General features: G+C 71.7%; 52 protein-coding genes (2 of these 52 running past the window's edge). 22 read left to right on the top strand and 30 right to left on the bottom strand.

Annotation, left to right across the window (positions count from 1 at the left end; all coding sequences use genetic code 11):
• Positions 1-480: the 5' portion of an aldo/keto reductase gene (locus AB0B45_RS34815; RefSeq protein WP_358139325.1), read on the bottom strand. The gene continues 378 nt to the left of window position 1, outside the view; 480 of the gene's 858 nt are visible here — the first part of the coding sequence; its start codon is at positions 478-480; the stop codon falls past the left edge of the window.
• 54 nt (positions 481-534) lie between these two features.
• Between AB0B45_RS34815 and AB0B45_RS34810 the strand changes: the two genes are divergently transcribed.
• A complete protein-coding gene (locus AB0B45_RS34810) occupies positions 535-1,743 on the top strand; it encodes a cysteine desulfurase-like protein (RefSeq protein WP_358139322.1) in 1,209 nt (402 codons plus the stop codon).
• A gap of 190 nt (positions 1,744-1,933) precedes the next feature.
• Positions 1,934-2,119: a hypothetical protein gene (locus tag AB0B45_RS34805; RefSeq protein WP_358139319.1), complete on the top strand. Its 186-nt coding sequence runs from the start codon at positions 1,934-1,936 to the stop codon at positions 2,117-2,119.
• 1,527 nt (positions 2,120-3,646) lie between these two features.
• On the opposite strand, the gene AB0B45_RS34800 is transcribed toward AB0B45_RS34805, so the two are convergent.
• The 3 genes from AB0B45_RS34800 to AB0B45_RS34790 all read right to left on the bottom strand — a co-directional run bounded on the left by AB0B45_RS34800 (position 3,647) and on the right by AB0B45_RS34790 (position 7,330).
• Positions 3,647-4,135, bottom strand: a complete 489-nt coding sequence (locus AB0B45_RS34800; protein ID WP_358139316.1) for a hypothetical protein — start codon at positions 4,133-4,135, stop codon at positions 3,647-3,649.
• A 116-nt stretch (positions 4,136-4,251) separates the two neighbouring features.
• Positions 4,252-5,433, bottom strand: a complete 1,182-nt coding sequence (locus AB0B45_RS34795; RefSeq protein WP_358139314.1) for a hypothetical protein — start codon at positions 5,431-5,433, stop codon at positions 4,252-4,254.
• Between the two features lie 67 nt (positions 5,434-5,500).
• Positions 5,501-7,330 (bottom strand): AMP-dependent synthetase/ligase, encoded by a 1,830-nt coding sequence (locus AB0B45_RS34790; RefSeq protein WP_358139311.1) that lies wholly within the window; start codon positions 7,328-7,330, stop codon positions 5,501-5,503.
• A 221-nt stretch (positions 7,331-7,551) separates the two neighbouring features.
• Here AB0B45_RS34790 and AB0B45_RS34785 point away from each other — a divergent pair, with 221 nt between their 5' ends.
• Both AB0B45_RS34785 and AB0B45_RS34780 read left to right on the top strand, forming a co-directional pair.
• Positions 7,552-9,048 carry an oligopeptide:H+ symporter gene (locus AB0B45_RS34785; protein WP_358139308.1) on the top strand — a complete coding sequence of 499 codons (1,497 nt, stop codon included), beginning with the start codon at positions 7,552-7,554 and terminating at the stop codon, positions 9,046-9,048.
• A gap of 5 nt (positions 9,049-9,053) precedes the next feature.
• Complete coding sequence (locus tag AB0B45_RS34780; protein WP_358139305.1) at positions 9,054-9,668, top strand: trimeric intracellular cation channel family protein; 615 nt, start codon at positions 9,054-9,056, stop codon at positions 9,666-9,668.
• Here AB0B45_RS34780 and AB0B45_RS34775 read toward each other — a convergent pair.
• A complete protein-coding gene (locus AB0B45_RS34775) occupies positions 9,652-11,085 on the bottom strand; it encodes a PLP-dependent aminotransferase family protein (RefSeq protein ID WP_358139302.1) in 1,434 nt (477 codons plus the stop codon). The genes AB0B45_RS34780 and AB0B45_RS34775 overlap by 17 nt on opposite strands.
• Positions 11,086-11,148: 63 nt before the next feature.
• Here AB0B45_RS34775 and AB0B45_RS34770 point away from each other — a divergent pair, with 63 nt between their 5' ends.
• The 4 genes from AB0B45_RS34770 (at position 11,149) to AB0B45_RS34755 (ending at position 14,817) form a co-directional block, all read left to right on the top strand.
• On the top strand, positions 11,149-11,754 hold the full coding sequence (locus tag AB0B45_RS34770; protein ID WP_358139299.1) for a hypothetical protein: 606 nt from the start codon (positions 11,149-11,151) through the stop codon (positions 11,752-11,754).
• 77 nt (positions 11,755-11,831) lie between these two features.
• Complete coding sequence (locus AB0B45_RS34765) at positions 11,832-13,586, top strand: glycoside hydrolase family 15 protein (protein WP_358139296.1); 1,755 nt, start codon at positions 11,832-11,834, stop codon at positions 13,584-13,586.
• A gap of 17 nt (positions 13,587-13,603) precedes the next feature.
• The gene (locus tag AB0B45_RS34760; RefSeq protein WP_358139293.1) at positions 13,604-14,611 is read left to right on the top strand and encodes a radical SAM protein; all 1,008 of its coding nucleotides are present in this window, start codon (positions 13,604-13,606) and stop codon (positions 14,609-14,611) included.
• On the top strand, positions 14,611-14,817 hold the full coding sequence (locus AB0B45_RS34755) for a radical SAM-modified peptide, FtsH ternary system-associated (protein ID WP_358139290.1): 207 nt from the start codon (positions 14,611-14,613) through the stop codon (positions 14,815-14,817). Before AB0B45_RS34760 ends, AB0B45_RS34755 begins: the two co-directional genes overlap by 1 nt.
• Here AB0B45_RS34755 and AB0B45_RS34750 read toward each other — a convergent pair.
• From AB0B45_RS34750 to AB0B45_RS34690, 13 genes are read right to left on the bottom strand one after another with little or no spacing between them, the layout of a single operon-like run.
• Positions 14,799-17,885 carry a WD40 repeat domain-containing protein gene (locus AB0B45_RS34750; protein ID WP_358139287.1) on the bottom strand — a complete coding sequence of 1,029 codons (3,087 nt, stop codon included), beginning with the start codon at positions 17,883-17,885 and terminating at the stop codon, positions 14,799-14,801. The two genes, AB0B45_RS34755 and AB0B45_RS34750, sit on opposite strands and share 19 nt — an antisense overlap.
• Complete coding sequence (locus tag AB0B45_RS34745; RefSeq protein WP_358139284.1) at positions 17,882-19,435, bottom strand: hypothetical protein; 1,554 nt, start codon at positions 19,433-19,435, stop codon at positions 17,882-17,884. Before AB0B45_RS34745 ends, AB0B45_RS34750 begins: the two co-directional genes overlap by 4 nt.
• A gap of 49 nt (positions 19,436-19,484) precedes the next feature.
• Entirely contained in the window at positions 19,485-20,165 is a 681-nt protein-coding gene (locus tag AB0B45_RS34740) for a hypothetical protein (protein WP_358139281.1), read from the bottom strand.
• Entirely contained in the window at positions 20,162-20,422 is a 261-nt protein-coding gene (locus AB0B45_RS34735; RefSeq protein ID WP_358139278.1) for a hypothetical protein, read from the bottom strand. Before AB0B45_RS34735 ends, AB0B45_RS34740 begins: the two co-directional genes overlap by 4 nt.
• Positions 20,423-20,424: 2 nt before the next feature.
• Positions 20,425-21,219 (bottom strand): hypothetical protein, encoded by a 795-nt coding sequence (locus tag AB0B45_RS34730; RefSeq protein ID WP_358139275.1) that lies wholly within the window; start codon positions 21,217-21,219, stop codon positions 20,425-20,427.
• Complete coding sequence (locus AB0B45_RS34725; RefSeq protein ID WP_358139272.1) at positions 21,212-22,390, bottom strand: AAA family ATPase; 1,179 nt, start codon at positions 22,388-22,390, stop codon at positions 21,212-21,214. Before AB0B45_RS34725 ends, AB0B45_RS34730 begins: the two co-directional genes overlap by 8 nt.
• The gene (locus AB0B45_RS34720) at positions 22,390-24,231 is read right to left on the bottom strand and encodes an ATP-binding protein (RefSeq protein WP_358139269.1); all 1,842 of its coding nucleotides are present in this window, start codon (positions 24,229-24,231) and stop codon (positions 22,390-22,392) included. The genes AB0B45_RS34725 and AB0B45_RS34720 overlap by 1 nt, the downstream gene beginning before the upstream one ends.
• Positions 24,228-25,028 (bottom strand): hypothetical protein, encoded by an 801-nt coding sequence (locus AB0B45_RS34715; protein ID WP_358139265.1) that lies wholly within the window; start codon positions 25,026-25,028, stop codon positions 24,228-24,230. Before AB0B45_RS34715 ends, AB0B45_RS34720 begins: the two co-directional genes overlap by 4 nt.
• Positions 25,000-26,037, bottom strand: coding sequence for a JAB N-terminal domain-containing protein (locus AB0B45_RS34710; protein ID WP_358139262.1), 1,038 nt, complete (start codon positions 26,035-26,037; stop codon positions 25,000-25,002). The genes AB0B45_RS34715 and AB0B45_RS34710 overlap by 29 nt, the downstream gene beginning before the upstream one ends.
• Complete coding sequence (locus tag AB0B45_RS34705) at positions 26,027-27,514, bottom strand: effector-associated domain EAD1-containing protein (protein WP_358139259.1); 1,488 nt, start codon at positions 27,512-27,514, stop codon at positions 26,027-26,029. Before AB0B45_RS34705 ends, AB0B45_RS34710 begins: the two co-directional genes overlap by 11 nt.
• Entirely contained in the window at positions 27,511-28,521 is a 1,011-nt protein-coding gene (locus AB0B45_RS34700) for a ThiF family adenylyltransferase (protein WP_358139256.1), read from the bottom strand. Before AB0B45_RS34700 ends, AB0B45_RS34705 begins: the two co-directional genes overlap by 4 nt.
• Positions 28,518-29,081, bottom strand: coding sequence for a hypothetical protein (locus AB0B45_RS34695; protein WP_358139253.1), 564 nt, complete (start codon positions 29,079-29,081; stop codon positions 28,518-28,520). Before AB0B45_RS34695 ends, AB0B45_RS34700 begins: the two co-directional genes overlap by 4 nt.
• Positions 29,078-29,926: an effector-associated domain EAD1-containing protein gene (locus AB0B45_RS34690; RefSeq protein WP_358139250.1), complete on the bottom strand. Its 849-nt coding sequence runs from the start codon at positions 29,924-29,926 to the stop codon at positions 29,078-29,080. The genes AB0B45_RS34695 and AB0B45_RS34690 overlap by 4 nt, the downstream gene beginning before the upstream one ends.
• 312 nt (positions 29,927-30,238) lie before the next feature.
• Between AB0B45_RS34690 and AB0B45_RS34685 the strand changes: the two genes are divergently transcribed.
• The 5 genes from AB0B45_RS34685 to AB0B45_RS34665 are packed head-to-tail and all read left to right on the top strand — an operon-like array spanning position 30,239 to position 35,504.
• Positions 30,239-31,153, top strand: coding sequence for a hypothetical protein (locus tag AB0B45_RS34685; protein WP_358139247.1), 915 nt, complete (start codon positions 30,239-30,241; stop codon positions 31,151-31,153).
• A complete protein-coding gene (locus tag AB0B45_RS34680; protein WP_358139245.1) occupies positions 31,150-32,223 on the top strand; it encodes a hypothetical protein in 1,074 nt (357 codons plus the stop codon). Before AB0B45_RS34685 ends, AB0B45_RS34680 begins: the two co-directional genes overlap by 4 nt.
• The gene (locus AB0B45_RS34675; RefSeq protein ID WP_358139243.1) at positions 32,213-34,012 is read left to right on the top strand and encodes a hypothetical protein; all 1,800 of its coding nucleotides are present in this window, start codon (positions 32,213-32,215) and stop codon (positions 34,010-34,012) included. The genes AB0B45_RS34680 and AB0B45_RS34675 overlap by 11 nt, the downstream gene beginning before the upstream one ends.
• A complete protein-coding gene (locus AB0B45_RS34670) occupies positions 34,009-35,013 on the top strand; it encodes a hypothetical protein (RefSeq protein ID WP_358139241.1) in 1,005 nt (334 codons plus the stop codon). Before AB0B45_RS34675 ends, AB0B45_RS34670 begins: the two co-directional genes overlap by 4 nt.
• Positions 35,010-35,504: a hypothetical protein gene (locus AB0B45_RS34665; protein WP_358139238.1), complete on the top strand. Its 495-nt coding sequence runs from the start codon at positions 35,010-35,012 to the stop codon at positions 35,502-35,504. The genes AB0B45_RS34670 and AB0B45_RS34665 overlap by 4 nt, the downstream gene beginning before the upstream one ends.
• A gap of 6 nt (positions 35,505-35,510) precedes the next feature.
• Here the strand turns inward: AB0B45_RS34665 and AB0B45_RS34660 are convergent, their stop codons facing one another.
• Both AB0B45_RS34660 and AB0B45_RS34655 read right to left on the bottom strand, forming a co-directional pair.
• A complete protein-coding gene (locus AB0B45_RS34660; protein WP_358139236.1) occupies positions 35,511-36,380 on the bottom strand; it encodes a hypothetical protein in 870 nt (289 codons plus the stop codon).
• A gap of 43 nt (positions 36,381-36,423) precedes the next feature.
• Complete coding sequence (locus AB0B45_RS34655) at positions 36,424-37,389, bottom strand: LD-carboxypeptidase (RefSeq protein ID WP_358139233.1); 966 nt, start codon at positions 37,387-37,389, stop codon at positions 36,424-36,426.
• A 30-nt stretch (positions 37,390-37,419) separates the two neighbouring features.
• On the opposite strand from AB0B45_RS34655, the gene AB0B45_RS34650 reads away from it, so the two are divergent.
• Positions 37,420-38,298: a sulfotransferase gene (locus AB0B45_RS34650; RefSeq protein WP_358139231.1), complete on the top strand. Its 879-nt coding sequence runs from the start codon at positions 37,420-37,422 to the stop codon at positions 38,296-38,298.
• A 46-nt stretch (positions 38,299-38,344) separates the two neighbouring features.
• Here AB0B45_RS34650 and AB0B45_RS34645 read toward each other — a convergent pair whose 3' ends face one another.
• The 5 genes from AB0B45_RS34645 to AB0B45_RS34625 form a co-directional block, all read right to left on the bottom strand.
• Positions 38,345-40,231, bottom strand: coding sequence for an ABC transporter ATP-binding protein (locus AB0B45_RS34645; RefSeq protein ID WP_358139345.1), 1,887 nt, complete (start codon positions 40,229-40,231; stop codon positions 38,345-38,347).
• A gap of 41 nt (positions 40,232-40,272) precedes the next feature.
• Positions 40,273-41,082 (bottom strand): enoyl-CoA hydratase/isomerase family protein, encoded by an 810-nt coding sequence (locus AB0B45_RS34640; protein WP_358139228.1) that lies wholly within the window; start codon positions 41,080-41,082, stop codon positions 40,273-40,275.
• A gap of 180 nt (positions 41,083-41,262) precedes the next feature.
• Positions 41,263-41,478 (bottom strand): helix-turn-helix domain-containing protein, encoded by a 216-nt coding sequence (locus AB0B45_RS34635; protein WP_020547488.1) that lies wholly within the window; start codon positions 41,476-41,478, stop codon positions 41,263-41,265.
• A gap of 113 nt (positions 41,479-41,591) precedes the next feature.
• Positions 41,592-43,190 carry an ABC-F family ATP-binding cassette domain-containing protein gene (locus AB0B45_RS34630; RefSeq protein WP_358139225.1) on the bottom strand — a complete coding sequence of 533 codons (1,599 nt, stop codon included), beginning with the start codon at positions 43,188-43,190 and terminating at the stop codon, positions 41,592-41,594.
• Between the two features lie 301 nt (positions 43,191-43,491).
• Positions 43,492-45,000, bottom strand: a complete 1,509-nt coding sequence (locus AB0B45_RS34625; RefSeq protein WP_358139222.1) for an N-acetylmuramoyl-L-alanine amidase — start codon at positions 44,998-45,000, stop codon at positions 43,492-43,494.
• 51 nt (positions 45,001-45,051) lie between these two features.
• Between AB0B45_RS34625 and AB0B45_RS34620 the strand changes: the two genes are divergently transcribed.
• Together AB0B45_RS34620 and AB0B45_RS34615 are read left to right on the top strand one after the other, a co-directional pair.
• Positions 45,052-45,297: a hypothetical protein gene (locus AB0B45_RS34620; RefSeq protein ID WP_358139219.1), complete on the top strand. Its 246-nt coding sequence runs from the start codon at positions 45,052-45,054 to the stop codon at positions 45,295-45,297.
• On the top strand, positions 45,285-47,189 hold the full coding sequence (locus tag AB0B45_RS34615) for a family 10 glycosylhydrolase (RefSeq protein WP_358139342.1): 1,905 nt from the start codon (positions 45,285-45,287) through the stop codon (positions 47,187-47,189). The genes AB0B45_RS34620 and AB0B45_RS34615 overlap by 13 nt, the downstream gene beginning before the upstream one ends.
• 29 nt (positions 47,190-47,218) lie before the next feature.
• On the opposite strand, the gene AB0B45_RS34610 is transcribed toward AB0B45_RS34615, so the two are convergent.
• A complete protein-coding gene (locus AB0B45_RS34610) occupies positions 47,219-47,884 on the bottom strand; it encodes an acVLRF1 family peptidyl-tRNA hydrolase (protein ID WP_358139216.1) in 666 nt (221 codons plus the stop codon).
• Between the two features lie 91 nt (positions 47,885-47,975).
• Here AB0B45_RS34610 and AB0B45_RS34605 point away from each other — a divergent pair, with 91 nt between their 5' ends.
• The 5 genes from AB0B45_RS34605 to AB0B45_RS34585 all read left to right on the top strand — a co-directional run bounded on the left by AB0B45_RS34605 (position 47,976) and on the right by AB0B45_RS34585 (position 53,428).
• A complete protein-coding gene (locus tag AB0B45_RS34605; RefSeq protein WP_358139213.1) occupies positions 47,976-48,776 on the top strand; it encodes a PIG-L family deacetylase in 801 nt (266 codons plus the stop codon).
• 164 nt (positions 48,777-48,940) lie between these two features.
• Positions 48,941-50,476: a nitrilase-related carbon-nitrogen hydrolase gene (locus tag AB0B45_RS34600; RefSeq protein WP_358139210.1), complete on the top strand. Its 1,536-nt coding sequence runs from the start codon at positions 48,941-48,943 to the stop codon at positions 50,474-50,476.
• Positions 50,454-51,581, top strand: a complete 1,128-nt coding sequence (locus AB0B45_RS34595) for a sensor histidine kinase (RefSeq protein ID WP_358139207.1) — start codon at positions 50,454-50,456, stop codon at positions 51,579-51,581. The genes AB0B45_RS34600 and AB0B45_RS34595 overlap by 23 nt, the downstream gene beginning before the upstream one ends.
• Before the next feature lie 7 nt (positions 51,582-51,588).
• Complete coding sequence (locus tag AB0B45_RS34590) at positions 51,589-52,266, top strand: response regulator transcription factor (protein ID WP_358139204.1); 678 nt, start codon at positions 51,589-51,591, stop codon at positions 52,264-52,266.
• A 100-nt stretch (positions 52,267-52,366) separates the two neighbouring features.
• Positions 52,367-53,428, top strand: coding sequence for an EAL domain-containing protein (locus AB0B45_RS34585; protein WP_358139202.1), 1,062 nt, complete (start codon positions 52,367-52,369; stop codon positions 53,426-53,428).
• Here AB0B45_RS34585 and AB0B45_RS34580 read toward each other — a convergent pair.
• Positions 53,397-53,780, bottom strand: coding sequence for a nuclear transport factor 2 family protein (locus AB0B45_RS34580; protein ID WP_358139199.1), 384 nt, complete (start codon positions 53,778-53,780; stop codon positions 53,397-53,399). The genes AB0B45_RS34585 and AB0B45_RS34580 overlap by 32 nt on opposite strands.
• Positions 53,770-54,351: a TetR/AcrR family transcriptional regulator gene (locus AB0B45_RS34575; RefSeq protein WP_358139195.1), complete on the bottom strand. Its 582-nt coding sequence runs from the start codon at positions 54,349-54,351 to the stop codon at positions 53,770-53,772. Before AB0B45_RS34575 ends, AB0B45_RS34580 begins: the two co-directional genes overlap by 11 nt.
• Before the next feature lie 31 nt (positions 54,352-54,382).
• On the opposite strand from AB0B45_RS34575, the gene AB0B45_RS34570 reads away from it, so the two are divergent.
• Positions 54,383-55,660 carry an aminotransferase class V-fold PLP-dependent enzyme gene (locus tag AB0B45_RS34570; RefSeq protein WP_358139192.1) on the top strand — a complete coding sequence of 426 codons (1,278 nt, stop codon included), beginning with the start codon at positions 54,383-54,385 and terminating at the stop codon, positions 55,658-55,660.
• 7 nt (positions 55,661-55,667) lie between these two features.
• On the opposite strand, the gene AB0B45_RS34565 is transcribed toward AB0B45_RS34570, so the two are convergent.
• Entirely contained in the window at positions 55,668-56,270 is a 603-nt protein-coding gene (locus AB0B45_RS34565; protein ID WP_358139189.1) for a response regulator transcription factor, read from the bottom strand.
• A protein-coding gene (locus AB0B45_RS34560; RefSeq protein ID WP_358139185.1) for a sensor histidine kinase crosses the window boundary here: on the bottom strand, positions 56,267-56,497 show its 3' portion. 885 nt of this gene lie beyond the right edge of the window; the window shows 231 of its 1,116 coding nt (coding positions 886-1,116); the start codon falls outside the window, past its right edge; the stop codon is at positions 56,267-56,269. The genes AB0B45_RS34565 and AB0B45_RS34560 overlap by 4 nt, the downstream gene beginning before the upstream one ends.

Raw genomic sequence — 56,497 nt, 5'->3', positions numbered from 1 at the left:
GTTGGAGATGCCCGCCAGAAGGATCTTGCCCTCGTCGAGCAGGTCGCGCAGCGCCCCGATGCTCTCCTCGTACGGCACGGCGGGGTCGGGCCTGTGGTGCTGGTAGAGCCCGATGGCCTCCACGCCCAGCGCCTTCAACGACCGCTCGCACGCCTCACGCAGGTAGGCGGGGCTGCCGTTCAGGCCCCAGCCGTCACCAGGCGTCCTGGTGTGACCGCCCTTGGTGGCCACGAGGACGGCGTCGCGGTCGCCGCCCCACAGCGCGAGGGCCTTGGCCACCAGGCGCTCGTTGTGGCCGACCCCCGCGGCGGTGGGCGTGTAGGCGTCGGCGGTGTCGATCAGCGTGATCCCCGCGTCGAGGGCGGCGTGGATCGTCCTGATGGACTGCGCCTCGTCGGGCATGTGTTCGGCCACGGACATCGGCATGGCGCCCAGGCCGATGGCGCTGACGGAGATGTCCGCGATGGATCGGTTCCTCATGGGCACATCCTCCCGGCTGGAGTTCGGTCCAGGTCAAATGCAAGATGGTGATTCATGGGCTTCGACGTCACTCGCGTACGCGCGCTGTACCCCGCTCTCTCCGATGGACACGCCTGGCTGGACGCCGCGGCCGGCACCCAGGTTCCGCAGACCGTGATCGACGCCATCGCGGGCGCCTACCGCGACGGCATCGGCAACGCGCACGGCGCGTTCGCCGCCAGCGCCCGCTCCGACGCGATCGTGGCCGAGGCGCGGGCCGCGGTGGCCGACCTGGTGGGCGGTGAGGCGGGGGGCGTGGTGTTCGGTCCCAACATGACCACGCTGACCTACCGCTTCTCCGCCACGCTGGCCAGGACCTGGGCGGAGGGCGACGAGGTGGTCGTCTCCAGGCTCGATCACGACGCCAACGTGCGTCCGTGGGTGCAGGCCGCCGAACGCGCCGGCGCTGTCGTGAAATATGCGGACATCGTGGTGCCGTCGGGCGAGCTGCCCGCCGAGCAGTACCGGCGGCTGGTGACCGAGCGGACCAGGCTGGTGGCGGTGACGGCGGCCAGCAACGTGCTCGGCACGATCCCCGACGTCGCCGAGATCGCCGCAACCGCCCACGGCGCGGGCGCGCTCGTCTACGTGGACGGCGTGCACGCCACCCCGCACGGCCCCGTCGACATGTCGGCGCTCGGTGCCGACTTCTACGCCACCAGCGCCTACAAGTGGTGCGGCCCGCACCTCGGCGCGGTGGTCGCCGCGCCGGACCTGCTCGCCTCGCTGCGGCCCGACAAGCTGGCCTCCTCGCCCGACGAGGTGCCCGACAGGTTCGAGACGGGCACGCTGCCCTTCGCCGACCTGGCGGGCGTGACGGCGGCGGTGGAGCACCTGGCCGCCCTCGACCCGGAGGCGAGCGGCTCGCGCAGGACGCGGATCCTGGCCTCGATGTCCGCCGTCGCCGCATACGAGCAGGCGGAGCTGGTCCACCTGCTCAAGGGGCTGGCGGCGCTTCCTCTGGTACGGCTAGTCGGCTCGCCCCGCCGGCGCACGGCCACCGCCTACTTCACCGTGGAGGGCCACTCGCCCCGCCGGGTCGCCGAGCACCTGGCCGGGCGGAGGATCAACGTGTGGGACGGGCACTGCTACGCCTGGGAGCCCACCATGGCGCTGGGCATCAGGGACGCGGGGTCGGCGGTGCGGGCGGGCCTGGTCCACTACAACGACCGCGCGGAGATCGAGCGTCTGCTGGAGGCCCTGGACGAGCTGACCACCGGGTGACCCAGGGCGATGCCATCCATATCGCTGCCCGCGTCGAACGCCTCACCCGCATCGGAGGAGGAACAGACGCCAGCCGCGGCGTAATCGCCCCCGGCGCCGACCACCCAGTCGCCTGCCACGGCGGCGATGGTCGCGTCGGTGACGTTCTGGACCGTCCCCCTGAGAAGGGAGAACATCCCGATAGGGGGCCGTGGCCGACGACCAGGCGGCCGGTGCGTTCGTCAAGTTCTCCGGCGACGACGCAGCCGAACGCTTCGATCGAACGACGGATGCCCGCGAGGTCGTGCTCCTTCAAATTCCGGGCCGCGCGCGGGATGTCGGCGAGCGGCATGTGCTCGATCCTGCGCATCAACCCTCCCCGCGGTCGGAGCGGTAGCCGTACCGCTCTTTGGCGATGAGCGCGAACGCCAAATCGCCAGCCCCTTCCCCTTGCGGGAAGGGGCTTTTCTGTTGTCGGATCATGGAACGCCCTGACTGGAGAAGGATCGACATGCACCCCCCCAATACCCCCACCGCCTCCGCCCCTGGCATACCTACCTGAGCACCTTTCAGCAGTTCCACAGGCACATTGGGATCTGAGTAGGACGACGTCGTGCGCACGGACCGCGAAGAGGCTGTCCCCTCTACACCGCGCGTTTGGGAAACCTCCTGTCGAGGTATTCACTTAGGTTGTCGAGCGGGACGTCGAGCTCATCGCCAAGCACGGATGCCGTCGCGCATCGCGAGTCCTTGACTACACAGTGATTCCAGATTTGGCGTCAGCATTAATGACAGGGATAGCCCAAATACAAGAGGCACTATCTCCCCTCATCGATTTGCTGCTAAACCTGCCGCAAACCATAGTGATCGACGCCACAATAGATGCGTCTCGCATGGTTGCCCACATGGAGCCTCTAGACCTGCCATCGCGGGCCGCCGTGGCCGCTTCCGTGGGCCACGCCGCACAGGACTACAACCTGCCTGTACTTACGCACGGACCAGTTCCCATACAGGCCTTCTGGCCCGACGTGCTCCTTGACGCCTGCCCAAAACTGGATTACCGGGCGTAGTAGAGCATGTGCTTCTTGGGGCTTGATCATTCTCGGCGTTTCTGCCTATTCTCCCCTAGTGCAGAAGGGGACCCCCTCCCCACCCGCAAGCCGAGGAGAAAGATGAAACTTCGTTCCATTGTCTTGTCCGTGACAGCCTTCGGCGCCATTCTCAGCTCTTCTCAACCGGCTCAGGCCGTGCCAGCCTTTTTCGGCACGAAAGATCACATGGCCCAGTGGAGCAACTCCATCCCCTGCTCATATGGGGCTGGCCACTTTTCCGCCAGCGGTGTCTCCGCGGAGGCCGCCAACTACTGCACCAGGCGGGTATACCTCCGAGAGAATGTTGGGTCCGGGTGGGCCTACTGCGTGGATCCCGGAGAGTACACCAGCGTCCCGAGTGCCTTCTGGTCGTCGGGCGGAATCTCCATCGGCGCCATTAAGACATGTGACCAGCCCCTAACCGCCCAGGAGCAAGAGCTTCTCAAGGGAGCCACCTTCGTTAACTAGCTGCAGCTAAGCCCCGCCAGAGCAGAACCGGGGGCTTGGCTCTGGCAACCCCAGGCGGAGCGGCGTGATGGACGGACGGTCACCGGTGACCCCGGTGGCCTCTCCCGTGCGCCGCCGTACGGCGAGAAACCCGTGCGGCCTGGCGCGGAAAGGAACCCGTCCCAACCCGTGCGCCCCGCGGGTTGAGCAACCCGTGCGCGGGCGTCCGGAGCCGCGGCCGTGCGGAGAGGCCCGTGGGGAGGAAAGAGGCTCGTGCGCGGGCGTGCGGAGAGATCCGTGGGGACTCGTGCGGAGGGAAGAGGCCCAAGCCGTGGAAAGAGAGGAGCCCCGGTCCGTGCGGGGACCGGGGCTCTGGCGATGACGGGTTAGCGGCCGACGACCTTCACCCAGTCGGTCGCCTCGGCCGACCTGAGGTACCAGGCGCCCTCGAACACCGCGCGCCACGTGCCCGAGGTCCAGGCCCGCTCCCGCGTGTAGAAGTAGCCGTCACGGCCGGTCCTGACCGTGTCGACGTGCTCCCAGTCGCCGGACCCGTCCGGCCTGAACAGGATCTCGACGCGCTTGCCGCCCAGCCGCTTCCAGCCGCCCTCGCTGTTGCAGTGGTCCGCGTGGGTGACCACGACGAAACCGTCGATGTAGTCCTCCTCGCACTCGACCGAGAGCTTGCCCTCGATCGAGATGCCACGGCCCTTCCAGGCGGGCTCGGGACCGACGTCGAGCGACAGCCGGGTGTGGCCGCCGTCCCAGTCGGGGTCCCGGTCGTAGCCGGGATCGGCGAGGGCGGGGCCCGCGATCGCGAGCACCGAGGCGCCGAGTGCGGCGGCCACCGCGCCCGCTGCGAGTCGTCGCATCATCTGTAACTTCCTCTCCCCGTTGAAGACGCGCTCGGGACGGAGTGCGTCAACGCCAATGACGAGTCAGGGTAAAGAAAAGTTGCAGTAAAGAAGGTAACGATCACATAACGGACGGATCAGTGCTGGATTCCGGCCTGCTCGGCCGCGTACGCCTCGGTGCCCGCGAAGCGGACCCGCCACAGGCCGTGCTCCCTGCCCGGCAGCTGCCGCTCGAACTGCCCGGTCTCGCCGGTCGTCGCGGTGCCGATCGACTGCCACTCCGCGTCCTTGGTGCGCCGGTAGAAGATCTGCAGCCGCTGCTTGGCGTAGGGCGCGAAGTCGGAGATCCCGTTCGGGTCGACCCTGTGCAGCGACCCGGACACCCGCACCCCCTTGGTCCCGCGCGACGGGGTCACGCGCACCGAGCTCAGCTTGGTGTCGCGGCGCAGGTTGAAGGCGGCGTAGGCGGTGGTGCTGGTGCCGTCCTCCGCCCTGGCGGTGGCGGTGATGGTCCAGACACCGGCGGGATAGAAGCGGTTCAGGCCCTGGGAGGGAAGGAAGCGCCAGGTCTCCCATGCGCCGTCGCGCTCGACGGGCTCCCCTGTCGGGTCGGAAGGGTCGGAAGAGGGCGTGGGAGCGGGAGTCTGCGTCGGCTTAGGCGACGAAGCCGGCGCCCACGTGGCCCCGCCCGAGGGTGCGGGCGCGGGCGGGAACTGCGGAGGTACGGCGGGCGTAGGCGCCCCCATCCACGGCGCCCCCATCCCCGGTGCGGCGTTGCCCGGCGCGACAGCACCCGGGGCGGCAACACCCGGCCCGGCAGCGCCCGGGGCGGCAGCGCCCGGCGCGACAGCACCCGGGGCGGCAACACCCGGCCCGGCGGCGCCCGGGGCGGCGGCACCTGGCGCGATCGCCGCAGGGGCCGGACCCCAGAGGCCGGGAGCGGCGGGAAGGGCGGGCCGAGGCGCCGCGAACGCCGGAGTCAGTTCCTCGGGCGGCGGCGCGACTTCCGCGGGCACCAGCGCCATCCTCTCGGGCGGCGCGACGGGAACGGGGCCGAGGGTCTTGCCGCCCTCGATCGGCTTGCGGCCGAGCACCGGACCTGGAGGGGAGCCGGGCTCGACCTTGATGGTCACGCCGTTCTCCTCGGCTCCACTGGCCACGACGTCGACCACCAGCTTCACCGAGCCGTGCGGCCCCACCACGGGGTCGCCTGGACGGATCGTGATTTCCTTGATCGCGGGAGTGGCGGGTGCATCGGCCAGCGCGGGACCGGTCAGTGCCCCCGCCACCAGCGATGTGAGCAGGACTGTCTTGGTCATGACTTGGACGCTAGGAAGCGCCCGGCAATGCCTTGGGTCGCGACACACGCCCCTGTTGGCAAAGGTGTCACCCGGTGTATAGGCGCTCGATCACGTCGGCGTACTTCGCGTGGATGACCCGGCGCTTGAGTTTCAGGCTGGGGGTGAGCTCGGCCGTCTCGGCGGTCCACTCCGTCGGCAGCAGCGCCCACTTCTTGATCTGCTGCACTCTGGCCAGCTTCACGTTGGCCGCCTCGACGGCCGCCTCGACCGCCTTGACCACGTCGGGATGCTCGACCAGCTCGGCCATCGAGGTGAACGCGATGCCCTGTGCCCGCGCCCAGCCGGGGGCTATCTCGCCGTCGAGGGTGAGGATGGCCACGGGGAAGGGCCTGTTGTCACCGTAGGCGAGCGCCTGTCCGATGAGCGGGTGCTCCTTGAGGTAGTTCTCGATCGCGGCGGGCGAGATGTTCTCGCCGCCAGCGGTGATGATGAGCTCCTTCTTGCGGTCGACGACCCGGTAGAAGCCGTCGTCGTCGACGGTGCCGATGTCGCCGGTGCGCAGCCAGCCGTCCTCGTCGATCAGCTCCTCCGCCGCCCTGCCGAGGTAGCCGCCGGTGTTGAGCGGGCTGCGGGTGAGGATCTCGCCGTCCTCGGCGATGCGCACCTCGACGCCGGGCTCGGGCCTGCCGACCGAGCCGAGCTTGTAGCAGGCGGGGCTGTTGGCGGTGAAGGCGCCGGTCGTCTCGGTCATGCCGTAGACGTCGATGACGCGCAGGCCCAGCCCGGCGAAGAAGCCCTGCACCTCGTCGGGGAGCGGGGCGGCGCCGGTGGCTGTCCACTCGGCGCGGTCGAAGCCGATCATGCCGCGCACGATCGACAGCAGCGCGGCGTCGGCGCTCTCGTAGGCGGCCTGGATCTCGGGGGTGACGCCGCGGCCGTGCTGGCCTGCCTCGACGTAGGCGCGGCCCGCGGCCATGGCCTGCCGTACCTTCTCCTGCTGCTCCTCGGGCTGGCCGGCCAGCAGCGCCTGGAGCTTGGCCATCATCTTCTCCCACACGCGCGGCACGCCGAAGAACATCATCGGCCGCACCTGGCCGAGCGTGGCGCCGAGGTTGGCCAGGTCGGTGCAGAAGTGCACGTGGGAGACCTTGGTCAGCGGCAGGTAGAGGCTGAGGACGCGCTCGGCGATGTGGGCGTAGGTGAGGTAGGAGATCTGGGTGCCCTGGGTGGGCAGGGCGGTCATGCGGTCGGTGGCGGCGCACTCGTAGAAGGCGTTGACGTGGGTGAGCGGCACGCCCTTGGGCATGCCGGTGGTGCCCGAGGTGTACAGGACGGTGAGCACGTCGTCGGCGGTGACCGCCTGCCAGCGGGCGTCGACGGCGGCGGCGTCCTCGGCGAGCCTGGCCCTGCCGAGCTCGAGTAAGTCGTCCCAGCTCAGGAAGCGGTCGGCGGCCGGCGCGCCGTTCAGCACGATGATCTTGCGGATCTCGGGCAGCTGGTCGAGCACGGGCTCCCAGCGGGCCAGGTCGGCCGCGCCGCCGAGGACGGCGTACTTGGCGGCCACGTCGTCGGCGACGAAGGCGATCTGGTCGGGGGCGAAGGTGGAGTAGACCGAGCAGGGCATGCCGCCGGCGTGGACCGCGCCGAGGTCGGCCAGCACGTGCTCGCTGCGGTTGACCATCATCAGCGCCACCGCGTCGCCCGGCTCCATGCCGAGCGTGAGGAATCCGGCGGCGATCTCCAGCACCCGCTGCCTGGCCTGCCCGTAGGTCAGGGTGCTCCAGCCGCCGTCCACGGGGTCCGAATAGGCGGGCGAGTCGGGATACCGCTCCGCGATCTGCTTGAGCTGTTCGCATACCGTACGGCCGGCGATCTCCCGCAGGATCTCGGCCCGTACCTCAAGGACATCGGCCACGACGCGCGCCCTCCAAGTCGGTGCGCCTTCATGATCGCCTGACGGCGGCCCAAGAAGGGCACAGTGCTGCTGCTGCCGTTGATAGCTCACTTCGTTCGCTTGGACGAGTGGCATGCATCGCACCACAGGGCATCAACCCCGGACAAGACCTGACGGGAGACAAGAACACACCATGACGTGAAGTCATCGACCGTATGCGCAGAGTGTCGTCGGGGGGCAGTATGAGGACGGCAGACAAGACCTTTTTCGGACATCCGTGGGGGTTGGCCACGCTGTTCGGCACCGAGATGTGGGAGCGCTTCAGCTTCTACGGCATGCGTGCCATCCTGGCCGCCTTTCTCATGGCCCCCGCCATCCGCAACGGCCTCGGCCTGCCAGAGACCACGGCGTTCGCGATCCTCGGCGTCTACCAGGGCATGGTCTACCTGACGGCGCTGCCCGGGGGCTGGGTGGCCGACCGGCTGCTCGGCGCGCGCAGGGCGGTCCTGCTGGGCGGTGTCATCATCATGTGCGGGCACATCAGCTTGGCCGTCCCCGTGCCGGGCCCCCTGTTCGTCTACCTCGGCCTGCTGCTCATCGTCTCCGGCACCGGCCTGCTCAAGCCCAACGTCTCCGGCATGGTCGGCTACCTCTACAAGGACGACGAGGACGCCAGGCGCGACTCCGGCTTCTCGCTGTTCTACATGGGCATCAACATCGGCGCGCTCGCGGGCATCAGCGTGACCCCCGTGCTCGCCGGCGACTCCCGCTGGCACCTGGCCTTCGGCGCGGCGGCGGTGGGCATGGCGCTCGGCCTCGTCTGGTACGTCATGGGCAAGCGGAGCCTGCACGGCGCGGGCGAGCGGGTCCCGCAGCCGCTGACCCAGGCCGAGCGGCGCGTGGCCGTCAGGTGGGTGCTCATCGGGGTGGCCGCGCTCGTCGCCCTCACCGTGCTGCTGGCCCTGACGGGCCTGTTCACCGAGGACGGCGTCACCTGGACGGTGACCGCGATCATCGCGCTGATCACGATCTTCTACCTGTCGTACATCATGCACGGCGGTCATGGCATCACGCCGGTGGAGCGGCGCAGGTTCGGCGCCTACATCTGGCTCTTCTTCGCCGCCGTCGTCTTCTGGATGATCTTCGACCTGGCTCCCGGCCCTGTCACGACCTTCGCCACCAAGAGCGTGGACCTGACGTTCTTCGGGTTCACGATCCCCGCGGGCTGGACCCAGAACCTCAACTCGCTGTTCGTCATCGTCTTCTCGCCGATCTTCGCGGCGATCTGGCTGACCAGGTGGGGCAGCAGGGTGAGCAGCCCGATGAAGTTCACCTTCGCCCTGTTCATGGCGGGCCTGAGCTTCATCGTGCTGGCCACGGCCGCCAACGTCGCCTCCAGCGGGGTCAAGGTGTCCATCCTGTGGCTGGTGGTGATGTACCTCATGCAGACGATCGGCGAGCTGACGCTCAGCCCCGTCGGCCTGTCGGTCTCGACCAAGCTCGCCCCCGCGGCCTTCAAGGGCCAGATCCTGGGCGTGTGGTTCCTGGCCGCGGCGCTCGGCGACGCCATCGGCGGCCAGACCTTCCGGCTGACGCGCTTCCTCTCGCTCACCTGGTACTACCTCGTCCTGGCGGGGATCGCGCTGGCGGCTGGCCTGTTCCTGCTGATGTTCGTGCGCAGGCTCAAGGCGCTCATGGGTGACGAGGATGTGGCGCCCGGCCAGGCACTGACACACTAATCGTCGTGTCTGAACTGCTCGATCTCGTCGGAATCTTCGTCTTCGCGCTGTCGGGGGCCCTCATGGGCGTTCGCAAGCGGCTCGACGTCGTCGGCATGGCGGTGCTGGCCTCGATGACGGCGCTGGGCGGCGGGATCATGCGCGACCTGATCCTCAACGTGCCGCCCGCCGCCTTCCAGAGCCTCGGGTACGTGCTGGTGCCCATCGCCGCGACCGTGATCGTCTTCTTCTGGCACCCGCAGGTCGCCCGCATCATGCCGCTCCTGCTGGTGCTGGACGCGGCCGGACTGGGCCTGTTCTGCGCGGTCGGCACCGAGAAGGCGCTTCTGTACGACCTGTCGCCGCTGCACGCGGCCCTGCTCGGCGTCACCACCGCCGTCGGCGGCGGCGTGCTGCGCGACATGCTGGCCGGTGAGATCCCCACGCTGCTCTACGACCGCCAGCTCTACGCCGTGCCCGCGATGCTCGGCTCGGCCGCGATGGCGGCCCTGTTCGAGCTGAACCTGCACGGCTGGCCCGCCGTGCTGTCCGCCGCCGTGCTGGCCTTCGGGCTGCGCATCCTGGCCATGAAGTACGGCTGGCGGGCCCCGCTGGCCAGCGGCGTCAAACCATCCGAATGAGCGGGTCGGCCGGGCGGGAGCCGACGGGCCCCCTGTCCCTGGCCACCGCCAGCCTGGCGACCGCTTCGGTGATGACCTGCGGCGGCTGGGTGAAGGGCAGCCGGAGGTAGCCCTCCAGCGTGCCGCTCACGCCGAACCACGGGCCGGGTGCGAGCCGCACGCCGTGGTAGGCGGCGCTCTCGGCCAGCGGGGTCGCGCCCTCGCCCGCCAGGCGTACCCACAGGGTGCCGCCGCCGCGCGGCACGGTGAAGCTCCACTCGGGCAGCTGTTCGCGCAGCGCGGTCACCAGCGCGGAGCGGGAGACTGTGAGGGAGCGGCGGCGCTCGGCACGGGTCTCCTCGATGCGGTCGAACAGCCTGGCGACGACGAGCTGGTCGAGCACGGGGCTGGCGATGTCGACGGCGGCGCGGTGCACGGCCAGGGCGCGGGCCATCGCCGCGGTGGTGCGGATCCAGCCGATGCGAAGACCGCCCCACCACAGCTTGGAGGCCGAGCCGATGGTGATCACCCTGCTGTCGGTGTCGAAGGCGGCCATCGGCGCGGCTCTTGGCACCTCGTCGATCGCCAGCTCCGACCACGTCTCGTCGATTAGCAGCGTGGTGTCCAGGCGCCTGGCGTGGCCGACGACGGCGGCGCGATCGGCGTCGTCCATGAGCGCGCCCGTCGGGTTGTGGAAGTCGGGCATGAGGTAGGCCAGGCGGGCGGCGGACTGACGCATCGCGCTGGCCAGCAGGTCCACCTGCCAGCCCTCGGCCGAGACGCCGACGGGCACGATCCGGGCCGTCCTGTTGCGGGCGGCGTCGATGGCGTGCGGGTAGGTGGGCGACTCGACGATGACGGGGTCGCCCGCGCCGACGAGCAGGCCCATGACGAGCTGGAGCGCGTGCTGGGAGCCCGTGGTCACCAGGATCTGCTCGGGGCGGGTGGCCAGGCCCCTGGCCGTGTAGTGGGCGGCGATCCGCTCGCGCAGCTCGGGCAGGCCCATCGGGTCGTAGCCGGAGCCCATGCCGTACCTGGGCAGGTCCTGGGTGGCCTCGGCGACCGCCTCGGTCAGCATCGTGGTGGCGGGAGGGGCGGCGCACTGCATCTGCAGCAGCCCGTCGTCGTCCACCGACAGCCACGGGTTGTCGGCGCACGCCGACGGGTCGGGCAGCGCCGTCCAGCTGCCCGCGCCCTGGCGGCTGTCGAGGTAGCCCTGCTCGCGCAGCAGGTCGTAGGCGGCCGTCACGGTCGTGCGGCTGACGCCGAGCTCCTCGGCCAGGTGCCGTTCGGCGGGCATGCGCATGCGCACGGGCACCCTGCCATCGCGCACCAGCCCGCGCACCGCCTGGGCCAGCGCCCGGTAGAACGGCCTGGCCGACCGGTCGGCGTCCAGGAGGCGGCCGAGTTGCTGAGCGGACAGGTGACGGTCTGACATAAGGCCACTTTCGCTGATTGGCCCTTTTAGGGCAAGGCATTGGCCTGGATGATTGAGGCCATTATGAGCGAAGTTTCCGTTCCGTCCGTCGGTTCCCTTCCTTCCCGCCTGGTCCGCCTCTACGGCGGCCTGGCCCTGTACGGCATCGGCATCGGCCTCCAGGTCGAGTCGGGCCTCGGCAACGACCCGTGGGACGCCTTCCACCAGGGGCTGGCCGTCAGGACCGGCCTGTCGATCGGCACCTGGATCATCCTGGTCGGCGCGCTGGTCATGGTGCTGTGGATCCCGCTGCGGCAGAAGCCTGGCATCGGCACGATCAGCAACATCGTCTTCCTCGGACTGTTCGCCGACGCGGCGATGTACGTGCTGCCCACGCCGTCCCACTGGGCGGTGGCCTGGGTCTACCTGCTGACCGCGATCGTGGCAGTCGCCCTGGCGACCGTCCTGTACATCGGCGCGGGGATGGGGCCCGGCCCGCGCGACGGCGTCATGACGGGCCTGATCAGGCTCGGCCTGTCGGTGCGCCTGTCCCGCTTCCTCATCGAGATCACCGTCGTGGCGGTCGGCTGGCTGCTCGGCGGGACCGTCGGCATCGGCACCCTGCTGTTCGCCGTGGCCATCGGCCCGATCACGCAGCTGTTCGCCCGGCGCTTCCCGCTTCCCTCCTGAGCGCAAGCCCGGCCAACACGACGAAATCCACACGTCCCCTCCTGTCTTCGATCGAAGGTCCCTGTACCGTCAAGCTCATGCGGATCGAGGACTACGCCCTCATCGGGGACATGCAGTCGGCGGCGCTGGTGGCCCGCGACGGTTCGATCGACTGGCTCTGCCTTCCGAGGTTCGACTCGCCGTCCTGTTTCGGAGCGCTGCTCGGCAAGGAGAGCAACGGCCACTGGTGGCTCGGCCCCACCGGCCGGCCGGTGGCCGACCGGCGCCGCTACCGGGACGAGACGCTGATCCTGGAGACGGAGTACGACACACCGACGGGCACCGTCAGGGTGATCGACTTCATGCCGCCCCGCGACCGCAACCCCGACGTGGTGCGCATCGTCGAGGGCGTCTCCGGCACGGTGGAGATGTCCACCCAGATCAGGATCCGCTTCGACTACGGAAGGATCGTCCCGTGGGTGCGCCGCAGCGACGGCCATCTGCAGGCGGTCGGCGGCCCCGACTCCATCTGGCTGCACTCTCCCGTGCCGCTCAAGGGCGGCGACTACGCCCACCGCGCCACCTTCCACGTCAAGGAGGGCGAGCGCCTGGCCTTCACCTTCACCTGGCATCCCTCCCACGAGCCGATGCCGCGGCTGATCTCCGCCGAGGACCACCTCGTGCAGACCGAGGAGCTGTGGGCCGAGTGGGTGGGCCAGTGCACCTACAAGGGCCCGTGGCGGGAGGCGGTGGTCCGCTCGCTGATCACACTGAAGGCGCTCACCTACGCTCCCACGGGCGGCATCGTGGCCGCCCCCACCACGTCGCTGCCCGAGGACCTGGGCGGCGTGCGCAACTGGGACTACCGCTTCTGCTGGCTGCGCGACGCCACCATGACGCTCGACGCGCTCATCGGCTCCGGCTACCTCGACGAGGCCGCCGCATGGCGATCATGGCTGCTGCGGGCCATCGCGGGCAGACCTCAGGACCTGCAGATCATGTACGGCGTGGCAGGCGAGCGCCGGCTGCCCGAGATGGAGCTCGGCTGGCTCGACGGCTACGAGGACTCCCGCCCCGTGCGCATCGGCAACGCCGCGGTCAACCAGTTGCAGCTCGACGTCTACGGCGAGGTGCTCAACTGCCTCTACCTGTCGCGCACCTCCGGCCTGGCCGCCGACGACAGGGCGTGGTCGATCCAGCGGGAGCTGCTCGACTACGTGGAGGAACACTGGGACGAGCCCGACGAGGGCCTGTGGGAGGTGCGCGGCCCCCGCAGGCACTTCACGCACTCCAAGGTGATGTGCTGGGTGGCGATGGACCGCGGGATCAAGCAGGTCGAGAACTTCGGCCGCACGGGACCGGTCGAGCGGTGGCGCGAGGTGCGCGAGCGGATCCACCAGGAGATTTGCTCGAAGGGCTACGACGCCACCCGCAACACCTTCACCCAGTCCTACGGCTCCAGCGAGGTCGACGCGGCGCTGCTGCTGCTGCCGGTCGTCGGCTTCCTGCCGGTGGACGACCCCAGGGTGGCGGGCACGGTGACCGCGATCGAGCGGGAGCTGCTGTCGGACGGGTTCGTGCTGCGCTACCCGGTCGCCGAGGACAACGACGTCGACGGCCTGCCAGGCGGCGAGGGCGCCTTCCTGGCGTGCAGCTTCTGGCTGGTGGAGGTGATGGCGATGCAGGGCCGTACCGAGGAGGCGCGCGAGCTGCTCGATCGGCTGCTGACGCTGCGCAACGACGTGGGGCTGCTGGCCGAGGAATACGACCCGCGCTACGGGCGCCTGGTCGGCAACTTCCCCCAGGCCTTCTCCCACGTTCCTCTCGTCAACGCCGCCCGCGCCCTGTCGTAGGGACTACTGTCTCGGCCATGCAGTGGACCCCCGCGATACTCCACTCCCCCGCGGGCGAGCGGGTCAGGTGCGACCTGTGCCCGCACAGGTGCGCGCTCGCGCCGGGCCAGCTCGGCGCCTGCAAGGTACGGCGCGGCGCCGAAGGCGGCCTGGAGACCGCGACGTTCGCCACGTCGGTGGCCCACACCGACGCGGTCGAGCGCAAGCCGTTCTTCCACTACCGCCCTGGCACGCCCGCCCTCACGCTGGCCGCCCCCGGCTGCTCCTTCCGCTGCGACTACTGCGTCAACCACCTGCTGTCGCAGTACGGCCGCGAGGCCGACCTGCCGTGGGAGGCGACGCCCGTCGACGTGGAGGACGTCGTGGCGCGGGCGGCGGCCGTCGGCGGCTGCGTGGCGCTGTCGTACTCCGAGCCCTCGCTCGCCGTCGAGCTGACGCTGGCGCTGGCCGAGCGGGGCAGGCAGGCGGGGGTCGAGGTGGTGTGGAAGAGCAACGGGTTCCTCACCGCGGAGGCGATCGAGATCGTAGCGCCCGCGCTTGCCGCCGTCAACATCGATCTCAAGGGCCTGGACGACGCGAGGCACAGAAGGCTGACCGGCGCGCCGGCCGCGCCCGTGCTCGCGGCGATCAGGGCCTTCCACGAGGCGGGCGTGTGGGTGGAGGTCTCAACGCCGCTCGTCCCCGGCGTGAGCACCGCGGAGGAGGACGTTCGCGAGGTCGCCGCCGCGATCGCCGAAGTCGACCCGGGCATCCCCTGGCACCTGCTGCGCTTCACGCCCGCCTTCCGGATGAGCGGCACCGACCCCACGGGCCCCGAGGCGCTGGCCGCCGCCGTGGAGCTCGGCCGAGCCGCGGGCCTGCGCCATGTGTACGTGGAACGCGCGCTCGGCGCGCCGGGCCGCGCGACCAGATGTCCGGGATGCGGGGACACCGTGATCGAACGCGGCATATGGTCGCTGGAGGCCAGCCATCTCGTCGCGGGCGGCTGCCCCTCCTGCGGGACGAGCATCGAAGGGAGATGGTGATGGGTCACCGCTTCGTGGAGGACCTCCCCGACCTGATCCGGCCGGAGGAGTACCAGGACCATCCGGAGGGCCGCCTGGTCCGCGTCCGCATCAGGGTCACCGACGAGGGCGTTGAGGTGCTCGGCGACGCGATGCGGCCCGAGGTCGTCGAGCGCGTGCTCCGCTCGCTCGGCCAGGACCCCATCGATCAGATGCTGTGCGGCTGACCCGCGAGGATCCCCGCGATCACCTCGTACACCTCGTCGGCTCCCGCGCCCGGTGACAGGGAGAACGTCCTGGGCGCGCGGCGCCCGGCCGGGTGTCCCGGATAGTGGACCCGCACCATGGTGACCTCCCTGCCGCCCGGATAGGCCAGGTGGGGGTGGGTGAGCACCACCGTGCGCGGCTCGGCCGCGCCCTGCCCGAGCTGCGCGGCGGCGGACCTGGCCATGCGGGCGGCCTCGCCGACGGCGGGAGGGGTGAGCGCCGCCTCGCCCCACAGGTGCACGAGGTCGTTCGTGGTGGACAGCATGCGCGTCCTCGCCGGGGCCGCGAGCAGGATCAGCGCGCAGCGCCTGTGCCTGGCCAGCACGTTGGCGCACAGCAGGTGCGCCACCACGCGCAGGGTCGCGCCCACCGCGCCGTGCGCGGCGGGAGTGTCGTCCAGGACCACGATCATCGACTCGCTCACCGCGGGCACCGCGCCCTGCCTGGTGCGGTAGAGCAGCTCGTCGCGGACGTGCCTGGCGGTCAGCACCTGCGGCGGCAGCGCGAACTGCGAGGGCAGCAGCGCGCTCGGCTCGCCGTGCCTGGTGACGCCCGCCCGCGCCTCTCCGAGGCCGCGTCCCTGAGTCGCGCCCTCGTTCCACACCGAGGCCCGCACGCCGAGCAGCCTGCGCTGGCGCTCGGCCAGCGGCCACAGCGTCATGCCCTGCCTGCGCAGCCTGGCGGGCAGTTCGGGCTCGGCCGCGACGGCGTCCGGGCTGAGCAAGGTCAGCAGGGTGAGCACGCCGTCGTCGACGCGGTTGAGCGCCTCGACCAGCTCGGTCATCGGCACGGCGGCGGGCGCGGCGGGCACGGGCACGCCCTTCAGCGCGCGGGCCAGCGCGGCCTCCAGCCGCTCCGGCGGCACGGTGGCGGGTGCGGCGTGACCCGGCTCGGGCGGCAGGTCAGCGGCCACCAGGACGGCCAGGCCGAGGGCGGCGGGCACCGGCCAGTGCAGGGCGCGCAGCGCGACGACGGCGCGGTGACCGTCGAGCGCCTCCAGCGCCGCGGGGGCCCTGCTCACGACCAAGGTGAGCAGGTCGGCCAGCGTCGACAGCGGGACGCGCGCGCCCGCCGCCGCGGCCGCGGCGCCCAGCCTGGCCATGATCTCGGCCTCGTACGGCAGCCGCCCCTGCTCCCTCCTGGGCAGGGCTTCGCCCGGCAGGTCCCACAGCACGATCTGGCCCCCGTCGTAGGTCACGGCGAGGCGGTGGCCGTCGGGCGACCAGCGGACCGCCCACGCGTGCCGTACCGAGGGGTCGGGGGGTTGGAGGGTGTGCACCAGGCCGGCGCCCGGCTCCCACAGCTCCACCGCGCCGGGTGTGGCAGGCGAGGGGAAGGCCAACAGGCGCGAGTCGGGTGACCAGGTGAGGCAGGGGCCTCCTCCCGCCCCGTCCGATCGGCCGAGCCGCCGGCGCCGCCGCCAGTCCTCGGTGGACCACACGGTGACAGGAGCCCTGCCGCCCGTCGTGGTGGCGGCCAGGTGCCGGCCGTCCGGCGACCAGGCGACGGGGCCGACGCGCAGCCCGCCGAAGGCGGGGTCGGCCAGCCGTACCAGGCTGAGGGGGGCGTTCCCCTCCAAGGACCAGACGCCGACCTCCTCTCCCGACGGCGCGGCCAGCAGCCGCCCGTCGGGCGACCACGCGGGCCTGCCCGTGCCGACCCTGACGGGGATCGTCAGGGGTTGGGCTTCGAGGTCGCGATGGACGCGCAGCAGGGAGGCAGAGGCGACGGCGAGCGTCCTCGGGGCGGCGGGCGACCACGCGGGCGTGCCGCCGTGGAGGTCGGCCACCCGCTCGCCCGTGCTCGCGTCGAACACGGTGACGCGGTCGGGGTTCGCGCCGCCGACCGCCACGAGCGGGCCCGCCGTCTCGATCTCGTGCGCGGGCGCGTGGGGCAGGTCGCGGGCGAAGGCGGCGCCCGAGCGGGTGAGGATGCCGGGCGTGGTCTCGGCGTACCAGTCGGCGCCGTCGGGGCTCCAGCAGAAGCCGGGGTCGGGGCGGGCCGGGTCGCGGGGGGCGACGGAGGTCACGCGGGCGGCGGTCCTGGCGGGCGTCCTCGGCGCCCTGCCGACGGTGCGGGCGTTCTTGGCCGCCCAGCGGAGCAAGGAGCCGCCTGCGCGCTGGGCGTCGGTGGGCAGGCGGGTGTCGGACAGCCGCCACAGGGTGACGGTGCCGGCGTCGGTGCGGGCGGCGAGCAGGCCGTACGCGCCGACGTGCATGGTGGCCGGCTCGGTGAGCTGCGCGGGGACGGCCGGGGCAGGCGGCTCGTCCTCGGCGAGCTGCCTGTCGAGCAGGTGGACGGCGCCCTGTCCTGTCCCGACGAGGATGCGGGTGCCGTCCCTGCTGAAACCCAGCGCGACCGGACCGCCCGCCGGACGCCACGGGGTGGCCGCCTCCCTCCTGGTGCGCACGTCGACCGTGCGGACGTCGCGGATGCCCGCGACGGCGACCAGCGCGCCCTCCCTCGACCAGGCCAGCCGGGAAGGGAACAGGTCGCCCACGCCCACCGAGGCGATCATCGTGCGGTCGGCCCTGCGCCAGAACTGGATCGCCCGCGACCTGGCCACGCACAGCTCGGCGCCCGAGGGGTCGAAGGCCAGCGCCCTGACCGGATCGGAGCGGCCGGGCCAGGCGACCACGGCCGAGGTGCCCCTGTCGAGCAGGAAGATCGTTCCCTCTCTCGTGCCGAGGGCGGCGGTCATGCCGTCGCCGCTGAGCGCCAGCGCCGTCACGTCGGCGCGTCCGGTCAGCTCGCCGGGCAGCGCGAAGGGCTCGCCCGAGTCGGCGGCGAAGACGAGCAGTCGCGCCCCGCACACGAGGAAGACCTGGTCGGAGTCGGGTGTCCAGGCCGCTTCCACCGGCAGCTCGACGGGTGCGTGGACGGGCGCCGACCACACCGGAGGGCCCTCGTGCTCGCGGACCTCGGCGCGCCCGCGTGCGACGGTGAACAGCGCCGAGCCGTCGGCGGACAGGCTGACGCAGCGGCAGTCGTCGACCGCGATCCTGGCCAGCGGCTCGGGCGCGCTCACTCGTTCTCCTGGGTGGCCGCGCGCTCGTACATGCGTCCCGCCATGTGCGGGTCGCCCGCCTGCCTGTACCTGTGCGCGGCCTCGGCGTACTTGCCCGCCAGTTCCAGCGCGAGGGCCTCGGCGCGCAGCTCGACGGCGGCCACGACGGCGGGCGCGGCGGCCGCCTGAGCCACGGGTTCGGGGCGGGGCAGTTCCATCGCGTCGAACCTGTCGAGCAGCGCCGCGAGCGCGCCCGTCGGCGGGGCGGCGTCGACGGCCGGGGGCTCCCGCAGCCACAGCGCCCACACCGGCACCGCGTTGCGCAGGGCGAGGCGGTGACTGCCGTCGGCGCAGACGACGACCACGCTCCTGCCGTCGAGGCCGAAGGCCCTGGCCCTGGCGGCGGGGGGCAGGCTCGGCCGCAGCGCGTGACCCGACTCGACGTAGAGCCCCGCGGGCCCTGCCGCGCGCAACGGCACGCCGAAGGGAAGCGCTCCCGCACCGCCGCCCGGCTCGGTCAGCAGGTGGTGGCCGTCGCCGACGAGGAGGAAGGCCCGTTCGGCCGCGGGGTTGCCCGACAGGTAGGACCGCAGCACGCGCAGGTCTGCGTCAGTGAGCAGCTTGGCGTCCTCGGCCTGGCCGTCGCCGGGCGTCCTGACCAACCGCACCCGCACGGCCAGGTCGGCAGGTCGGCGCTCGGGGGCGGGCCGCGCGGGCGGCTGGATCGCGGGGGCCAGGCCGAGCGGTGGCTCCATCTCAGGGCTGCGATCGGCGATCTTCCAGACGCCCTGCTCGGGCCCTCCCATGATCCACCTCTCCCGCTCGGGCACCCTGGCGGCGAGGTCGGCGTCGGTCAGCGGCAGCTCGGCCCGATGGTCGACCAGCAACCGCTGCTCCCCTGCCCTGCACACGATCGTGTACGGCATGCGGGCCAGCGCGTTCAGCATCGACCTCGGCAGCGCGCCCCTGCCGCCCGTGACGCGCAACAGCACCGCGGCCCTGCCCCCCTCGCCCGAGAAGGCGGGCTCCAGCCGTACCGAGGAGACGCGCATCGCCAGCGCCCCGTCGTGGTACCTGTTGAGCGCCCAGCGCGCGATGGCGGCGGTCGTGACGACCACGACCTCGCGCTGGGCGCCCCCTTCGGCGGCGAGCGGGGCGTGCGCGGCCAGCTCCACCCAGCCGACCTCCGGCCACGCCTCCAGCCGGCTCACGTCCACCCGGTGCCCCGACGGGCCCCTGAGCGCACCGCCCACCGAGGCGTACGGCAGGCCTCCCGCCACCCACACCAGCTCGGCGTAGTGCGAGGGCGCGTGCTCGCGCAGCACCCACAGCGCCCCCTCGGGCGAGCGCACGCAGCGCGGGGGCAGCGCGGCGTCGTTGGCCGCCGCCACGAACGCCAGCGCCTCCCGCTCCGCGGCGAACCGCCCCGCGAGCAGATCGTCGGGGAAGGCGTGGGGAGCGGGTTCGGGCCGCTCGCCCGGCGGCGGCTGCTGGTCGCGCCTGGTCAGCACGAACGGCTGCGGCCGCGCGGGCGCCCGCTGCTCCTCGCGCCTGCGCCGCCACGCGCTCACCCGGCGCTCCTGTCTCGCCTCACCGCGGCGAGGACGCCACTCACCCCGCTCACCCCGCTCTCCTCTCTTCGGTTTCGGCGGGGATGCCGCTGGTACCGCCGAGCGCCCGCTCGGCCCACGCGCGCCAGCGTCCCGCCGCGCCGCGCAGGCCGCTGCGGTGGGCGGCGGCGAACACCAGGGCTGCCAGGTCGTACCTGGCCACCTCCGTGGCCGCCTCGACCGCCCACCTCTCCACCAGCAGCCGTTCGGCCGCGGGCCTTACCTGATCCAGGTCGCGCTCGACGGCGGCGAGGGCCGCGGCCAGCGGCCTCGCGTCGTCGCCTCCCTCGCCTGACAAGACCGCGCACATGGCCAGGGCCACATCGTGGCGCAGCCGCTCTCCGAGGGTGGCGGGCACGTGCCCGCGCAGCAGCCATCCGCCCCGCTCGGGCTTCCTGCCGGCGACGATGAAGGTCCACGCGGCCTCCAGCGGCTTGCCGACCTGCTCCCAGCACTCGGCGGCGGCCTCGGGCCTGCCCACGGCCAGGTGGCAGCGGGCCGCCTCGGCCACGCTGCCCGCCCGCAGGTAGCAGGCGGCCGCCCGCTCCAGCTCTCCCGCCCGCTCGTACAGCTCGGCCGCGGCAAGCGGCTCGCCCGCCTCCTGCCTGCAACGAGCGGCGTCCAACAGGTGGCCCGCCTCCTCGTAGGCGAGCGCGGCCTGCCCGAGCCAGTGCCGTCGCCTGCCGGTCATTCGCTCCGCTGCTCCTTCTCCCGCGCGGCCTCCAGCTCGTCCGGGTTGATCTCGGGCGCCTCGGGCTCGGGCAGGAGCCTCGGGTCGATCTCCTCGGGCGCCGCCCGCCGTTCGACGACGGCGCCGACGAGCCTGGCCACACCGTCGTGGGTGGCGTCGTGGTCCTCCCCCTCGCGCTCACGGCCCAGATCGTCGATGACGAACTCCTCGACCTGCCCCGTCTCCTTGTTGACTCTGAACACCACCTTGAACCGCACGGTCAGGCCTCCATCTCGAACTGGATCTCGATGAAGCCCTCGCCGTCGACGACGGAGTAGTTCTCCGCGTTGTTCTGCTGGGCGAACTCCCTGATGGCCTGGGCGTAGCTGGCCGCGATCAGCCCCATGACGTCCTTGAGCGTCTGCCTGTGCACCTCGGCGAGGCGGGCGTCCGCACGCTGGCCGAGGTCCTGGCCGACGACCAGCCGCCGTTCGGCCAGCGCCGCCTCCGCCCTTCTGCGGGCCTCGTCCTCCACCGCCCCCGCCTCGGTGTTCATGCTGTAGCTCGCGGCCTCCTGCGCGTCCAGCCTGAGCCGCTCGGCACGCTCGGCCGCCAGCTTGTCCGCCCTGGCCTCGGCCTGTTTCCTGGCCTCGCGTTCCGCGCGTTCCTTGGTGCGCCCGCGCCAGCCGTCGTTGTCATAGCTGCCCTCGCCCTCGCCCTCGACCTCGTCGGTGACCTCGCCCTCGACGACCTTGCCCGCGATGCCGACGGCCTCGACCGCCTCGGTCAGCGAGATGACGATCTCCAGGTCTCCCACGCCCGGCTGGTAGGCGACGTGGCCGCCCGGCACCCGCATGCGGTATTCGCCGTCGGCCCACTCCCACCGAGGGTCGCCGCCGAGCGCCTGCTCGAAGGCGCGCAGCGCGCCCTCGCCCAGCATCGACCTGAGTGGCTGGGTCAGCCTGGACTCGCCGGTCGCCTCTCCCGAGGCGGTCACCGTGCGTTCGATCTCGGCCCGCCACGCCTCGGCGATCCTGCGGGTGGCTCTGACCTTGACGCGTCTCGGGTTACACATGTCCGTCTCCCTGGGGGTCGTCGAGAAGTGCGGCCACCTCGGCGAGGAGGGCGTGCACGCGTTGCTGGGCGGCGAGCTCGCCGCGGTGGTCGGCGCGCAGCTGCCGGTGGACCTCGTTGATGCCGCGCATCGCCACGATCACGCCCGCCTGCGTGGGGGCTCCCGCCTTGCCGAGCACGGCCATGGCGTGGTGCCTGGCCAGCGCCTCGAGCTCGGCGGCCGTGCGTCCGCCCGAGGGGCTCTGCCCGCCGTCGGCCACCACCCTGTCGCCCACGGCCTCGCGCAGCGCGCCCGCGTCGCCTGGCTCGGTCCAGATGTGGGCGACGGGCCACAGGTCGACCGGCCTGGCAACGAGGGACCGGCGCAGCAGCGCGGCCGCGGCGACCAGCTTCTGCCCGCGCACGATCCTGCGGTCGGACAGCGTGACGCCCTGGGCGAGCACGTCGGTGATCACCTCGGCGTAGGCGTCGCGCACGGGGCCGAGATCGACCTCGGCGAGCTTGCCCGACAGCGCGAGCAGGTCCCGCAGCCTGATCGGCGGGATGGCGAGCGCGGCGGCCCCGTCGCCGGCGACCCGCTCGCGCTCCTGCTGCCAGCCCCGCTTGAGCAGCTCGGGCATCATGGTGCGGGCCACCTGCTCGACCTCCATGCGCAGCAGGAACCTGTCGCCGAAGGCGCGCAGCGCGGGATCCTCCGGCAGCTCGCTCGACGCGCCGAACAGGCTCACCAGCGGCACCCGCTCCCTGCTGGCGCCGTTGAAGAAGTAGCGCTCGTTCACCACGCTGAGCAGCGTGTTGAGGATGGCGCTGCTGCCCTGGAAGACCTCGTCGAGGAAGGCGATCTCGGCGTCGGGCAGCATGTCGTCGGTCTTGACCCGGTAGACGCCCTTCTGGAAGCGCTCGAAGTCGAGCGGCCCGAACAGCTCCGACGGCTCGGTGAACCTGGTCAGCAGGTAGGTGAACGATCTGGCCTGGATGAGTCCCGCGAAGTGCGCCACCAGGTCGGTCTTGGCCGTGCCGGGCGGGCCGAGCAGCAGCATGTGCTCCCTGCACACGGCCGCCACCACCAGCAGCCTGGCCGCGTCCCTCCTGCCCACGTAGCGGCCGTCCAGCTCGCGGACGATGGTGCCGAGCTGCTGGATCGTGGCGATGTGCCCCTGGTCGAGTGCCATTACCTGCCCGCCCTGCTGGTCTGCTGCTCGCGCTTGGCCCGCTGCTGCAGTCCGACCAGCTCGCCGATGCGTTCGGCGCCGGCGGGCACGCCCTCCCAGCGCTCGCCGACGAAGGCGTCGCGGAACAACGCCCTGATCTCGTCGCCGTTCCAGCCCTTGGTCGTGTGGATGAGCGGCTCGACGATGCCGCTCACGTTCACGCCGTAGCGGCGGGCGTGCACCTTGATGATGCCGCGCCTGGCGTCCTCGTCGGGCAGCCCGATGTGGAAGCTCTGGAACCTGCTCGGGCGCAGCAGCGCCCTGTCGATGATCTCCAGCCGGTTGGTGGTGCCGATGACGATCATCTGCACGTCGGGCCTGAAGCCGTCCATCTCGGTGAGGATCTGCGCCACCATCGCGTTGCCCGCGCGGCTGCCGCCGTCCTCCGAGCTGGTACGGCTGGCGGCGATGGAGTCGAACTCGTCGAAGACGATGACCGAGGGAGCGTTCCGCCGCGCCTCGGCGAACAGCTCCCTGATGCGCCGCTCGCTCTCGCCGACGTACTTGTTGGTCACCTCGGGCCCCGAGACGACCTGGATCGTGGCCTCGAGCTCGTTGGCGATGGCCTTGGCGAACAGCGTCTTGCCGGTGCCAGGCTCGCCGTGGAAGATGAAGCCGCGCGGGATCAGCTCGCCGCGCAGCCGCTGGTCGGGACCCGTCAGGCTCCTGGCGGCCGTCATGATCTGCAGCGAGCGCAGGATCTGCCGCTTCACCTCGGCGTAGCCGCCGATGTCGTCGAAGCTGACATCGGGGATCTCGAAGCTGGCCGACATCTGCGCCTTGAACTTCCTGATCATCGTCGGCAGGTCCTTGACCGTGACGCCGTTGAGGCCCTCGGTCTCCTGCAGGGCGTAGCGCATGGTCTGGCGCAGCCGTACCGGGTTGAGCCCGACGACGTACTTGTAGAAGTCGGTGCCGTCGAGCCCGGCGAACCTGTCGGCCTCGGCCTGGGTGACCAGGGCCTGCTCGATGGAGGCCAGGCTGGAGTCGACCGGGTGGCGCACGTACCTGGGGCTGCCCTCGATGGTCATCCTGACCGCGAAGCGGGCGGCCAGCACCTCGGGCACGCTCAGCGACGGGTCGGCGAAGGCCAGGATCACCTGCCTGTCGGCGCCGTACAGCAGCTCGATCAGGTCTCTGGTCTCGTTGGCCAGCGCGTTGTCGGTGCCGCCGCCGAGCAGGTCGAGGTGGGTGATGACCAGGACGTCCTGGGAGCCGAGCTCGCGCAACATGTCGCGGAGCCTGGCCAGCAGCCGCTGGCGCAGGCTGGCCAGCACCGGCTGGGGCCGCATGTCGACCGGCGGCTCGGTGTCCTCGCCCACCGGGGCCTGCACCTCCAGCAGGCGCGGCATGGCCGCGGTCTGCCGCACGATGTGGTCGGCCAGGTGCGGAACGACGATCTTGTCGCACACGATCAGCACCGACAGGCCCGCCCGCAGGAACGAGGCGGCTTCGCGCACGTAGTCGTCGTAGGCGAGCCTGGTGGCCTGAGCCTCGCTCAGCTCCACGGGCCTGGCGGGGCCGTCGCCGTGCCCGTCGCCGTGCTCGTCGCCGGCGGGCTCGGCAGCGGGCGGGGCGACGGGCGCGGGCCGGTACAGCGGCCTGCCGTCCACCTGGTCGAGCGGGATCTGCCGCAGCCTGAACGTGCTCAGCCGCAACTGCGCCCATCCCTCCTCCAGCGGCGCGAGCAGCAGGAAGGGACCCGAGGCGAGGGCCTGGCCGAGCGGGGTGTCGCCGGGCACGGCGGCCAGCGAGGCGCCCTCGCCCGCGACCACCACCTCGAGCGGGATGTAGTCGGTCACGTGGCCTCCAGCGTCCGCACCCGGCGGAAGAGGTTGGTCCATTGGTGGTAGTCGATGAGCTCGTGGCGGCCGCGCAGCAGCGCGGGCGCGGCGGCCTCCAGCTCGGCCAGTGCCCGCCACCAGGTCGCGACGGGAGCGGCGGCGGCGACGTCGCCCTCCATGGCCGAGCGCCACGCGGCCCTCGCCATGCGCTCGTGCTCGGCGCGGAAGTGGACGAGCGCGCTCTCGTAGACGTCGAGGACCAGGTCGACGTCCTCGTGGCGGAGCCAGGCCAGCGTGTCGCCGCGCCAGCCGTACTGCTCGGGTTCGGTGACGGGCCTGGCGAAGCCCAGCGTGAGCAGCCGCCTGGCCTGCCTGTCCTGGCGCAGCCTGTCGACCAGGTCGTCGCAGTCCTGCGCGCCCGCCGGCCCCGGCCGGTCGAGGCAGCCAGTGAGCGGCGAGCTGTCCCTCAGCACGTCGGCGAGCCCCGGCGCGTACGGCACGGCCGCTCCCGCCACGGCGTGATAGGTCAGCAGGTCGTAGGCGGTGCGCGGCTTGGGCACCGCGTGGGCCAGCTCGAACGAGCGCCGCTCGCCACGGGCGCCCACGGCCGCGGCGAGCAGCACCACGCCCAGCCCGGGCGGTCGGCGGTCGCCGAGCGGAGGCCCCGAGAGGCGCAACCTGGCCGTGGTGGCGCCGGCCAGGCGCGCGATGCTCGCCATGACCTCGTCGCCGGGGTCGAGCAGGCCGCGCGCGGTGCCGAGGTCGCCCTCGGGAGGCGGGCCCGCGCTATCGGGAGCCCGCGTCAGGGCCCACACCAGGACTCGTCCTGCGGTACTGACCGCGCTCATCGGCCACCCACTGCGAACACTGCTCCAGCCTTTCGCCGTCGGCCGCGCGACCGTAGAAGCGCAGCGTGCGCCCGTTCCTCGACAGGTTGAGCAGGGCCGCCACCTGCCATGGCCGCAGGAACGTGGCCCTGTGCAGGTCCACGTCCGTGGCCGACAACCCCATGCCGACATCCACTCCGCGCAGGTGCGTGTGGTACCAGCCGACCAGTTCCTCGCCCTTGCCCCTGTCGGCGATCATCTGGTTGACCGCGAGGAAGGAGTCGCCGGTGAAGGTGAAGTGGATCGCCCCAGCGCCCGATCGGTGGGCCGGGGTGACGTGCGTGATCTCCACCAGGTGGGCGTCGGCGGCTCTGCTGACCCTGCCGATGAGGAAGCCGCCCTCCTCCAGCCGCTCCGACAGCTTCATCCCGCCCGTCAGCTGGACGTGGACCTCGCCGGGCATCAGCACGTTGACGGGGCCCAGCCTCCCGGGGTCCAGGCCGAGCGCGGCGGGGTCGACGAGCTCGGCCTCGGCGCCCTCGACCTTGGTGACGGTGAACGGGAGCCGTTTTCGGCGCTGCAGGTCCACCTGCACCGCGCCCTCCACCTGCGGTGTGGGCCGGCCGGCGTCCAGGTCGAACAGCCCGGCCCTGATCCTGAACGACCAGTGGGTCTCCGCGGGGTCGAGCCTGGTGACGACGCCGGTCAGGACCGAGCCGACCAGCTCGTTGACCGAGTGCTTGCCCTCGTAGATCGTCTCGCCGCGCCGTACCGCGGTGAGGGTCAGGAAGCCGACCTCCTCGCCCAGGTTGACCAGGCGCGGCGGACCCATGATCGGGTTGGGGTCGCGCTCGCGGTGCAGCTCCATGAACAGCCTGGTCTCGTCGGTGGCGAGCCCGACCAGTTCCTTCAGCGCCTCTCGCAGCACGGGTGCGAGGGCGAGCCGCGCGTGGTAGGTCTCCTGCTCGCCCTTGTACAGCTCGATCTCAACGGCCATCGGGGTCCTCCATCGGGCTGATCCACAGCAGCGGCGCCCTGCCCTCGCCGCGCACCCCGCCCGGGCCGCGTTCCTCGATCAGCTTGCCGCCCATCGCGGTGATCGCCGCCTGCCCCTTGGCGGACTTGGCCCAGAAGGCGGCGACCGGGTCGGGCCAGGTGTCGGCGTCGACGACGTCGTAGTTCTGGTAGCTGCCGATGTCGACGAGGAGCTGGCAGAGCGAGCCGAAGTCGAGGTCCGGCCGGTAGCCGTTCATCAGCGCGCCGAGGCAGACCTGGTTGTGGTGGGCGTGCTGGGAGGGCGCCGGCTTGCGCCAGATGTTGGGATGGAAGACCTCGGTCTCCCAGATGACCAGCGGCGCGCTCACCGGGAACATCGGCGGCAGGAAGATGGCCAGGTCGTGCCGGGCGATGGGCACGGGATCGAGCTCGTCGAACGGCCATTCCTGCAGCGGCAGGCCGGGGTGGAAGAAGGAGTCGATGTCGTCGGGCGGTGCGAAGCCCGGAGCGTCGAAGGAGATGTGGAAGCGGTTGGGCAGGTCCTCGTTGTCGTACCTGGCGATCCTGAAGGCGTGACCGGTCTGCTCGAACCTCCTGATCTGGGCACGGGCTCGCATCTGGGCCCGCATCCGCATGACGGGGTTGACGGAGCCCGCGGTGGCCTCGGCGCCGACGTGCAGGCTGTCCTCGTCCTTGACCCCTACCTCGTGCAGGCACAGCTGGGGGTCGACCAACCGCTGCCTGCCGCCGCCCTGCGCGCTCTCGTGGTCGATCACGGTCCGCACGACGCCTCCCCGCCGGTCGGTCATCGCGGGCGACTGCTGGATCACCGCCTGCGCGATGTCCTCGGGCAGCATCGTGGCAGGCACCCCCGTCAGCTGGTACGGCGTGCCGTCGGGCCCGTAGACCAGCAGGAGCCGGTACAGGTAGGGCCTGAAGCTGTAGTGCTCGTAGGACACCTGGCAGCCCGGCTCCCACGCGTCGACCACCTGCTGGAGGCGGTTGACGACCTCCTGGCGGGCCTCGCCGGGGTCGGAGACGCGCACCCCGCACTGCTCCCTGGCGACGTAGACCAGCTCGGCGTCGGGGTCGACCTCCCTGCGCACCAGCTCCTCGAACTCCGCAGCCTTGTCGACGCCGGTGAGCAGGAGCGTCGGGCACGGCCCGTCCGCGGTGAGGGGCTGCGGCGGCGTCTCTCCCGCAGGGGGTCTGCGGGACGCCTCGTCCTTCTCCCTGAGCGCCTGGAGCTCCCTGTTGGTGGGGAAGTGCGCGGCCACGGCGTCGAGCAGGACCGTCATGCCGTCCTCCACGGGCATCACGCCCTGCTCGACGCGGCTGACGACCTGCTGCCAGAAGGCCAGGGGGGTGGCGAACTGCGGCATGTGCGGCCGGGGGTAGTCGATGGTGGTCAGCAGGACCCGCGCCGACGCCTCGTCGTCGTACAGCCCCGCGAGCAGGGCGACCAGCTCGTTCCTCACCTGGGGTCCTTCCCTTCCGGCCGCGACGTGGCCAGTTCGATGTACCGCACGTGCTCGTGGGGCGAGGTCCTGATCGCAGGAAGCAGCTCGCCGGGGGCGATCCCCAGCTCGCCGATCGCCGACCCGGCGAGGGCGGCGTCGATCTCGACAGGACCGTGGGGGTCGGAGGGGTCGACCGAGTTCCAGGCCTGCAGGCGCTCTCCAGGGCGGATCATGGCCAGCAGCGCCGCGACGGGAGAGGCCACGGTCAGGGCGGTGCGTGTGACGTACCTGGCGGGGATCGGCTCGTGGAGGGGGCAGGTGGGGTCGGCGGTCAGCGCGACCCTGCGGCTCTCCCCCGCCACCGGGTCCAGCCTGACCAGGCCCTCGGCGACGGGCAGCCCGAACAGCACCCTGACGGCGTGGGTCACCAGCCAGGAGGCGACCATCGCGGAGATCGGCGCGGAGGCGCCCATCTCGTCGGGGATGCCGCAGGCCATGGAGGTGGGCGGCAGGGCCCGCTCGCCGCTGGTGCACCCGCACCCGTAACAGGGTCCGTCGGGCGGGTACCAGCGCACCTCGCCGCCCCACGGGTGGGTGCCGCCGTCGAGCATGGCCGCGCCGACCAGGCCGCAGCGCGCGGCCAGCTGGACGCGGTCGGCGATGCTGTCGAGGCAGCTGATGACCAGGTCGGCGTCGCGCAGCTCGGCCAGGCCGACGCCGCGCGCGTGCTCGGTCCCGCGGGCCGCCACCGCGGTGGCGGGCGCCAGCGCGCGCAGCGCCGAGGCCGCGGCCTCCACCTTGGGCCTGCCGACGTCCGCGCCGGTGAAAAGCGAGCCCCTGCTCAGGTTGGACTCGCTGACCAGGTCGGGATCGCACAGCACGAGCGCGCCGACGCCCGCCTGCGCCAGCAGCCTGGCCGACTCGGTGCCGAGCGCGCCCACGCCGATGACCACGGCCGTCGCCTCGCTGAGCACGTCCTGGTCCCAGTGCGGGATGAGCAGTTGCCTGGCGTAGCGTTCGATCACCGCTCCTCCACCTTCGTGAAGGTGGTGGGGCAGGTGAGCAGGGGGCCGTTGCTGACCCACTCGTCGTAGCAGGTGTTGCCGCCGCCGGGGTCGCGATGGACACCGAGCCCACAGCGCGGCTCGCGCGGGCTGCACGGGCAGATCACCGCCGACTCGAAGGGGCGGAAGGAGTCGCTGCAGAAGGCGCACTGCCTGCGTGGGATGACCGGCAGCAGCAGGGGGTGTCCCGGCAGCAGGAGGACGGCGTCGGTGCCGGGCGGCAGCGGGTTGGCGGCGTCGACGGCGGCGTGGAAGGCGCGGGACAGGCCGTCCTCGGGCGGGTCGTAGTCGGTCACCAGGCCGCTGCAGGGCAGCGTGGGGCTGTGGTGCCTGACCACGGTGGGCGGCCCGTGGACGACGTGGACGTTGTCGGCCTCCCTGAAGGTGTGGCCGCAGACCTGGCACCAGTCGGCCAGCCAGAAGGAGTCGTTGGTGGTCAGGGCGGGGCCGTCGGCGCCCGAATTGGCGGGGTCGAGGCCGCGCCTGTTGCCTTGCCAGAAGGCTTCGACCTCGTCGCTCACAGATCCCCTTCCCCGTCGAGGTAGCGCAGGCACGAGGTGTCGTGTCCGGCGAGCGCCATGCGGGCGCGGCCCAGCGCGAAGGCCTCCCTGACGCTTCTGCCCTCGGCCAGGCCCAGGTAGAAGCCCTCGCTGAAGAGGATCGCCGCCGCGTCGGGCAGCTCCTGCGTGCAGCCCGTCACCGCGTCGGCGGCGGTGCGGAAGACCTCCGCCTGCTCGCCGGTGTAGCAGGCGCTGAGCACGACGCAGCGCAGCGGCCCCGTCGCCGCGAAGGCGGTGGCCAGGCCTTGGGCGGTCACCGTGGCCGACACGTGGACGGTGTCGGCGAAGACCAGCCCCTCGTGGTCGGCGTGGCCCGCGAAGTGGACCACATGCGGCCTGACCGCCAGCAAGGCGGGAAGGATGTCGCCGGTCCTCGTCGCCGTCCGCGCGCTGACCTCGACGCGCCGCCCCGAGCGCTCGGCCGCCAGCTGGATGCGGCGCAGATCCTCGTCGAGGTCGAGCGGGTCCTGGTCGCGCGGCGAGGCCAGCAGGCACAGCACCCGCAACGGCCCCCCTTCGACCGCGCCCGCGCCCCGCGCGGCCGTCTCCTGCGCGCCCGCCAGCGCGCGCAGCGCGGTGTTGCGCGGGTAGTCGGCCGCCGCTCGCGCCACCAGGTCGTCGAGTGTGAACGCGAAGGCACCCTTCTCCACCTCCTGGCAGACCGCGAGCCAGTAGTCCCTCGCCCTGCGGGCGCCGCGCACCGGCAGGCGGGCCCGGTTGGCGCCGAGCGCGGCCAGTAGCAGGGTGGAGCTGTCGTCGTCGGGATAGAGCTCGCCGAGCGTGTCGAAGGCTGACTCGCGCAGCATGCGTTGAAGGGTCAGAGGGGACACATACACCGCCGGAAAAGCCTTCAATTAGTTGAGAAACATCTTAAGGAGGCTTGACTCTTCACGTGCCGATAAATGGCAGTCAAGATAATCTTTCTTTGACGCTCGGGCATCCCCTCAACCAGACATAACGCCGACGAGGTGACGATGGCGGCCGAACAGCTCCAGCTCATCCCGCGTGACTCCAAGGACGGACAATACGTCCCATACACCATAGATTTCGCGGATGCTCAATGGACCGACGAGCACTTCCGTTTTCGGGTCGGCCGTAACGCAGTAAATGAGCCAGTCATGCAGAAGCTGGCCCATGCGGGAGCGCGCGCTCGCGAACTGCTCGACCACGAGTGGCGCATCGGCAAATGGCTCGGCGACCAGGGCAGGGATTACGTGAGCACCATGCTGGGCCACAATCCCGACGCCGTCCCGCCGTACACGCTGATGACGCTGCGCGGCCGTCCGCTGTCGGAACTGAGCGTGCCGGTCGACCGCGAGACGCTGCGCATGCTGGTGGCGGGGCTGCTGCACGGACTGGAGGTGCTCAGGTCCTGCGGGGTCGTGCACCGGCGGCTCAACCTCGACACGCTGCGATGGGACGGCGGCTCACTGCAGATCACCGACTTCACCCGCGCGGAGTACGACGGCGCCGGCGACACCGTCTCGCACGGCGAGGACGTCTACGCGGCGGGTCTGGTCATCTTCCACCTCTACACCGGAGAGCTGCCCGAGGACGACCCCGCGCGGATGGACGACCGCCTGCGCGGCCAGGACGCGCTGCTGCGCCGGTTGCTGGCAGGCGAGTCCGCGGGGGCCGAGCGCGCGCTCCTCGGCGAGCGCACGGTCTTCGCCGAGCGGCCCGAGGACCGGCCCGACGCGCGCGAGCTGCTCGACCGGTGGTCTCCCGGCGGGCGGGCGGCCTCGGGCCCGGCGCGCGCCTACCGCGACCGCGAGCGGGAGGGGCGGCGCAACTTCCACGAGCTGCGCGCCAGGCAGCACGCATACCAGGAGCGGCATCGCGGCTGGTCGCCGCCGCCGCGGCGCAAGCCGTGGATCGTGCCCAAGCCGCCCACCGGGGCCGCGCGCGGCCGTGAGGCGCCTTGGGCACGCGTCGCTCCGCTGCTGCGGCCGCCCTTCGTCCGCGCCGCGGCCGCCGTGACCGTGGCCGGCGTGCTCGTGGTCCTGGTGGCCGTGCTCTGGAGCCTGCTGTGAGCGCCGTCCTGGAGTGCCCGATCTGCCTGCGCTGGATCGACTGGGACGGCACGCCCCCCGTGGTCTTCGGCCCCGACGACAGGCCCGAAATCCTGCGCAAGGATCCCAGGGAGGACGACGTCGCGTGGCGCACCAGGCTGCAGACCGCCTACCGGCCCTGCTCGGGCGTCGGCTCCCCCGACTCCCACTACCTCCCCTACGACTACGCCGACTACAAGGCGGTCATCATCGGGGTCTTCGGCGAGAGCCGTTCGGGCAAGTCGCACCTGGTCGCCGCCATGATCTCCAGGCTGTGCGCCAACGACGCCGCGCTGCGGCGGCTCGGCCTGACCGTCGAGCCGCTCGACCTGCGCACCCATCAGCAGTACATGAGCAGGACCGTCGAGCCGTTCATCAGGGGCAGGCGCAGGCTCGACCCGACCCAGCCGCTGCCCGTGGTCTTCACCGACGCGCTCAAGGTCACCAACAGGGACGGCGACGCCTTCGCGGTGTCCTTCTTCGACGTCGCGGGCGAGCAGCTCGAACGCTCCGACCCCGAGGTGCGCTTCTTCGGCTCGGTCAACGCGCTGCTGTTCGTCATCGACCCCGACTCCATTCCCGGGCTCACCCAGCCCGCGGCCACCGCGATCGGCGACAGCACCTTCGAGGAGGCCCTCAAGCGGCTCGGCGGGCGGCCCGCGCCCGGCAGGCAGTTCCTGCACCTGCCTGCGGCGCTCGTGGTCGCCAAGGCCGACCTCCTGCGCTACTCCTTCGACCTGGTGGGCGAGTGGATGTCGCGCTCGGGCCCCGCGGAGGAGACCGACCTGTCCACGGCCGAGCAGGAGAGCGAAGACGTCTACGCCTTCCTGGTCGAGCGCAGAGCCGAGCCGTGGCTCCGGCCGGCGGAGAAGTGCTACCGCAGCACGCTGCACTTCGCCTCGGCCACCAACGTCAGCGCCACCGAGTCGACCTACGGCGACGGGTTCGGCCAGCGCAGGGTGCTCAAGCCGCTGCTGGCCCTGTTCGCCATGGCGGGCGTGCTGGACGACGAACCGATGCGGCGGGTGGAGGGCGGCGAGGATGCGACTTGATCAGATCTTCTACACCTGGTCCGAGCGATCCCTGCTGGGCGGCAAGGGAATGGGGCCCGTCGCCTCGTCCCTGCCGATCGACGCGCTGTCAGGCTGGGACCCGCTGCTGCGGGAGCGGGTGTGGGCGGGATGGCAGGAGCACGACCGGTTCGGCCTGGGCTACCTGCGCGGCCCCGACGGCCATGCCGTCATCTGCAAGCGTCCCGTGACCGAGGCGGAGGGCCGCCAGGCCTCGCTCGCCCACATCCTGGTCGGCCACGAGATCAACGCGCTGCAGGCGCTGTCACTGCACGAGTGGGACGGCTGGCTGACCTCGTGGGACGGCACCGCGGAGCTGGCCCCACTGTCGTGGGAGGACCTGCGCCACCAGGCCGACAAGGGCCGCCACGACCTGGTCAGGCGGGCCAGGGCGCTGCCGCCCGCGACGCTCGCCGAGCTGGTCGCGTTCGTGCTGGCCGCTCCCGAGGCCGACGTGTCGGTGGTCGCCCCGCCGGAGGCCCCCGCCGAGCTGCTGTGCGCGCTGGTGGAGATCATGGGCGCGACGACGACGTTCTCGACCATGGAGTCGCGCGACGACGACAGAGGCTGCCCGCACATCGTGTTCCTCCCCGAGCACCACGAGAGCCGCATGGGAGTGGCGCGCCGCAGGCTCAGGTTCGGCGGTGACGGCGGCGATCCGTTCGCCACGGCTCTGGCCGTCTCCTACCGCGCCGAGGGGCGGACGGCCATCGACAGGCTCAGGCCGGCCAGGCCTGTCGCCAGCGTCGACGACTCCAGGGCATGGGCGCAGAAGGCCCAGCTGTCGCCCGGGGTGCTCGACGACGTGGCGGGGCTGCTGCGCAGGGCGCAGGCCCTGTCGGCCGCCGAGCTGGGGGCGCTGCGCTCCAAGCACGGGCTCGCCGAGGCGCGCAGGATCGTGCCAACCATGGACGACGGCGAGCTCGCCGCGCTCCTGCGGGCCACGGCCCTGCCCGAGGAGGTGACCGAACTGGTCCAGGGGGTCGCGCTGCGCTCCTACCTGACCGGCCACGCGGGCGAGCGGGTGCTGGAGGGACTGGCCGTCCGCCCGCCCTCGGCGCAGCTGCTGCGCGAGGCGCTCAAGCAGGACCCCTCGCTACGCAGGGTCGCGGCCCTGGCGGGCAGGGTGTTGCCCGAGCCTCGCGCCCGCCGTGCCCTGGTCGACTCGGTCGCCAGGACGATGTCCAAGGCCGAGCTGATCGGCTGGGTGCACGAGCACTCCGCCGAGGAACCCGAGGCGGCCCGTGTGGCGCTGAACGTGATCTGCGACGGGCGCGAGCGTTCGTCGGAACAGCGCAGGCGCGCCCTGGACGCGCTGATCGCCAGGGGCGGCCTCGCCGAGGCGGCGGCACGGCTGACAGGCTCGCCCAGGGAGGCGACCGCCTACCTGCAGAGCGTGCTCAGCGTGGTCGCGGGCGAGAAGATCGACGAGGGGGTCATGGCCGCCTTCCTGGCCCATCCGCGCCCGTCCGCGCAGCTGCTGTACGCGCTGCGGGCGCTGGCGCGCGACTCGAGGTCGCTCGCGCTGGTCGACAGGACCGCGTGGACCCAGTTCTTCGTGCAGGCGGGCCTGCCGACGCCGCTGGGGGCGCGACCCGTCGCCACACAGGCGCGGGCCCAGCCCAGGTCGACGGAGCAGGCGCGACCAGGGCCTTCGGACGACCTGCCCGCGCCCAAGGCCGAGCGCATCCTGCTCGTCCTGCTGTTCATGGGCGTCATCGCGCTGCTCGCCGTCGTCGCCGTCGTCGCCACCTCAGGGGGACCGCTATGAGTTTGGAGCAGGTGGCGAGGGACCTGCGCACGTACGGCGGAAAGCCGCTGGCCAAGGTGAGCGAGGAACTGTCGCTGCACGAGGGGCGGCGGCTGCGCGGCATCGACCTGCTGAGCGCCTACGACCCGGAGAAGATCGTCAAGGGCTCCGGCTGGTTCGTCAGGCTCCTGGAGATCGTCAGGGACGGCCTGGTGTTCGTGCCCGTCGCCTTCACCTGGTGGCAGGTGGCGCTCGCGCTGAGCGCCTACGGCGAGACCGACGGCCGCGTCCCCTTCCTGCTGGCATGGCAGCGCGGCCTGCAGGGCGTCAGCCCGCTGTCGGACTCCGCGACGACCATCGCGACCATGGTCGGCGCGGTGGTCGTCCTCACCGTGGTCATCAGGGTGGCCGACGAGGCGAGCGACAACCGGCGGCGGAAGCTCGGCGAGGCCCTGGCCCAGGCCACGTTGCTGGTCGCCGAGGTGCCCGTCGCCGCCGGGCAGCCGGTCTCGATGGCGGAGCTGAAGGATGTCGCGACGCAGATCAGCGTCGGCTCGAGCGAGCTGTCCGAGGAGCTCAGGAAGGCCACGAAGACGATCGGCGAGGCGGTGTCGGCGGGTCCGGGCAGCCAGCTGCACGAGGTCTTCACCTCGTGGCTGCAGGCGGCCGACAGGCTCGGTGAGCTCACCGCCTCGCTGAAGAGCTCGAAGGAGACCGCCGACGAGCTGGCGACGCTGCACAGGGCGCTGTCGGCCGAGGTGGGCAGGTTCACCGCGGAGGCCACCGGCTTCCTGGCCACGCTCAGGGACGAGCGCACCATGGCGAGGGACCAGGCCCACGTGCAGAACAAGGTCGCCGACGGCGTCGCGCGCTCCACGGCCGTGCTCGGCGACTCCCTGCAGGCGCTCAACGAGCGGACCCACCTCTTCCACGAGATCGTCAGCAGGATCTCCGACGTGGTCACCAGGCTGGAGGCCGGTGTCGCGGAGAACGGCCACCGGGCCCAGGGGAGGGGCTGGTGAGGCGTGACCGCATGCGGACCACGCTGCTGGCGGGCTGGCTGTTCGCCGACCTGTTCCTGGTGCTGGTGCTCGTCGGGCTCGCCTCGCTGCCGGTCACCACGAAGGAGGGCACCCCGACCCACTCCCCCAGCCCGAGCGTCACGGCCGAGCCGCCCGAACGCGACAGGCTGCGCAAACGGCCCGTCGACTTCGACATCGAGATCCCGCCCGCCAGGTTCCGCGACAGCGGGCGCCAGGCTGCCATGCGGGAGCTGCTCACCAAGATCGACACCGAGCTGGCGGAGCGGCGTCTCACCGAAAGCCGCGCGGGGTTCGTCCTGGTCTTCGCCTCGGGCCCGCAGGAGGCCACCGGCGTCGCCCAGGACACCGCCGAGCGGATCTACCAGAGCCTGCGCAGGCGGCACGAGGTGTTCAGGGACAGCAGCGGCGTGGGCTACTGGGCGGGTGCCAACAGCGACCACCTGGAGTTCAAGGTCTTCTTCTACGAGTGAGGCGGGTCAGGCGGCCAGCCGGGCCAGGACCCTGGCGAACTCGGGTGGCGGGGCGACGACGAGCCTGGTCTGACCGTCCTGGAGGACGATGTCGGCGCGGATCAGGGTCAGCCTGCCCGCGTGCCACCAGTAGACCTGCGGGCTGAGGCCGCCCGCGCGCTCGGCGTGGACGCGCAGCCGCTCGATGGCGCGCACGACGCCGATGCCGTCCACCGGGTAGAGCACCAGCGTGGACGGGTCGGGCAGGACGACGAGCACGCCGTCCTCCGGCACGGTGACGTACTGCGGGAGCCAGCGCAGGTGCGCGGCCGCGGCCACGGTACGACCCGACAACCGCCAGGCCTGCAGACCCGACAGGTCGAGGTGGGAGAGGGTCAGCCGCTCGTCCTGCCGGACGTTGTCCAGCGCCAGGTCAAGGGCCTGACCGGAGGGGATGGGCCAGCAACCGGCCTCCTCCGGGCGGACGAAGCGGGCCCCGACGGTCAGCAGCTCGACCAGGTCTCCGTTGAGGGAGCGGCCGACGACCCTGGTGAGGTCCTCGACCGCGTCGACCGACTCGACCCTGGTGCGCAGCAGCGGCTTGACCTGGTCGAGGTCGCACACGTCGAGCAGGTCGTCGGCGGCGGCCACCGCGTTGGCCAGGTGCTCGGACACCAGCACGGGCCAGTCCTCGCGGGAGCGGCGGCCCGCCTCGCGGCGCAGGCCCGCCAGCCGTACCAGGATCTCCCTGCCGCCGCCGAGCGTCAGTGATCCACCGTCGGGGGCGAACTCGCAGGTGTAGCCTAGGGAGTCGGCGACGAGCGCGAGGAGGGAGTCGAGATCGATCTCCTCGACGGATCTCCGGGAGGGCTCCCGGTCGCGCCTGAAGAACTTCACGCGTCCCGCCCTCCGGAAATCGTCGGTTTTCTCCCTATGCGTCTTACACTGCCTGGTCCGCGGGGCCAAGCAGACCAGCAAGGGAGCACGATTCGGTATCGATAACACCAAGCCCTCCGAGCCACACGGACCTCTGTGGCGTGCCGTGTCCCACCGTCAACCCCGCTATCACAGGCACTCCGAGGGGCAGCAGCCGTTCGGCGAGAACCGGGTAGGGATCGCCGCACTCCACCCACGATCCGAGCGCGAACCCGCGCACGCCGTCGAGGGCGCCCGACTGCAGGAGCTGGGTCAGCATCCTGTCGATCCGGTACGGCTGCTCGCCGACGTCCTCCAGCAGCACGAGCCTGCCGGCGAAGGACGGCTGGTAGCGCGTCCCGCACAGCGAGGCCAGCAGCGACAGGTTGCCGCCCGCCAGCACGCCCTCCGCTCGCCCCTCGCGCAGCACCCTGTCCCCCGTGACGGGCGGGGCGTGGCCGAACAGCGCGGCCCGCAGGTGGTCCCACGTCACCGGCTCGGGCTCCTCCTCGAAGGAGAGCGGGCGGCAGGCGGGCATCGGGCCGTGCAGTGTGGGCAGGCCGAGCTCGACGCCGAAGACGTGGTGCAGGGCGGTGATGTCGCTGGAGCCGAGCAGGATCTTGGGGCCCGCGGCGCGCATCGCGTGCCAGTCGAGCAGGTCGAGGATCCTGGCCGCGCCGTACCCTCCGCGCGAGCAGAAGACGGCGGAGATGGCCGGGTCGCACCAGGCGGCCTGCAGGTCGGCGGCGCGGTCGGCGTCGGAGCCTGCGAGGTAGCCCTCGCGGTCGAGGACGTGCCGGCCGAGCACGACTTTCAGCCCCAGTCCTTCGAGCAGTTTCACGCCTCGCTGCAGCAGCGCCGCGTTCGGCGGCCCCGACGGCGAGACGACGGCGACCGTGTCGCCCTCGCGCAGGTGAGGCGTTCCGGTTTCGGGGCTGACGGCCACTCCTGTGACCACCGTGACGGATGTTGGCGTGGCCGGTTCGTTCACCTCGCAAACGGTGTCACACTTACCTGACGTATGCGACCTCCGCCCCACATTCTCGTGGTCAACGGCATCAAGGTCCGCAGGCCGGTGTTCCTGCTCGGAGCCCCGCATTCCGGCGCGGACCTGCTCGCGCGTGCTCTGAAACGCTCGCCGGGCTTCCACATGACGATGGGCCGCCAGTCGGTGGCGCACGTGGTGCACGCCTTCGCCCGCCGTCCCTCCATCGGGCGCAGCTCGGGCGCGGTCAGGGTGCTGCGCGACTCGCTCGCCGAGTCGTGGCAGGTGCTGCCGGGCTCGTGCGGCCAGTGCGCGCCGCCGTGCAGGGAGGCGGGAGGGGTGACGGGCGTCGGCCCCTGCGTCGCCACCGCCACCGTGACCCGTTTCGGCGACGCGACTCCCGACCTGCTCTACACCGCCGAGGTCCTGTTGCAGGCCTTTCCCGACGCCCGGTTCGTGCAGCTGATCCGCGACGGCCGCGACGTGGTGTGCGACATGGCCGCCGACCCCGACTGCCTGGCCTGGTTCAAGCCGTCGATGCTGGCCGACGACACCGAGTTCCCCAACGCCTTCCTCGGGGTCAACCGCGACGAGCACCGCGAGCGGTGGAAGAGCATGCCGACGGCGGGCAAGTGCGCGCTGCGCTGGCGCAGCGCGGTGCGGCTCAGCGCCACCCTGCGCAGGGAGCTGCCGGCCGAGCAGCTGCTCACGCTCCGCTACGAGGACCTGGTCCACTCCACCGGCGAGAGCGTCGCCTCGCTGTCGAGCTTCCTGGAGACGCGTGTGTCCAAGGTCGCCCTGTACGGCACGCGCGTCCCCGAGGTCGGCGCGTGGCGCACCCGCCTGCGTCCCGACGACCGCGAGCTGGTGGAGAAGGTGGCGCGCGAGGAGCTCAGCCGGCTCGGCTACGCGTAGGACGCCGGCCCCGGATCATCGGCCCCGGATCATCCAGTCGGGGCCATCAGCCCTGCTCGCGCGCCTCGGCGGCGAACTGGGTGCGGTAGAGCTCGGCGTAGAGGCCGCCGCGGGCCAGCAGCTCCTCGTGCCTGCCGCGCTCGGCGATCCTGCCGTCCTGGACGACGAGGATCTCGTCGGCCTCGCGGATCGTCGACAGGCGGTGCGCGATGACCAGCGAGGTGCGCCCGGCCAGCGCCGTCTTCAGCGCCTGCTGCACCGCCGCCTCCGACTCGGAGTCGAGGTGGGCGGTGGCCTCGTCGAGCACGACGACGCTGGGCGCCTTGAGCAGCAGCCTGGCCAGCGCGAGCCGCTGCTTCTCCCCTCCCGACAGGCGGTAGCCGCGGTCGCCGACGACGGTGTCGAGCTGATCGGGCAGTCCCTCGATCAGGTCGGCGATCTGCGCTGCCCGAAGCGCGTCCCAGATCTCCTCGTCGTCGGCGTCGGGCCTGGCGTAGCGCAGGTTGGCGCCGATGGTGTCGTGGAAGAGGTGGGCGTCCTGCATCACGACGCCCACGGTGTCGTGGATGGAGGCGAGCGTGGCCTCGCGCACGTCCAGCCCGTTCAGCCGCACCGCGCCCTCGCCCACGTCGTAGAGGCGCGAGACCAGCGAGGTGATGGTGGTCTTGCCCGCGCCGGAAGGGCCGACGAGCGCGACGAGCCTGCCCGGCCGCGCGGTGAAGGAGACGCCCTTGAGCACGGGGTTCGACGGTCCCGTGTCCTGTCTGGCCACCGACTCCAGGGAGGCCAGCGAGACCTCCTCGGCGGCGGGGTAGCGGAAGTGGACCTCGTCGAACTCGATCGTCACAGGACCCGCGGGGACGGGCCGCGCCCCCTGCTTCTCGGCGACCATCGGCTTGAGGTCGAGCACCTCGAAGACGCGGTCGAAGCTGACCAGCGCGGTCATCACGTCGACGTGGACGTTCGACAGCGAGGTCAGCGGGCCGTACAGGCGCATCAGCAGCGCGGCGAGCGCGACCAGCGTGCCGAGCTCGAAGAAGTCGCCCACCGCCAGGACCCCGCCGATGCCGTAGACCAGGGCTGTGGCCAGGGCGGCGACCAGGCCGAGCGCGACTCTGAAGACGGTGCCGTACATGCCCACGGTGACGCCCACATCGCGCACCCGCGCCGCGCGCCTGCCGAAGGTGTCGGCCTCCTCCTCGGGCCTGCCGTACAGCTTGGCGACCATGGCGCCCGCCACGTTGAAGCGCTCGGTCATCACCGAGCTCATCTCGGCGTCGAGCTGCATCTGCTCGCGGGTGAGCACGGACATGCGCCGCCCCACCCACTTGGCGGGGAAGATGAAGATCGGCAGCAGGACCAGGGCGACCAGCGTGACCTGCCACGACAGCACCAGCATCGCGCCCAGCACGAGGACCAGGCTGATGACGTTGGCGACGACCGAGGACAGCGTGCTGGTCAGCGCCCGCTGCGCGCCGATGACGTCGGTGTTGAGCCTGGAGACCAGCGCGCCGGTCTGGGCGCGCATGAAGAAGGCCACCGGCATGCGCTGGACGTGGTCGAAGACCTCGGTGCGCAGGTTGTAGATGAGCCCCTCGCCGATGCGGGAGGAGAACCACCGCTGGGCCAGCGTCAGGCCCGCGTCGACCGCGGCCAGTGCCGCGATGGCGACGGCCAGGCCCACGACGACGTCTGGCCGTTTGGGCAGGATGCCGTCGTCGATGATCGCCTTCATCAGCAGCGGGTTGGCGACCACGATGACCGCGCCGGCCATCACCAGCAGCAGGAAGGCGGTGATCTGGCCGCCGAAGGGGCGGGCGTAACCCGCTATGCGTCTGACCGTGCCGGGGCGAAGCCGCTGCTTCGTGACCGACTCGTCACGTCGCAGCGACCGCATCGTCTGGGGCCCGAAGCCCCCTCCCATCATCGCCATCGGCATTCACAGCATCCGGCGGGTCATCAGTGATTCCCCTGTCAGCTCCCGGCGAACAGCGCCTTGATCCTGGCCTTCTGCTCGACCCGCTCGGCCGCGGCCTGCTCCTCCAGGGTGCGCCCCCTCGCGCCCTGGAGCAGCCGCTTGGTGGCCGTCGCCGCGTCGCGGTTGGTCGTCAGCAGCTCGGCCGCCTTCTCCTGAACGGCCTGCGCCAGCCCTCCCCTGTTGACGACGTGTTCGGCCAGTCCGATCCTGAACGCCTCCTCGGCGCCCACGACCCTGGCCGTGAGACAGATGTCGATCGCCTTCGCCGTGCCGACCAGGTCGACGAGGGGCTTGGTCCCCGTCAGGTCGGGCACGAGTCCGAGGGCGGGTTCCTTCATGCAGAACTTGACGTCATCGGCCACGATCCGCAGGTCACAGGCGAGCGCCAGTTGGAATCCGGCGCCGATGGCGTGACCCTGGACGGCGGCGATGGAGACGATCTCCGGACGGCGCAGCCACAGGAAACCCTGCTGGGCCTGTTCTATTACCTGCTCGAAAGACTTCTCGTCGAGTTGTGCCGTCGAGCTGAACGAGCCCTGTCCTGGCACCCCCTCGGGTGTGAACATCCGCAGGTCGATTCCTGCTGAGAAGGACGGTCCCTCACCTTGGATCACGACGATTCGAACCTGCTCAGGCAGGTCGTCACCGATCCGAGCCAGAGCCGACCAGGTGGCGAACGTCTGCGCGTTTCGCTTGTCCGGCCGATCCAGCGTGATCGTCGCGATCTCACCGTCCACCTCGTAGCGCAGTCCCGCCTCCTCGAAGGAGACGCTGTCCGCACTCCCCCCAAGCGTCGCTTCCGCCATCGCTCACTCCCGCGTGGTCACGGGTCGCTTCCCCGCCTCTCGGAGTCGGGGTCGCTCCCTCGTTGGTCCGTCGCGCCCGAGCCTAACCGATTCCCTAGAATGAGGTTCTAGTTGGGCCCGGGCGTGACGGCACGCTGACTGGGAGACGAGCGGCTGCGGTCGCGCGTATCCGAGGCGGCCTCAGCGCTTGGACTTGCCTCGGGTGGCCCCGCCGCGTCCGCGCAGAGTCACACCGGACTCGCTGAGGATGCGGTGGATGAACCCGTACGACCGGCCGGTCGAAGCGGCCAGGGCGCGGATGCTCTCACCCGCGGCGTAGCGCTTCTTGAGATCGCCGGCCAGTTTCTCACGGTCGGCCCCGGTGACCCGGGTGCCTTTCTTCAGAGTCTCGGCCACGAGTACCTCCTGTAGTGCCAGACTTCCGCAGCGTTACTCCGCCATGATCAGTCATTTCAGCGGGATCGGCTACCTACTCCAGGGGAAAAGATCCCTACCCGCTCAAATTAAGATCAGGCAAGTGCCACAAGATCGGAAAATTCAGCGCTCCAAGCGTCTTCAGTTCCGTCAGGTAGCAAGATCACCCTATCGGGTTGCAGCGCCTCAACAGCACCCTCGTCGTGCGTAACCAGCACGATCGCCCCAGAATAGGACCTAAGTGCCGAAAGTACCTGCTCTCTGCTGACGGGATCGAGGTTGTTCGTGGGTTCGTCGAGGAGGAGGACGTTGGCGCTCGACAGCACCAGAATCGCCAGCGCCAGGCGGGTTTTCTCGCCGCCCGACAGCACGCCGGCGGGCTTGTCGACGTCGTCGCCGGTGAACAGGAACGAGCCGAGCACCTTGCGCAACTCGGTGTCGGTGAACGTGCCGCCCGCCGACCGCATGTTCTCCAGCAGGGTGCGCTCGGCCTCCAGGGTCTCGTGCTCCTGGGCGTAGTAGCCGACCTTGAGGCCGTGACCTGGCTTGATCTCGCCGGTGTCGGGCTTCTCGATGCCGCCGAGCAGCCGCAGCAGCGTGGTCTTGCCCGCGCCGTTCAGGCCGAGGATGACGACCCTGCTGCCCCTGTCGACGGCCATGCTGACGTCGGTGAAGATCTCCAGCGAGCCGTAGGACTTCGACAGTTCCTCCGCCATCAGCGGCGTCTTGCCGCACGGCAGCGGGTCGGGGAAGCGCAGCTTGGCGACCTTGTCACCCTTGCGCACCTCCTCGGTGCCGGACAGCAGCCGGTTGGCGCGGCGCATCATGTCCTGGGCGGCCTTGGCCTTGGTCGCCTTGGCGCGCATCTTGTCGGCCTGCGCCAGCAGGGCCCCCGCCTGCTTCTCCGCGTTGGCGCGCTCGCGCTTGCGGCGCTTCTCGTCGGTCTCGCGCTGGGCGAGATAGGCCTTCCAGCCGACGTTGTAGATGTCGATCACGCTGCGGTTGGCGTCGAGGTGGAGGACCTTGTTGACCGTCGCTTCAAGTAGACCAACATCGTGGCTGATGATCACCAAGCCGCCTTGATGAGAGCGCAAAAAATCACGAAGCCACCCAATTGAGTCAGCATCGAGGTGGTTTGTCGGCTCGTCCAGAAGGAGAGTTTCCGCACCACTGAAGAGAATTCGCGCCAGTTCGACCCTTCTGCGCTGTCCACCGGACAGCGTTTCCAGCGGCTGTCCGAGCACCCGGTCGGGCAGTCCGAGGCTGGAGGCGATGGAGGCCGCCTCGGACTCGGCCGCGTATCCGCCGAGGACGTGCATCTGGTCCTCGAGCTTTCCGTAGCGCTTGACCGCCTTGTCGCGGACCCTCGAATCGTCGCTCGTCATGCCGAGCTCGGCCTCGCGCAACTTGCGCAGCACCTCGTCGAGGCCGCGGGCCGACAGGATGCGGTCGCGGGCCAGCACCTGCAGGTCGCCCTGGCGAGGGTCCTGCGGCAGGTAGCCGACGCTGCCGGAGGTGGTGACCGACCCCGCGGCGGGGAGGCCCTCACCGGCGAGGACCTTGGTCAGGGTGGTCTTGCCCGCACCGTTGCGGCCGACCAGGCCGATCTTGTCACCGGGGTTGACCCGGAACGTCGCGTTCTCGATGAGCAGGCGCGAGCCCGCGCGCAGCTCGATATCACTGGCGATGATCATGGTTAGGAGGACACTCCCGGGCTAGGAAATCGGTCACGGCGGCGTGGGGGCCGGTCAATCGGGAGTGTGCATGGGGATCAGTGTACGGGCAGGGGCACGCCTCCTCCCCTTGTTAACGGCGGGGGCGGTGCGGGGCTTCCCGACCTTCCCCGGAAAACAGAAGGACGGCCCGCGAGGTGCCGCGGGCCGTCCTTCTCCTGATCGTGAACCGTTCGTCCCGGTCATGGACCGGTCTTCTTGGGCCGCCCCTGTCGCGAGCGGGTACAGGACGCTCGAGGTTCAGGGGCGGGTGGGCCGCCGGTTACAGGCGGGTGATGCGGACGGCGTCGGCGACGACGTAGCCGGTGCCCGAGGTCCAGCGGCTGACGCCCACGACGTCGCGGTCACCGGCGTTGAGGGTGAAGGTGCCGAGGGTGCGCCAGCCACCACCGCCGGATCGCTGGTCGACGTACACCGTCTGGTTGCCGCCCGAGGCGGCGACGATGTAGGGGGCCGAGCTGTTGTAGCCGGGGTCGGAGGGGTACCAGACCTCGACCCGGTAGCTGCCCGTGCTGGGCAGGTTCGCCCGGTACCAGGCGGGGTCGCTGGCGGCCACCGGGTTGGCGAAGCGGTAGTCGGCGCCGTAGCGCTGGGCGGAATAGCTGGAGGTGCCCCAGTTCCCGCTCGCGGTGAACGCGCCGGTGTTGTCGACCGTGGTGGACCACGAGCCGCCGCCACCACCGGTCACGTACGACATGTAGGTGTTCCAGTTCCAGTGCGGGCCGGGGTCCGTGTGCGTGGAGCCGGGGACCTCGACGTGGCCGATGATGTGGCTGCGATCCTTAGGGATGCCGTACTTGTCGCAGATGTTGCGGGTCAGGGCGGCGGAGGCGCGGTACATCGCGTCGGTGAACCAGGAGGCGTCGTTGACGAAGCCCTCGTGCTCGATACCGACGGAGCGGGTGTTGTAGCTCCAGTTGCCCGCGTGCCAGGCGACGTCCTTCTCGCGGACCATCTGGGTGATGGCGCCGTCCGAGGAACGGATCACGTAGTGCGCGGAGACCTGGGCGCTCGGGTTCTGGAACCAGGAGATGGACCCGGCGTAGGAGCCCTGGGTCACGTGGATGACCACCCGGTCGATGGCGTAGCTCGAAGGACGGCTCGACACGGTGTAGTTGCTCGAGCTGGCGGGCACCCAGCTGGCATTCGGGTAATCGGGGCCGGCGGCGGCCAGGGCGTTGGCGTCCTTGGCGTTCAGGTCCCTGGCCCCTGCGTACACTCCCCTGTCGGCGGTGACCTCGCGGGGGGCCACGCGCAGGCCCTTGGCCTTGAAGCCGAGGCCGAGCAGCTCGTAGACGGCGTCGGCGTAGAGGCGGGCCAGCTCGGGCGAGGAGGCGTTGCCGTACTTGGCGACGGCCTCGTACCAGCGGCCCTCCTCCTTCCTGGCGGACTCGTCAAGGCCGAGCCCGTCGGCGATGGAGCGAAGGACCGCCGCGCCGCCGAGGATGTTGGCCTCGGTGTCGGCGCGCAGCTTCTCCGCGGGCAGGCCCGTGAGCTCGGCGGCCTTCTCCAGGGTGTGTGTGGTGGGGTTGCTGACCAGGTGCATCACACCGTAGCCGCCGCTGGCGCTCGGCTCGCCGTTGTGACCGTCGAGGTGGGTCTCGGCGTAGGCGATCGCGGCGAGCAGGTCACGGGGGACGTCCTGGGCGGCGGCGGCCTTGTCGAAGGCGGCGCCGAGCGGGGTCGCCCGGTCGGCGGCGGCGGCGGGCTGACCGGCGAGGATGAGGAGGGCGGAGAGGGCTGAGGCGACAAGAGCGGCTAATCGTGTCATGAGCGCTCCTCGAGCGGGGGTGTGGCTGCACACTATGGGGCTTCATGACAGATGTCGATAATTGACATTACCGATGCTGTGGATGAAAATTTTCGCCCCACGGATCCAGCCCCTCCGATCCTCGTGACACTCCCGAGCGCGATCCAGCCGCCGATCGCCGTAATCGCCGCTGCCCGCGCCCACGCGCGGTGGCCGCCGGATGACGGCGACGCGCCACCCGCCACCGAGATCATCCGACGGCCAGAGGTGAAGACTATTGCTTTAGTTGACGTTATGGATGAAAAATTCCTTCTGTGACCCGATTAGTGGCGCTTCTCGCCCTCGTGCTCACCTTCCTCGTCACCCCTGTCGCCCCCTCCTCCGCCGCGGCGGCGGCCTGCGTCCCCGATCCGGCCACACCGAAGCGGCAGTTCAGGGCCATGTGGATCTCCTCGGTCGCCAACATCGACTGGCCCAGCAGAACAGGACTGTCCGTCTCCGCCCAGCAGGCCGAGTTCCGCTCGTGGCTCGACCTCGCCGTCCAGAAGCGCATGAACGCCGTCGTCGTCCAGGTCCGCCCCACCGCCGACGCGTTCTGGCCCTCGCCGTACGAGCCGTGGTCGCAGTGGCTGACCGGCGTCCAGGGCGGCAACCCCGGCTACGACCCGCTCGCGTTCATGGTCGCCGAGGCGCACGCCCGCAACCTGGAGTTCCACGCGTGGTTCAACCCGTACAGGGTGGCCAACCACGACGATCCGAGCAAGCTCGTCGCGAGCCACCCGGCCAGGCAGAACCCGAGCTGGCGCTTCGCCTACGGCGGCAAGCTGTACTACAACCCCGGCATCCCCACCGTGCGCGACTTCATCGAGGACGCCATCATGGACGCCGTCACCCGCTACGACGTGGACGGCGTGCACCTCGACGACTACTTCTACCCCTATCCGGTCAGCGGCCAGAGCATCCCTGACGCGGCGACCTTCGCCCAGTACGGCGGCGGCTTCTCCAACGTCGCCGACTGGCGCCGCGGCAACATCGACCTCCTGGTGCGCGAGCTCGGCCAGCGGATCCACGCCGCCAAGGCGCACGTCGCCTTCGGCATCAGCCCGTTCGGCATCTGGCGCAACTCCTCCACCGACCCGCTCGGCTCGCGCACCTCGGGCCTGCAGTCCTACGACGCCATCTACGCCGACAGCCGCCGCTGGGTGAAGCAGGGCTGGATCGACTACCTGACCCCGCAGCTCTACTGGCACATCGGCTTCGCCGCCGCGGACTACGCGGTGCTCACCGCCTGGTGGTCGGAGGTGGTGAGAGGCACGAACGTCCAGCTGTACGCGGGCCAGGCCGCCTACAGGGCGGGCGCGTCCGGCCAGGACCCCGCCTGGCAGGACCCCGCCGAGCTCAGCGACCACCTGCTCGACAACCGCAAGCATCCCGAGGTCCTCGGCGACGTCTACTTCAGCGCCAAGGACGTGCGCGCCGACCGGATCGGCTCCTTCTCCAAGGTGGTGGCCGACCACTACCGCAAACCCGCGCTGATCCCCCCAAGAGGTACGGTTCCCGCCCCGCCACCGCCCGCCAACGTCACCACGGCGCAGGTGCCGGGAGGGGTGAAGGTGTCATGGCAGGGCAGCGCCGCCTCCTACGCCGTCTACCGCGGCGACCTCGCCGACCCCTGCCTGCTCACCGACGCCCGCAACCTGATCGGCACGACCAGGGGCACCTCCTTCACCGACACCTCGCCGGGGCCGGGCGGCTACCACGTGACCGCGCTCGGCAGGACCCACCAGGAGAGCGGCGGCGGTTCGGGCGGCTCGTTCAGCGTGGTCGTCGACGGTCCCGAAGCAGGGGCCGCGTGGGGGTCCTCGACGTACTCCACGCAGCGATACGGCGCCGACTACCGGTTCGCCGATCCCGTCGCGGCCAGCGATCCCGCCTGGTTCAGGACGACCCTGCCCAGCGCGGGGAGTTACCGGGTGGAGGTCTGGTATCCGGCCAACGCCGGGTACAACGGCGCCACCCCGCACATCGTGGCGGCGGCGGGCGGGAACCAGACCGTGACCGTCGACCAGCGCACCGGTGGCGGGCAGTGGCGTTCGCTCGGCACGTTCACACTGAACGCGGGCACCTACAACGTGGTCGGGGTGAGTCGCTGGACCTCCGCCACCGGCTACGTCATCGCCGACGCCGTCCGCATCACGGCGGACGGCTGACGCGTTCCCCGAGACCGGTCACCGCGCCGTCAGGATCCAGGTCGATCCGGATCGGTGACGTGGATCCTGACGGCGCGGAACGATGCGGGAGTCTCCCGCAGGACGGCCAGCTTGGGGTCGGGCACGGTCAGGAACGGCTCGGTCTCCAGCGCGAACAGCGGCGCGAGACGCCGGTCCTCCCGCAGCGCGTCGACCGCCTTCCTGTCGCCGCCGAACACCACCGCCGCCAGCCCCTCCAGGTGCGGCGACAGCACCCGCAGCGCGGTGTCGGCGGCGGCCTGGTGGGTCTGGTCCGCCTGGTTGCGCCTGCGCCTGGCGAAGCGCTGCTGCGACCAGCCGCCCGCGGCCGTGCGGCCCTGGACGTAGCGGGAGTCGACCTTGGAGGCGACCAGTTCCGCGCCGTGGAAGACGCCCGCCGCGTAGCCGCCCAGCCGGACGAGCACCACCCCGACGAGCCGGTCGGCGCGGGCGTGCGTGACGAGGTTGGCCACCCTCGGCGGGCCTGGGGGCAGCGGAGGGAAGGGGGCGTGGCATTCGGCGACCGCCCCGTCGGCGGCGGCCAGCCGTACGACATGGGTGTCGCCGGTCGCCTCGAAGGGGCCGTGCCGGTCGGCGAAGCCGTCGATCCACCGCCGGACGCGTTCGGGGGGCACCGACACCCACCGTCCCCCGCCCTTCGCCGGCCGCGCCCTCATCCTGGCAGCGTACCGGTGCCCGGGCGCTCGAAGCGGCCCCACGAGATCATCCAGCCGCTAGCCTGGCTGCCTTCGAGACACAGGGGGACGTATGGCAACCATCGTGGCATTCCACGCCCACCCCGACGACGAGGCCCTCCTGACCGGCGGCACCCTGGCCCGCGCCGCCGCCGAGGGCCATCGCGTGGTGATCGTCGTCGCCACCGACCACATGGACGCCGCCGCCGAGGGCACCTCGACCCGGCTGGACGAGCTCCGCGCGAGCGCCGTCGTCCTCGGGGTCCACAGGGTCGTCCATCTGGGCTACGCCGACAGCGGCCACGGCAAGATCCTCTACCCCGACCCACCCGACCGGGCCCGCTTCTGCAGGGCCGACCCCGCCGAGGCCGCAGGCAGGCTCGCCGCGATCCTCATCGAGGAACGGGCCGACGTGCTCCTCGGCTACGACGCCAACGGCGGGTACGGCCACCGCGACCACGTCAGGGTCCACGAGGTCGGCAAGCTGGCCGCCGCCCAGGCGGGGGTGCCCCGCCTGCTGGAGGCCACGCTCCCCCGCGACATCGTCGCCAGGCTGATGACGTTGGCGCGCGTCCTGCGGCTGCCGCTCCGCTACGACCCAGACGAGCTCAGCCGCGCCTACAGCTCGCGCGAGGCCATCACCCACCGCGTCGACGTGCGGCGCTACGCCAGGCAGAAGCAGACGGCGATCGCCGCCCACCGCTCGGAGGTGATGGGCCGCGGCAGGCTGGCGCCCGTCATGCGGGCCCTCGTCCGGCTTCCCCTGCCCGTCTTCGGGTGGGTGCTCGGCAGGGAGTGGTACGCCGAACCCGCCGCAGGATCAGGATCGAGGCCGCTCCTCGACGACCTGTTCACCCCGGCCAAGCCCCGCTGACCACCTCAGCGGCCGCTGGTTGAGGCCGATGACGTTACCGCCGGCGTTGTGGCGAACGGCTTGTCCCGCGGCGCTGATGTGCGGGCCTCATTCGGGTGGGTGACGACGGGGATCATTCGATCGCGCGATGTGCCGGACGGCGACGACGGCGAACCATGGCAGGCATGAACTCCCCTCCCTTCCCTCGTCTCGGTCTCTGGCCGTCGTTGCCGCTCACCGGGCTGTCGGCGGTGCTGCTCGGATTCGGCACCGGGCTGACGCCGTCGTGGTGGTGCGCGTGGATCGCGGCCCTGCCCGTGTTGGTGGTGGCCGCCCGGTCACGGGCGCGGATCGGGCTCGCCGCGGGGACGGTGGCCTGGCTCGGCGGACAGACGCCGATGTGGGGCTACTACGCCGGCGTCCTGGAGCTCCCGCCGGCCCTGGTGGCCGCGCTGATCGTCGGGACGTCGGTGCTGTTCGGGCTGGCGGTCGCCGCCTTCGCGGCGATCGCGGGGCGGGGCAGGCCCGTCCTGGCGACGCTGGCGTTCTGCTCGGCCTGGGTCGCGGTCGAGTTCGCCGTGTCGCTCACGATGCCGCACGGCGCGTGGTGGAGCATGGCCTACTCCCAGGCCGATGCCCTGCCGGTGCTGCAGATCGTCTCGCTGACGGGTCCGTGGGGCGTCACCTTCCTGCTGCTCGGCGTGCAGGCGGCCGTGGCCGTGCTGCCGTCGGCGCGCCGCAGGGCACCGCTGGCCGCGGGTGTCGCGGCGGTCCTGGCGCTGGTGCTCGGTTATGGGCTCGTACGGCTGGCCGGCCCGAGCGGCGTGCCAGCCGGCGGCCCGGTCACCCGGGTGGCGCTGCTGGACACCGACCGACCCGACGACACGATCCCGGTGGCCACCCCTGAGGGCGGCAAGCTGCTCGCGCGCTACCTGGCCGAGCTCGGGAAGCTGGAGGCGGACGTCGTCGTGCTGCCGGAGAACACCTTCGCCGCCGACCGGGACACCCTGCCGCTGCTGGCCGGTCCGCTGTCCGCGCTGGCCGCCGAACGGAACACGACCGTCCTGGTCGGGCTGACCCTCGTCGACGGGGCGCAGCGCCGTAACAGCGCGCTCGCCTTCGCCCCCGGCGCCGCGCGCCCCGTCCGTTACGACAAGCGTCACCTCATCCCCGGCGTCGAGACGGACTACTCACCGGGCAGGCCCGAGGCGGTGGCGTTCGTGCCGGGCTCGGACGGCCGGTGGGCGATCGTCATCTGCAAGGACCTGGACTTCCCCGAGCTCGTACGCGACTACCGGCGACGCGGCGCCTCCGCCGTCTTCGCCCCCGCCTGGGACTTCCCCGGCGACGAGTGGATCCACAGCAGGATGGCACTGGTGCGTGGCGTGGAGAGCGGCATGACCGTCGTCCGCGCTCCCCGGGCGGGGATCCTGCTGGCCAGCGACGCCTATGGGCGGGTGCTGGCGCAGGCCCGGACGGGCCCCGGCTTCGTCTCGGCCGTCTTCACGCTGCCTGAGCCCGTGCGGGCCACGCCGTACAGCGTGCTGGGCGACTGGCTAGGCTGGGCCGGCCTCCTGATCCTGCCGGCCGCTCTGATCGCCGGCCTGCGGGGCTCCAGAGGCGGCGGAAGGGGAGCGGATGGTTCGGGCCGGGCAGTCGGCTCCTTCAGCGGACGCCGGGCAAGCCGTCGGCTCGCGCATGGTCGCGCGCCTCGCCCGTAGGGTCGCCGCCGTCACCTCCCCGCTGCCCGCTCGTGTGGTGGACGCCCTGCTGGCCGCCGCCGTCACCGTGGCGACCGTCGCGCCCACGCTGTATCCGCGGCCGGCGGCGTGGTGGGTGGTGGTGCTGGCGGGGATGTCCGCCGTGCCTGTGCTGTGGCGGCGGCGAGCGCCCGTGCCCGTCTCCCTCGTGACCGGACTGGCGATGACCGCGATGGTGCTGTGGGAGAAGCCGTTCCTGCCGTGGGGGCCGCTCCTGGGGGTGTACACCATCGCGGAGCTGAGCGGCGCCGCCGTACGGCTGCTGGCCGTACCGGTCATCGGGGCCGCCGTGTACGTCTCGCTGGCCGTACCGCAGGAGGACAGCGAGGTCTACCGGACGGTCGGGACCGCCTTCGTGGCGGCCTACGCGCTGGGCACCAGCGCGCGGGCCCGGGCCGCCAGGCTCGCCGAGCGGGCCGAGCGCGGCAGGAGGCTGGAGCAGGAGCGTCAGGCCGCCGCCGCGCACGAGCGCACCCGCATCGCCCGCGACGTGCACGACATCGTGACCCACTCGGTCGGGCTGATGGTCGTGCAGGCCGAGGCGGGCTCGGCGGTGCTGGGCTCGGACCCGCGGCGGGCGCAGTCGGCCTTCGACGCGGTCGCCGACACCGGCAGGGCCGCCCTGGTCCAGCTCCGCGGCCTGCTGAACACCCTGCGCCACGACGCCGAACGGCCCGGCGCGCCACGGCCCGGCCTCGACGCCCTGCCCGACCTGGTCGAGCGGACCCGGCGGGCGGGTGTGACGGTGACGCTGGAGACCGAGGGCGCTCCCCCGGACGTGGCCCAGGAGACGGCCGTCGCCGCGTACCGGATCGTGCAGGAGGCGCTGACCAACGTCATCAGGCACTCCGGGGCGCGCACCGCCCGCGTCACGCTCGGCTGGACCCCCGCCCGCCTGGTCATCGTCGTCGCCGACGACGGCAGGGGTGCGGGGCCGGGCGAGCCCGGCGGCCACGGGCTGGCCGGGATGCGCGAACGGGTCGCCGCCTGCGGCGGAAGCCTGCGCGCCGGCGCCGCCCCCGGCGGCACCGGTTTCGTCGTGCACGCCGAGCTTCCCATCGCCTAGGGGTTCCATGATCCGCGTACTCATCGCCGACGACCAGGACCTGTTCCGCGCGGGCTTCTCCATGATCCTGGGAGTCCAGCCCGACATCACCGTGGCCGGCGAGGCCGCCGACGGCGCCTCGGCCGTGGAAGCGGCCGTACGGCTCCGGCCCGACGTGGTGCTCATGGACGTCCAGATGCCGGGCATGGACGGCCTTGAGGCCACCGCTCGCATCTGCGCCACCACCCGGGCCAAGGTCCTCGTGCTGACCATGTTCGACCTGGACGACTACGTCTACGACGCGCTGCGCGCCGGAGCGAGCGGCTTCCTGCTCAAGGACATCCGCCGCCAGGAACTGGCCGAGGCCGTGCGCGTCGTGGCGGCGGGCGAGGCCCTGCTCGCGCCCACCGTGACGAGGAGGCTGGTGGAGACCCTGGTGCGCCGCCCGAGCCACGGCGTCATCCCCCGTCTGGCGGCCGGACTGGCCCGGCTGACCGAACGCGAGACCCAGACTCTGCGCCTCATGGCCCGCGGCCTGTCCAACGCGGAACTGGCCGCCGAACTGGTCGTCAGCGAGAACACCGCCAAGACCCACGTCAGCCGTGTTCTGACCAAACTCGACCTGCGCGACCGCGCCCAGGCCGTCGTGTTCGCCTACGAGTCGGGGCTCGTCGTCCCAGGTGAGGGCCCGGCCGACGGCGGATAGGAGCGGCAGCGGACCTGTGAGCTGGAACCTGTGGCGAAATGTCGGTGAATTTCATTGCCGGAGGCTTCTGGGGCTGCTGGGATTCGCTCACAATTTGGACGTGTCTCCCCAGACTCCCCTGCTTCCCCAGTATGACCAGGAAGCTCCCTCCGCCGTCTCCCCTGTGGTCGACCTCGAGACCGGCGGTGTCATCGCGTTGCACGTGTCCCCCGACGCCGCCGAACTCGGCGCGGGCACCCTTCCGCTCCTCCTCGATCTCCCCACCCACATGGTCATCGGCGGCTCCGGCGCGCTCTCGCCGCTGCACGAGGCCCTCAGGAGGTCGGGCAGGCGGCCGAGGGAGGTGATCCTCAAGGTGCACGGCCCGTGCGCGGACGCCGACAGGAGGGCGTTGCTCATCGGGCTGGACGGCCTGCGGGCGATCGGCTACCTTGTCGCGTTCGGCGGCCTGGGCGTCGGCAGCCTGCCGATGGAGCTGATCATCGAGGCCGCGCCGTACCTCATCGTGCTCGCCCCTGAGCTCGTCGCCCGGGTCCCGGAGGACCACAGGAGGGCGGCCGCGGGCGAGTCGCTCGCCACGCTGGCGCGCGGCATCGGCGCGCACGTCCTGTCCCCCGGCATCACCGGTGAGGCGCAGCTCGCGGCCGTGCGCGCGTGGGGGGTACGGCTGGCGGAGGGACCGCTGCTGCGGCCAGGCCCCGACGGCAGGGTGCGGGTGCCGCTGCCGGTGCGCAAGCCGTCCCATGCGGACATGATGCTCGGCCCGCGCGTGCACGAGCTGCTGCTGCCCGCGGTGTCCCTGCCGGCCGCGGCGACGGCGGAGGAGGTGGTGGAGGCGTTCGGCACCGAGCCCTCGATCACCAGCGTGATCCTGGTGGACGAGTACCAGCGCCCGGAGGGCAGCCTGGACCGCAGCAGGTTCCTGCTGTCGATCGCGGGCCGTTACGGCCACGCCCTGCACGGCAGGAAGCCCGCGCTCCGGCTGGCCGACCCGCCGAGGACCGTTCCCAAGACCACCCCCGCCATCGCCGCGATGCAGGTCGCAGGGCGGGACGCGGCCCGCGTCTACGACGACCTGGTGGTGACGGACGAGGTCGGCAGGTGCATGGGCGTCGTCAGGGTCAGCGACCTCATGCGGGCGGCCACTGGGCCGTATCGGTGATCTGCGTGAAGTCGGCGATGAGGCCGTCCTTCAGCTTGAGGTCGTGCGCGAAGGCGGCCTCGAAGTCCTGGCCCGTGGCGCGTGAGGTGCCGCGGTAGTGCCCGAGGACGACGACCCTGTCATCGCCCGACCACACCTGTTCCGCGGGGACGGGAAAGGTGTCGTAGGCGCGGAAGATCACGCTCCAGCAGCCGCCGAGCGCGCCCTGCGGCCCATGGTGCTCGCCGCCGACGCCCAGCGGCATGCCCTCGCTGACCCTCAGGACCAGATCGGGGTGAAGGGTGGCGGCCATCGCGGCCGGGTCATGCACGGCGAAGGCCTCGTAGAGGCTGTCCACAGTTTTAGAGGTCACTCTCTAAAACTACCGCGAGCGCGGCCGTCTCCGCCAGCCGTACCGCGGAGTCGGGTATGGGCCGACCCGCGAGCACGTGCCGCCGCACCGCCGCGACAGGAAGGTCGACCAGCGCGAACGTGACCCGCTCCAGGGCATCGCCCGGCAGTCGCGACGCCAGCTCGCGCATCGCCGCCATGGCGTCGGTGTTGAGCCTGTCGAGCTCCTCGCCGAGCTCGACAGGCCAGCGTTCGCGCAGCTCGGCCACGTTGTGCGCGAGCAGCAGGCGGGCCTCGTCCGGATGCTCGGCAGACCAGCGCACCACGTGGGCCGCCGACGCGCGCACCGCCTCGGCGAGGTCGGGCCCGCGGACGGCCGGCAGGAAGCCCTCCTGGAAGCGCCGCACGGCCCTGATCCACAGGTGCGCCAGCAGCAGGTCGCGCGAGGCGTACCGGTGGTAGATGGAGCCGCTGGGCGCGCCCAGGCGCGCGGCGATCGCGGTGATCGTCACGGCCTCGTGGCCGCCCTCCGCGGCCAGCGCCGCGGCGGCGTCGAGGATCTGGTCGGCTCCGAACTTCGCTGGTCGTCCCACATCGGCACGTTAGCGTGCTAGGAAGGAAGTCGTGCTGAACAGGCGGACGTTGCTGCTGGGGGGAGCGAGCGCCACCCTGGCGGGCTGCACGGTGCCCACCGAGGACCCGAAGCCCCCCGAGCTCAGGGAGAACGACTGGGCGTCAGTGCGGGCGCAGTTCGCCCTCGACCCCAAGGACGCCAACTTCGCGGCGTTCGTCCTGGCCGCCCACCCCGCCCCCGTACGCGCGGCGATCCAGCGGCACAGGAACGGGCTCGACGGCGACACCGCCGGATACCTCGACGCGGGCGACCGCGACGCCGCCGTCAGGACGGCCGCCGAGCGCTACCTCGGCGCCGAGGAGGGCCAGGTCGCGCTCACCGACAGCACGACGATGGGCCTGAGCGTGCTCTACTCCGGCTTCCGCCTGCGGCAGGGCCAGCAGGTGCTGACCACCGAGCACGACTTCTACGCCACCCACGAGAACCTCAGGATGCTCGCCGAGCGCACGGGCGCGCGGGTCACGAGGGTGCGCCTCTACGACGACCCCGCCAAGGCCGACGCCGAGCGGATCGTCGCCGCGCTCAAGGCGGGGCTGACCCCGCGCACCAGGATCGTCGCCGTCACCTGGGTCCACTCCAGCACGGGGGTCAGGCTGCCGATCCGCGCGATCGCCGACATGCTCGCCGAGGCCAACCGCGGCCGCGACGACAAGGACAGGGCGCTGCTGTGCGTAGACGGCGTCCACGGCTTCGGCGCGCTCGCCGACTCCGTCGCCGACCTCGGGTGTGACTTCCTGGCCTCCGGCACCCACAAGTGGCTGTTCGGCCCGCGCGGCACCGGCATCGTGTACGGCAGGGCGTGGGAGCACGTCGCCCCCATCATCCCGAGCTTCAGCGATCCAGGGTTCAGGGCCTGGTTCGGCAACAGCGCGCCCGCCGGCCCCGGCGGTGTCATCAACACCCCTGGCGGCTACAAGGCCTTCGAGCATCGCTGGGCGATGGCCGAGGCCTTCGCCTTCCAGACCGGCATCGGCAAGGAGCGGGTGCAGGAGCGGACGATCGAGCTGGCCACCCGTCTCAAGCAGGGCCTGGCCGCCAACCCGCGCGTGCGGCTCATCACGCCGATGGATCCCGCGCTGTCGGCGGGGCTGGTGTGCTGCGAGATCGACGGCGTGACGCCGTTCCAGGCGACGGAACGGCTGCGCGCCCAGCGCATCCTGACCAGCACCACCCCCTACCTGCAGGTCTACCTGCGCTTCGGCACCTCGATCCTGATCAGCCCCGAGCAGGTCGACCAGGCGGTCAAGGCGGTCGCCGCGCTCGCCTAGCCGGGCCTCACAGCCATCCCTGCTCCTTGGCCCGCTGGACGGCCTCGATGCGGTTGCGGGCGTGCGTCTTGCCGATGGCCGAGGACAGGTAGTTGCGCACGGTCCCCTCCGACAGGTGGAGGCGGCCGGCGATGTCGCCGATGGTGGACCCGTCGACGGCCGCGGCCAGGACGTCGCGCTCGCGGGCCGACAGCGGGTTCGGCCCGGCGCTGAGCGCGGCGGCGGCCAGGCCGGGGTCGATGACCCGCTCACCCGCGTGGACCCTGCGGATGGCGGCGGCCAGCTCGCGGGCGGGGCTGTCCTTCACCATGAACGCCACGGCGCCCGCCTCCATCGCCCTGCGCAGGTAGCCGGGCCTGCCGAAGGTGGTCAGGATCATGACCCTGCACCCGGAGGCGGCGATGGCGGCGCCCGCGGTGATGCCGTCCGTCCCTCCCGGCATCTCGATGTCCAGCAGGGCGATGTCGGGCCGTACGGCGGCCGCCACGGCGACGGCCTCCTCTCCGCTGGCCGCCTCCCCCACCACCTCGATGTCGGGCTCCAGGTTGAGCAGGGAGGCCAGGGCCCCGCGGACCATGCCCTGGTCCTCGGCCAGCATGACCTTGATCATGCCGGCACCGCCACCCACAGCCTGAACCCGCCGCCGACGCCGGGGCCCGCCTCGAAAGAGCCGCCCGCGGCCTTCACCCGTTCGCTGAGACCGGCCAGGCCGCTCCCCTTCGACTCGGATGGGCCGCCGCGTCCGTTGTCCACGATCTCCAGCGTGGCCGCCTTTCCGTCGTAGGTCACGTCGATCCGGCAGCGGGTCGCGGCCGCGTGCCGTACGACGTTGGTGAC

The organism is Nonomuraea sp. NPDC049152, assembly GCF_040648355.1.
Classification (GTDB): Bacteria; Actinomycetota; Actinomycetes; order Streptosporangiales; family Streptosporangiaceae; genus Nonomuraea.
The sequence above is the reverse complement of the archived record's forward strand: the minus strand, read 5'-3'. Positions and strand labels throughout refer to the sequence as shown.

Bases quoted from the DNA above. Each gene is read 5' to 3' on its own strand.
- AB0B45_RS34810 (WP_358139322.1), top strand. From the start codon at position 535: ATGGGCTTCGACGTCACTCGCGTACGCGCGCTGTACCCCGCTCTCTCC.
- AB0B45_RS34800 (WP_358139316.1), bottom strand. From the start codon at position 4,135: ATGATGCGACGACTCGCAGCGGGCGCGGTGGCCGCCGCACTCGGCGCC.
- AB0B45_RS34795 (WP_358139314.1), bottom strand. From the start codon at position 5,433: ATGACCAAGACAGTCCTGCTCACATCGCTGGTGGCGGGGGCACTGACC.
- AB0B45_RS34785 (WP_358139308.1), top strand. From the start codon at position 7,552: ATGAGGACGGCAGACAAGACCTTTTTCGGACATCCGTGGGGGTTGGCC.
- AB0B45_RS34775 (WP_358139302.1), bottom strand. From the start codon at position 11,085: ATGTCAGACCGTCACCTGTCCGCTCAGCAACTCGGCCGCCTCCTGGAC.
- AB0B45_RS34770 (WP_358139299.1), top strand. From the start codon at position 11,149: ATGAGCGAAGTTTCCGTTCCGTCCGTCGGTTCCCTTCCTTCCCGCCTG.
- AB0B45_RS34765 (WP_358139296.1), top strand. From the start codon at position 11,832: ATGCGGATCGAGGACTACGCCCTCATCGGGGACATGCAGTCGGCGGCG.
- AB0B45_RS34760 (WP_358139293.1), top strand. From the start codon at position 13,604: ATGCAGTGGACCCCCGCGATACTCCACTCCCCCGCGGGCGAGCGGGTC.
- AB0B45_RS34755 (WP_358139290.1), top strand. From the start codon at position 14,611: ATGGGTCACCGCTTCGTGGAGGACCTCCCCGACCTGATCCGGCCGGAG.
- AB0B45_RS34740 (WP_358139281.1), bottom strand. From the start codon at position 20,165: ATGACCGGCAGGCGACGGCACTGGCTCGGGCAGGCCGCGCTCGCCTAC.
- AB0B45_RS34730 (WP_358139275.1), bottom strand. From the start codon at position 21,219: ATGTGTAACCCGAGACGCGTCAAGGTCAGAGCCACCCGCAGGATCGCC.
- AB0B45_RS34725 (WP_358139272.1), bottom strand. From the start codon at position 22,390: ATGGCACTCGACCAGGGGCACATCGCCACGATCCAGCAGCTCGGCACC.
- AB0B45_RS34710 (WP_358139262.1), bottom strand. From the start codon at position 26,037: ATGGCCGTTGAGATCGAGCTGTACAAGGGCGAGCAGGAGACCTACCAC.
- AB0B45_RS34690 (WP_358139250.1), bottom strand. From the start codon at position 29,926: ATGCTGCGCGAGTCAGCCTTCGACACGCTCGGCGAGCTCTATCCCGAC.
- AB0B45_RS34685 (WP_358139247.1), top strand. From the start codon at position 30,239: ATGCAGAAGCTGGCCCATGCGGGAGCGCGCGCTCGCGAACTGCTCGAC.
- AB0B45_RS34675 (WP_358139243.1), top strand. From the start codon at position 32,213: ATGCGACTTGATCAGATCTTCTACACCTGGTCCGAGCGATCCCTGCTG.
- AB0B45_RS34670 (WP_358139241.1), top strand. From the start codon at position 34,009: ATGAGTTTGGAGCAGGTGGCGAGGGACCTGCGCACGTACGGCGGAAAG.
- AB0B45_RS34650 (WP_358139231.1), top strand. From the start codon at position 37,420: ATGCGACCTCCGCCCCACATTCTCGTGGTCAACGGCATCAAGGTCCGC.
- AB0B45_RS34645 (WP_358139345.1), bottom strand. From the start codon at position 40,231: ATGGCGATGATGGGAGGGGGCTTCGGGCCCCAGACGATGCGGTCGCTG.
- AB0B45_RS34640 (WP_358139228.1), bottom strand. From the start codon at position 41,082: ATGGCGGAAGCGACGCTTGGGGGGAGTGCGGACAGCGTCTCCTTCGAG.
- AB0B45_RS34630 (WP_358139225.1), bottom strand. From the start codon at position 43,190: ATGATCATCGCCAGTGATATCGAGCTGCGCGCGGGCTCGCGCCTGCTC.
- AB0B45_RS34625 (WP_358139222.1), bottom strand. From the start codon at position 45,000: ATGACACGATTAGCCGCTCTTGTCGCCTCAGCCCTCTCCGCCCTCCTC.
- AB0B45_RS34620 (WP_358139219.1), top strand. From the start codon at position 45,052: ATGTCGATAATTGACATTACCGATGCTGTGGATGAAAATTTTCGCCCC.
- AB0B45_RS34610 (WP_358139216.1), bottom strand. From the start codon at position 47,884: ATGAGGGCGCGGCCGGCGAAGGGCGGGGGACGGTGGGTGTCGGTGCCC.
- AB0B45_RS34605 (WP_358139213.1), top strand. From the start codon at position 47,976: ATGGCAACCATCGTGGCATTCCACGCCCACCCCGACGACGAGGCCCTC.
- AB0B45_RS34600 (WP_358139210.1), top strand. From the start codon at position 48,941: ATGAACTCCCCTCCCTTCCCTCGTCTCGGTCTCTGGCCGTCGTTGCCG.
- AB0B45_RS34595 (WP_358139207.1), top strand. From the start codon at position 50,454: ATGGTCGCGCGCCTCGCCCGTAGGGTCGCCGCCGTCACCTCCCCGCTG.
- AB0B45_RS34590 (WP_358139204.1), top strand. From the start codon at position 51,589: ATGATCCGCGTACTCATCGCCGACGACCAGGACCTGTTCCGCGCGGGC.
- AB0B45_RS34565 (WP_358139189.1), bottom strand. From the start codon at position 56,270: ATGATCAAGGTCATGCTGGCCGAGGACCAGGGCATGGTCCGCGGGGCC.